The 44,395-nt window shown below is 65.4% G+C and carries 38 protein-coding genes and 2 pseudogenes (1 of these 40 running past the window's edge); 15 read left to right on the forward strand and 25 right to left on the reverse strand.

The genetic code is table 11. The features are described 5' to 3' along the window. Positions 1–664, reverse strand: the 5' end (the start) of a protein-coding gene (gyrB, locus tag LH20_RS21235; protein WP_053556435.1) for a DNA topoisomerase (ATP-hydrolyzing) subunit B. The gene continues 1,883 nt to the left of window position 1, outside the view; 664 of the gene's 2,547 nt are visible here — the first part of the coding sequence; it begins with the start codon at positions 662–664; its stop codon lies off the left edge, out of view. Between the two features lie 106 nt (positions 665–770). Between gyrB and LH20_RS21240 the strand changes: the two genes are divergently transcribed. Continuing rightward, complete coding sequence (locus LH20_RS21240) at positions 771–1,217, forward strand: hypothetical protein (protein WP_053555940.1); 447 nt, start codon at positions 771–773, stop codon at positions 1,215–1,217. Between the two features lie 36 nt (positions 1,218–1,253). On the opposite strand, the gene LH20_RS21245 is transcribed toward LH20_RS21240, so the two are convergent. The 8 genes from LH20_RS21245 to LH20_RS21280 are packed head-to-tail and all read right to left on the reverse strand — an operon-like array spanning position 1,254 to position 8,570. Beyond that, positions 1,254–1,772: a hypothetical protein gene (locus tag LH20_RS21245; RefSeq protein WP_053555941.1), complete on the reverse strand. Its 519-nt coding sequence runs from the start codon at positions 1,770–1,772 to the stop codon at positions 1,254–1,256. Beyond that, a complete protein-coding gene (locus LH20_RS21250; RefSeq protein WP_053555942.1) occupies positions 1,769–2,470 on the reverse strand; it encodes a nitroreductase in 702 nt (233 codons plus the stop codon). The genes LH20_RS21245 and LH20_RS21250 overlap by 4 nt, the downstream gene beginning before the upstream one ends. Further along, entirely contained in the window at positions 2,457–3,332 is an 876-nt protein-coding gene (locus LH20_RS21255; protein ID WP_053555943.1) for an RDD family protein, read from the reverse strand. The genes LH20_RS21250 and LH20_RS21255 overlap by 14 nt, the downstream gene beginning before the upstream one ends. After that, entirely contained in the window at positions 3,329–4,363 is a 1,035-nt protein-coding gene (locus LH20_RS21260) for a stage II sporulation protein M (RefSeq protein WP_053555944.1), read from the reverse strand. The genes LH20_RS21255 and LH20_RS21260 overlap by 4 nt, the downstream gene beginning before the upstream one ends. Beyond that, a complete protein-coding gene (locus tag LH20_RS21265; protein WP_053555945.1) occupies positions 4,363–5,694 on the reverse strand; it encodes a DUF58 domain-containing protein in 1,332 nt (443 codons plus the stop codon). Before LH20_RS21265 ends, LH20_RS21260 begins: the two co-directional genes overlap by 1 nt. Further along, entirely contained in the window at positions 5,691–6,656 is a 966-nt protein-coding gene (locus LH20_RS21270) for an AAA family ATPase (protein ID WP_053555946.1), read from the reverse strand. Before LH20_RS21270 ends, LH20_RS21265 begins: the two co-directional genes overlap by 4 nt. Further along, positions 6,646–7,878, reverse strand: coding sequence for a hypothetical protein (locus tag LH20_RS21275; RefSeq protein WP_053555947.1), 1,233 nt, complete (start codon positions 7,876–7,878; stop codon positions 6,646–6,648). The genes LH20_RS21270 and LH20_RS21275 overlap by 11 nt, the downstream gene beginning before the upstream one ends. Next, positions 7,875–8,570, reverse strand: coding sequence for a hypothetical protein (locus tag LH20_RS21280; RefSeq protein WP_053555948.1), 696 nt, complete (start codon positions 8,568–8,570; stop codon positions 7,875–7,877). Before LH20_RS21280 ends, LH20_RS21275 begins: the two co-directional genes overlap by 4 nt. A gap of 157 nt (positions 8,571–8,727) precedes the next feature. Between LH20_RS21280 and LH20_RS21285 the strand changes: the two genes are divergently transcribed. Both LH20_RS21285 and LH20_RS21290 read left to right on the forward strand, forming a co-directional pair. Continuing rightward, on the forward strand, positions 8,728–10,938 hold the full coding sequence (locus LH20_RS21285; protein ID WP_235527054.1) for a dehydrogenase E1 component subunit alpha/beta: 2,211 nt from the start codon (positions 8,728–8,730) through the stop codon (positions 10,936–10,938). Between the two features lie 80 nt (positions 10,939–11,018). Then, positions 11,019–12,077, forward strand: coding sequence for an acyl carrier protein (locus tag LH20_RS21290; protein ID WP_053555949.1), 1,059 nt, complete (start codon positions 11,019–11,021; stop codon positions 12,075–12,077). Here the strand turns inward: LH20_RS21290 and LH20_RS21295 are convergent. Further along, entirely contained in the window at positions 12,072–12,662 is a 591-nt protein-coding gene (locus LH20_RS21295) for a TetR/AcrR family transcriptional regulator (RefSeq protein ID WP_053555950.1), read from the reverse strand. The two genes, LH20_RS21290 and LH20_RS21295, sit on opposite strands and share 6 nt — an antisense overlap. Positions 12,663–12,695: 33 nt before the next feature. On the opposite strand from LH20_RS21295, the gene LH20_RS21300 reads away from it, so the two are divergent. From LH20_RS21300 to LH20_RS21310, 3 genes are read left to right on the forward strand one after another with little or no spacing between them, the layout of a single operon-like run. Beyond that, entirely contained in the window at positions 12,696–13,862 is a 1,167-nt protein-coding gene (locus LH20_RS21300; RefSeq protein WP_053556437.1) for an aromatic ring-hydroxylating oxygenase subunit alpha, read from the forward strand. Further along, complete coding sequence (locus LH20_RS21305) at positions 13,859–15,079, forward strand: FAD-dependent oxidoreductase (RefSeq protein ID WP_268796084.1); 1,221 nt, start codon at positions 13,859–13,861, stop codon at positions 15,077–15,079. The genes LH20_RS21300 and LH20_RS21305 overlap by 4 nt, the downstream gene beginning before the upstream one ends. Next, on the forward strand, positions 15,076–16,680 hold the full coding sequence (locus LH20_RS21310; protein ID WP_053555951.1) for a phytoene desaturase family protein: 1,605 nt from the start codon (positions 15,076–15,078) through the stop codon (positions 16,678–16,680). Before LH20_RS21305 ends, LH20_RS21310 begins: the two co-directional genes overlap by 4 nt. Here LH20_RS21310 and LH20_RS21315 read toward each other — a convergent pair. The 7 genes from LH20_RS21315 to LH20_RS24100 all read right to left on the reverse strand — a co-directional run bounded on the left by LH20_RS21315 (position 16,657) and on the right by LH20_RS24100 (position 28,766). Further along, the gene (locus LH20_RS21315; protein WP_083455531.1) at positions 16,657–17,901 is read right to left on the reverse strand and encodes an amino acid permease; all 1,245 of its coding nucleotides are present in this window, start codon (positions 17,899–17,901) and stop codon (positions 16,657–16,659) included. The genes LH20_RS21310 and LH20_RS21315 overlap by 24 nt on opposite strands. 58 nt (positions 17,902–17,959) lie before the next feature. Next, positions 17,960–20,341, reverse strand: coding sequence for a TonB-dependent receptor (locus tag LH20_RS21320; protein WP_053555953.1), 2,382 nt, complete (start codon positions 20,339–20,341; stop codon positions 17,960–17,962). A gap of 145 nt (positions 20,342–20,486) precedes the next feature. After that, complete coding sequence (locus LH20_RS21325; protein WP_053555954.1) at positions 20,487–22,301, reverse strand: tetratricopeptide repeat-containing sulfotransferase family protein; 1,815 nt, start codon at positions 22,299–22,301, stop codon at positions 20,487–20,489. An 11-nt stretch (positions 22,302–22,312) separates the two neighbouring features. Then, on the reverse strand, positions 22,313–23,908 hold the full coding sequence (locus LH20_RS21330; RefSeq protein WP_053555955.1) for a DsbA family protein: 1,596 nt from the start codon (positions 23,906–23,908) through the stop codon (positions 22,313–22,315). A gap of 53 nt (positions 23,909–23,961) precedes the next feature. Next, on the reverse strand, positions 23,962–25,365 hold the full coding sequence (locus tag LH20_RS21335) for a M48 family metalloprotease (RefSeq protein WP_053556439.1): 1,404 nt from the start codon (positions 25,363–25,365) through the stop codon (positions 23,962–23,964). Between the two features lie 181 nt (positions 25,366–25,546). After that, positions 25,547–28,174 carry an Rne/Rng family ribonuclease gene (locus LH20_RS21340; protein WP_235527055.1) on the reverse strand — a complete coding sequence of 876 codons (2,628 nt, stop codon included), beginning with the start codon at positions 28,172–28,174 and terminating at the stop codon, positions 25,547–25,549. Positions 28,175–28,394: 220 nt separating this feature from the next. After that, positions 28,395–28,766, reverse strand: coding sequence for a hypothetical protein (locus tag LH20_RS24100; RefSeq protein WP_235527056.1), 372 nt, complete (start codon positions 28,764–28,766; stop codon positions 28,395–28,397). A 140-nt stretch (positions 28,767–28,906) separates the two neighbouring features. Between LH20_RS24100 and LH20_RS21350 the strand changes: the two are divergent. The 7 genes and pseudogenes from LH20_RS21350 to LH20_RS21380 all read left to right on the forward strand — a co-directional run. Next, positions 28,907–29,707, forward strand: a pseudogene (locus tag LH20_RS21350) (N-acetylmuramoyl-L-alanine amidase family protein); the annotation flags it as partial. 80 nt (positions 29,708–29,787) lie between these two features. Continuing rightward, positions 29,788–31,041 (forward strand): D-arabinono-1,4-lactone oxidase, encoded by a 1,254-nt coding sequence (locus LH20_RS21355; RefSeq protein WP_053555957.1) that lies wholly within the window; start codon positions 29,788–29,790, stop codon positions 31,039–31,041. Further along, positions 31,038–32,183 (forward strand): DSD1 family PLP-dependent enzyme, encoded by a 1,146-nt coding sequence (locus LH20_RS21360; RefSeq protein WP_053555958.1) that lies wholly within the window; start codon positions 31,038–31,040, stop codon positions 32,181–32,183. Before LH20_RS21355 ends, LH20_RS21360 begins: the two co-directional genes overlap by 4 nt. Next, positions 32,180–32,791 carry a TetR/AcrR family transcriptional regulator gene (locus LH20_RS21365; RefSeq protein ID WP_053555959.1) on the forward strand — a complete coding sequence of 204 codons (612 nt, stop codon included), beginning with the start codon at positions 32,180–32,182 and terminating at the stop codon, positions 32,789–32,791. Before LH20_RS21360 ends, LH20_RS21365 begins: the two co-directional genes overlap by 4 nt. 58 nt (positions 32,792–32,849) lie before the next feature. Next, positions 32,850–35,366 (forward strand): penicillin-binding protein 1A, encoded by a 2,517-nt coding sequence (locus LH20_RS21370; protein ID WP_053555960.1) that lies wholly within the window; start codon positions 32,850–32,852, stop codon positions 35,364–35,366. A gap of 61 nt (positions 35,367–35,427) precedes the next feature. Then, positions 35,428–36,555, forward strand: coding sequence for a peptide chain release factor 2 (gene prfB, locus LH20_RS21375; protein WP_053555961.1), 1,128 nt, complete (start codon positions 35,428–35,430; stop codon positions 36,553–36,555). Further along, the gene (locus LH20_RS21380; protein ID WP_053555962.1) at positions 36,555–37,280 is read left to right on the forward strand and encodes a class I SAM-dependent methyltransferase; all 726 of its coding nucleotides are present in this window, start codon (positions 36,555–36,557) and stop codon (positions 37,278–37,280) included. Before prfB ends, LH20_RS21380 begins: the two co-directional genes overlap by 1 nt. Here the strand turns inward: LH20_RS21380 and LH20_RS21385 are convergent. The 8 genes and pseudogenes from LH20_RS21385 to LH20_RS21420 form a co-directional block, all read right to left on the reverse strand. Then, positions 37,277–37,642 carry a DsrE family protein gene (locus LH20_RS21385; RefSeq protein WP_053555963.1) on the reverse strand — a complete coding sequence of 122 codons (366 nt, stop codon included), beginning with the start codon at positions 37,640–37,642 and terminating at the stop codon, positions 37,277–37,279. The genes LH20_RS21380 and LH20_RS21385 overlap by 4 nt on opposite strands. Next, a complete protein-coding gene (locus tag LH20_RS21390) occupies positions 37,630–38,379 on the reverse strand; it encodes a HesA/MoeB/ThiF family protein (RefSeq protein ID WP_053555964.1) in 750 nt (249 codons plus the stop codon). The genes LH20_RS21385 and LH20_RS21390 overlap by 13 nt, the downstream gene beginning before the upstream one ends. Positions 38,380–38,466: 87 nt before the next feature. Further along, positions 38,467–38,928 (reverse strand): annotated as a pseudogene (gene dut / locus LH20_RS21395) (dUTP diphosphatase); the annotation flags it as partial. Continuing rightward, positions 38,891–40,153, reverse strand: coding sequence for a bifunctional phosphopantothenoylcysteine decarboxylase/phosphopantothenate--cysteine ligase CoaBC (coaBC, locus tag LH20_RS21400; RefSeq protein ID WP_053555966.1), 1,263 nt, complete (start codon positions 40,151–40,153; stop codon positions 38,891–38,893). The pseudogene dut and the gene coaBC, both read right to left, overlap by 38 nt. A gap of 2 nt (positions 40,154–40,155) precedes the next feature. Further along, a complete protein-coding gene (locus LH20_RS21405) occupies positions 40,156–40,452 on the reverse strand; it encodes a CcdB family protein (protein ID WP_053555967.1) in 297 nt (98 codons plus the stop codon). After that, positions 40,452–40,697, reverse strand: coding sequence for a type II toxin-antitoxin system CcdA family antitoxin (locus LH20_RS21410; protein WP_053556441.1), 246 nt, complete (start codon positions 40,695–40,697; stop codon positions 40,452–40,454). Before LH20_RS21410 ends, LH20_RS21405 begins: the two co-directional genes overlap by 1 nt. Before the next feature lie 44 nt (positions 40,698–40,741). After that, positions 40,742–42,286: a 2-polyprenylphenol 6-hydroxylase gene (ubiB, locus tag LH20_RS21415; RefSeq protein WP_053555968.1), complete on the reverse strand. Its 1,545-nt coding sequence runs from the start codon at positions 42,284–42,286 to the stop codon at positions 40,742–40,744. Further along, complete coding sequence (locus LH20_RS21420) at positions 42,283–43,020, reverse strand: class I SAM-dependent methyltransferase (RefSeq protein WP_053555969.1); 738 nt, start codon at positions 43,018–43,020, stop codon at positions 42,283–42,285. The genes ubiB and LH20_RS21420 overlap by 4 nt, the downstream gene beginning before the upstream one ends. A gap of 96 nt (positions 43,021–43,116) precedes the next feature. On the opposite strand from LH20_RS21420, the gene mutM reads away from it, so the two are divergent. Then, positions 43,117–43,929 carry a bifunctional DNA-formamidopyrimidine glycosylase/DNA-(apurinic or apyrimidinic site) lyase gene (gene mutM, locus LH20_RS21425; protein WP_053555970.1) on the forward strand — a complete coding sequence of 271 codons (813 nt, stop codon included), beginning with the start codon at positions 43,117–43,119 and terminating at the stop codon, positions 43,927–43,929. A 178-nt stretch (positions 43,930–44,107) separates the two neighbouring features. Further along, positions 44,108–44,371, forward strand: coding sequence for a 30S ribosomal protein S20 (rpsT, locus tag LH20_RS21430; RefSeq protein WP_053555971.1), 264 nt, complete (start codon positions 44,108–44,110; stop codon positions 44,369–44,371). Positions 44,372–44,395: the final 24 nt, after the last annotated feature.

Here is a 44,395-nt window from a genome sequence, read left to right on the forward strand (position 1 = left end):
AATTCAGGAAGGCGAGTTCGCGATAGCGGTGCTCGAGCTTCTCGAAATCAAATTCGGTGACATTCTTGAAAGTCTCTGTCGAGGCGAGGAAGGTGACGCGCGTTCCCTTCTTTCCGGCGGGCGCTGGGCCGCGAACCACAAGCGGTGCGACCGAATCGCCATGCTCGAAGCGCATCCAATGTTCTTCGCCGTCGCGCCAGATTGTAAGTTCCAACCATTCCGACAGCGCGTTCACCACCGATACGCCGACGCCGTGAAGGCCACCCGACACCTTGTACGCGTTGTCGTCGCTCGTATTCTCGAACTTTCCGCCGGCGTGGAGCTGGGTCATAATGACCTCGGCTGCGGAAATGCCTTCCTCGGCGTGGATGCCGGTCGGGATTCCGCGGCCGTTATCCTCGACGCTGACCGATCCGTCGCTGTTCAAGGTGATGAGAACAAGGTCGCAATGTCCAGCCAGCGCTTCGTCGATCGCGTTGTCCGACACCTCGAACACCATGTGATGCAGACCCGACCCGTCGTCGGTGTCACCGATATACATGCCCGGGCGCTTGCGCACCGCGTCAAGGCCCTTGAGCACCTTGATCGAATCGGCGCCATAGGCGTTGGCATTGGGCTGCTTGGCGCCGCCTTCCGGCGCTGGATTCTCAGGGGTGTCCGTCATGCCCATCATATAGGGTCGGGGGCCGCAAAACCCAAGCGAAAATGCGCCTCTAAGCGTTGTCGTGCGGGGCGTTGCGCCCGCGCCCTGCCGAGGCTAGTTTCGGGTCATGACCTCACGCCTTCCGCTTCGCCCTCTGCTTTGCACCCTTGTCCTTTCTGCGCTCGTGCTCGCAGGTTGCTCGCAGCCCGCGCCGCCTGCCGACAATGCGAAGCTCGCGGGCGGCGAACCCATTGCGACGCGCGCGGTGATGATCGGGACCGAAGGGCCGACGCTGCCCGCCTGCTCGAGCATCAGCCGCGTCCAGGATGGTGGCACCGACGTCTATTGGGCCCCGGGAGAAACGCGCGTCGTCAAAGCACGGCTGGCCGGAGGCACGCCCGTGTCCCTGTGCGAGGCGGCCGAGAACGACGCCTGGTTCGGCATCGTGTTTGCGGCGCCCGGTACCGACAAGGATCTATGCGGAATTGGCCGTTCGGTGGCCAGTGCGCGCGAATATCAGGGACCGTGCCGCTGGGGCTGGATCCGCGGTGGAACCGTGCGGCTGGGCGCCTGACCCAGATCCTTGCCCCGACCTTGCAAGGGGCACCGCCTACCGGCAATCCTCGATGACGCGGCCGATCTCCGAGTGCACCGGCAGAGTGAGGGCGCGGCCGTTGCTTGCCTCCAGCGCAAAGCGGCCGCGACTGAAGGCTATGCGGTCGAGCCGTCCGTCATTCGCGGGCAAGGTGATGCCCGTCCCATCGAAGCGCAGCCTGTCGGTGCCCGCACTGGTGAGCAGCACCACGTCGATCGGCTGACCTGCCGGGCCGAGCGCTGCGGAAAGCCGGATTCCGCCGCCGCTGCACGCCAGCGTGACCAGCGGATTGACGGCTCCGGTCTCAACGAAAGCTGCGGTGCGACTGCCTGCGTCGTAGCGCCAGGCGCCATTGTAGAGCGCGCGCTGGTCCCATGGCAGGGCGGGAGCCGCCGCTGGGGGAGGAGCGGGCGGTGCCGCCGGCGGCGGCGCGGGCGGGGGCGCCTCGGGCGTCGGAATCGCGGTGCAGCTCGCGGCAAATAGTGCCAGCGTTGCGGTCAGCGCATATTGGGCGGCGCTTTTCCATCGCGTCATCGGTCGAACCCCCGCCAGTCGATCACTTCGTCCAGTTCAACGCGGGGTACCGGCCATTGGTTCACCGCCGCGTCGGTATCGGCATGGCCGATTGCGAGGCCCGCGAACAATATCTGATCCTCGCCGAGCCCCAGCGTCTTGCGCACCGTTGCGCCATACATCGCCCAGCATTCTTGCGGGCAGCTTGCAAGGCCGTGCTCGACGAGCAGAAGCATCACCGATTGCAGCCACATGCCCATGTCGGACCATTGCGGCGGCCCCATGATGCGCGAGCAATGAAGAAAGAGCATCACCGGCGCACCGAAGCCGCGGTAATTTTCCATGAACTGGCCAAGCCGCGCCTTCTTGTCCTCGCGCGGAATCCCGAGCGAGGCATAGAGCGCCTCTCCCACCCCGAAACGGCGACTTTCCCAGGGATCCGTCAGCTCCTTGGGGTAGATGTCATATTCGGGTTGATACCCCTCGCGCCCCATGGCGATACGCGCCGCAACTGCGTCCTTCACCGCCTGCCATGGCGCGCCGGTGAGAAGCGTCGCCTGCCACGGCTGAAGATTGCCCCCCGAGGGCGCGCGCTGCGCGGCTTGGAAAACTGACTGCAGTACCGAGAGGTCGACCGGTTCGCTGGTGAAGGCGCGCACCGACCGGCGACGATGGAGGGCTTCGGTTACGCTAAGGGAGAGTGTGTCAGTCGCTGGCATATTTGTCCTCACGGCGCTTGCCGAACAGCAATTTGCGTTCGAGCCGGGCCTTCAATTGGCGATAATAGGAAAGCAGGAAGACGTCATCCTCTTCGGCGACGGGGCGCCCGATCTTCGCGCGGATCGTGTCCGCGACCTCGCGCATCGCTCGCGCGTCGGCGGCGCGAATCACGCGCTCAAGCTCCTGCAACTCGAAAATGCCGTATACGGAAAGCTCGGCATCGCTGAAGGTCAGCGCCGCGGCCGCCGCCTCGGCGGCCGCGGCAATGTCGCGGTCGAGCTTCACCCGCTCGGCCATCACGACCCAGGTTCCCGCAATCAGGTCGCCCATCCGCATTCGGTCGCGATTGAACAAGAGGAAGAGGCTGAGGGTCAGTGACCAGATAAAACCCGCGAGCATTGTCCACCAGTTCACCATTTCCTCGGCGGCGCTGAAACCGATGAAGGTGAGCGGGAGGAAGATCTCGAGCTCACGGATCAGGTTCCGCGCTACGACGGCGTCGGCGGTCAGCCGCCCGCCATCGCGCGCGACCACGCGGATTCCGACAAGCCTTTTGCCCGGCGTTGCTGCGCGCTGCCCGAGCTCGAACCCGATGAACCAGAAAGTGCGCAGCACAAAGGCGCCGAGCATCCAGATGCTGATCGCAATCGACGACTGAGACGCGCCCAGCGCCCAGATCATCAGCAGGGTGAAGCCGAGAAGGATGAGCTGTATAAGGCTGATGTCGATGACCAGAGCGCCCAGCCGGAGACCGGCACTTGCGATCCTGAGCTCGAGATCGACGCCCTCGGGAGTCACGAACTGGCGGACCTTGCTCTTGCGCAGCGCCTGCGCTCGCGCATGGACAGCGGCTGTCGTCATGAGCCCGTCTCCTGACGCGGCAGGTAGTAATAGCCGAGCCAGAAGAGCAGCATCAGTGTGCCTATGCCATAGCGCAGCAGCGTCTCGGTGATCAGCTGCCGGCCGAAGCCTTCGAGCAATCCGGCGACAAGCAGCATGATGATCACGCCGACCATTACCTTGCCTGCCGTGCGCCCCGCGTCCGCCGCCGCCTGAAGCCGCCCGCGCGCGCCGGGAAAGACCACCGCTGCTCCGATTCGCAGCCCCGCTGCGCCCGACAGCGCGGCGGCGAACAATTCGGTGGTGCCGTGGATGAAAAGCCAGCCGCCGAAATCGAACCCCAGCCCTTTCGAAGTGAAGATGGCGATCATCGCGCCAAGGCTGATGCCTTGATAATATTCGAGCATCATGGTCGGTATGCCGAAGGCGAAACCCAGGGCAAAGGACATGATCGACACTTGGCTGTTGTGGGTGAACAAATAGGTCGCGAACATGTGGAGCGCGCCCTCCTGTTCGCCAGCGGCCCTGCCGTGGCCGAGGGTGCCTTGCAGGAACTCGGCGCTCGCGCGCGGATCGCGTCCGCCGGCCAGCTCTTCAGGGATGAAATTATAATACCATTCGGGGTTGTGGGTAACGAGACTCCAGCTCGTCAGCGTGCCGAGCAGCAGGATCAGGACGATGATGAGCGTCTCCTTCCACACCGACTGCACCGCCGCAGGCCAGTCGTGCAGGAAAAAGCGCTTCGCCCGGTCGAGCCGAGACTGGCGCACGCCATAGATCAGGAAATAGCCGCGAATCGACAGCGCCTCGAGATGATCGAGCAGCGCCTTGTCGAGGCTCGTGGCGCGCGCGATCGACAGCGACGACAGGGTGGCGCGATAAAGGAGCGGGAGCTGTAGCAATTCCTCGCTGGACAGCGCCTTTGCGCCCCTCTTCTCGAGGCGGGTGAGCAAGGCGTCGAAAGCGATCCAGTCAGCCTCGCGCTCGGCCCTGAAGCGGCTGGTCGAGAAGGTCGGGGTCGCGGGAGCCGAGCCTGAGATCGCGGGCCGCATCAAAGGCCGCCCTGCTGCTTGATGCCAAGATAGGCCTCAACAACGCTCGCTCCCATTGCGTCTGCTGGCACCTCGATCACGTCAACGCCCAGTCGCTGCAGCCGCGCAATGACGAGCTGGCGGTCCAGGAGCAACGCTGCCGCGACATTGGCGCGCGTGACGTCGGCGGCACATTCGGGCCGGCGCCGCTCTTCGCTTTCCAGCTCCTCGTCGCGCATCACCACGCAAAGCAGCCGATGCGTTTTCACGAGCCGGCCCGCGGCGCGTATCATCAGGTCGGCGCTGGTCGCGTCGGTGAACTCAGTGAACAGGATGATCAGCGAACGGCGGTTGAGTGCGGCGGACAACGCGGTCAGCGCGAGCGTGAAATTGCTTTCGACATGCGCATAGTCGATCCGGCTCGCGGCGCGCTGCAGCGCCGGGAAATCCCGCGTATGCATATAGGCCGGGGTCAGCGCCTGCGGCTGCGCGGCGAAGGAGAAGAGGCTGATCCGATCGCCAAGCTTGAGCCCGGCATAGGCAAGCAGCAGCGCTGCGGATACGGCGCGGTCGACGCGCGGCATGCCGCCGACGGGTTCGGCCATCGTGCGTCCGGCGTCGATCGCGAGCACGACGCGATTGTCGCGCTCGACCCGATATTCCTTGGCAAGCAGCTTGACGTGCCGCGCCGAGGCGTTCCAGTCGATCGCGCGGCGGTCCATGCCCGGATGATATTCGGCAAGCGCCTCGAACTCGCTGCCTTCGCCGCGCAGTCGCTGCTGCCGCAGGCCGAACCAGCTGTTGCGCTGGAAAAGCCGCCGACCTTCTTCGCTCACCGCGCGCAAGTTCGGGACGACAGCGATCGCGCGGCCTATTGCGAAGCGGCGCTGCTTCCAGACAAGGCCGAGGGGGCCCGCCCAGCGGATCCAAAGGGCCGCGATCTCGGCCTGTCCGCGCCGGGTGGCCGTGAGCGTGAGAGTACGCGTCAGCATCCGGGCATCGCCGCCTTCGCCCTCGGGGGTGCGTGCCTCATCTGCGATGCGGCCACCCGGCGCGATTCGCTCGTCGGCAGCCAGCGCGATTTCGGCGCGGCGCGGCGCCGCGCGCGGCCCCCTCGCGTTGATCGAGAGATCGAAGGGTTCGCCGACGCCGATCTGGCGCGGAAAGCGCGCGTCGAGCGCAAGCTGCCGCGGGCTCGGCCCAGCTATTGTATCGAGACACAGGCACGCGAGGAGGAAGGCGATCCAGCCTGGCGCGGCCAGCCACAGCTCGGGCTGGATCAGCCCGAGCGCGAGTGCGGTCGGCGCGCCCGCGAGCAGCAGATAAATGGCCCGGCGGGTCGGGTATATCACCGGGGCACCTCTTCCAGTTCGAGCAGCGACGCGACGACCTGTTCGACGCTGCGACCTTCGATCTCGGCCGCCGGCGACAGGATGACGCGGTGGCGGAGCACGCCCGCGGCGAGACGCTGGACGTCGTCGGGGATCGCATAGTCGCGTCCGTCGAGTGCTGCCGCGGCGCAGGCCGCGCGCGCCAGCAGCGTTGCGGCGCGCGGGCTCGCTCCGCACTCAAGATCGGCGCTCTCGCGCGTCGCGCGGACGAGCCGGACGATATAGTCGATGATCTCGTCAGCGAGGCGAACCGTCGCAATCGTGTCGATCGCCGCCGCGATTGTTCTGGCGTCGGCAACCTGCGTGACGCCGAAATCGCCCACCGCCGGGCTTTTGAAGCGTCCGCCATGATCGGCGACGATGCGCCGTTCCTCGTCGGCACCGGGATAGTCGACGACGAGTTTGAACAGGAAACGATCGAGTTGCGCCTCAGGCAGCGGGTAGACACCCTGCTGTTCGATCGGGTTCTGCGTTGCGAGCACGGTGAAGCGCGGGCTCATCGGATGGGGCTCGCCGTTGATCGTCACGCGCCGTTCCTGCATCGCCTCGAGCAGTGCCGCCTGTGTTTTGGGCGGCGTGCGGTTGATCTCGTCGGCGAGAAGGAGCTCGGTGAAAATCGGGCCCTTGGTCAAGGTAAAGCTCGACGTCTGAAAATTGAACAGGTTGGACCCCAGAATGTCTCCGGGCATCAGGTCGGGGGTGAACTGAATGCGCCCGAATTCGAGCCCGACCGCGCGCGCAAATGCCTGCGCGAGCAAGGTCTTGGCCGTTCCCGGCGGTCCCTCGAGGAGCACGTGGCCGCCAGCGAGCAGCGCAATCGTAACCATGCGGGTCAGGGGCCCCTGTCCGAACACCGCCTTTGCGACCTCGCCCTCGATCGCGGCGCCGAGCGCTGCAACGCCTTCGATGCTGTTAGCCGTCACGCAATAAATCCTTCCTGATATCGTGCAGCGCTTGCGCGTCCGCGAGAAATTCCTGGGCGCTGCGTGCGAGCGGCAGCCTCCGGGCGAGCGCTGAAAAGCCTTCGTTTTGCGCGGTCAGGCGGCGATCGATCCACGCATCGGTTGCGCTCGCATCAAGACCGGCCGGCGCGTGAAGTCGCCGCGCAATTGCCGTGCGCTGGTTCACCACATAAGCGCCTGCACTGTCGAGCTCGCGCCCTGCCTGCTTTATGAGATCCGCGCTGTTGGCGATCAGTGCCGCCTTTGAAACCGGGATAGCGCGAGCCGGCCTGAGGGCCGGGCCAAAGCGCATGGCGGCCTGCCACAGCGCGAGCAATCCCGCGGCAATCAGGCAGAGAGTGATGCCAATAAAAGGCGGAACAAAGGCGAAGCGCAGCAGCGATCTTTGGCTGCCGAACCCGTTCAGCGTCACGTCGAAGGCGATGCCGTCGGCGTCGGCGTCCTCGCTGATCGCATCGAGGAGCATCGCGCCCGCGCGCGCCGTGTCGCGCGATGCAAAGGCCAGATTGTCGATAAGGTCGGGGTCGGCGAGAATGTAGATGTCGCGGTTTTTTGTTCGAGCCAGCACCGCGCCGCCGCCCGGCGCCTCGATCAGCGTTTCAAGGTCCGGCCCCGAAAGTGTCTGGACATCCTCGGGAAGTGGAATGTCGATCCCACGCCCTGCGAGAATGCCGCGACCGCGGGCGCTCTTCGCCGCTTCGATCTCCACATCAACCTCGCCGAACCAGTCGGCGGGCAGGAGCCGGGTCGGTGCCGGTGCGCGAATGCCGGGGCCGGACCAGCCCGGCTTCTTACTTTCGCCCGGCACCGGGAGAAGCTGCCATTTTGGCAGGACGATCAGCGTCGGCGCGCCGCCCTGCGCTGCCAGTATCTCCTGCATCGCGCCGGGCCGCGTCTCGTGGGTCGGGGTCAGAACGGCGAGCTGGGCATAATCGTCGTAGCGATAGGGTTCGACCCGCCGCCTTACCTCGACTTCGGCGCCTGCGCGCTCGAGCAGATCGATCATTGCGGCATAGCCTGGCGCGCCGTTCGACAACGCGTGCCCGCCACCGTCCTTCCCGCCCGACAGCTGCGGGCCGAGCGCAACCAGAGCCCACAGCGCGATAAAGGCGGCGACGCCGACCGCGACGACCCCGCCGATCAGCCTCGGATTGAAGCTGCTATCGCTCGCCGCGCCCGTCACGCGCGGGCCCAGTTTCGCGCAACCGTCAACTCGGCATAAGCCGACCGGCACGCTGCCCAAGCGTCCGAGTCGATCGAGCGCCCGCCGAACAGGCTGATCTCCACCGCGCGCGCAATCCGACTGAAGGCGCTGCGCGCGACCGTGGGCAGATCGCGCGCCTCGGCAAGCGCGCGCGACGTCAATGCGGGCCGGACGAGTCCCGGCCGCCGCCCCTCAATATCCTCGACGCTTCGATAGAGCAGCAGATGCACCGCCTCATCGAAGCGCCCTGCGGCGGCGAGTGCGTCGGCCTCGGCGAGGAGCGCGCGCGCTGCCCCCGCTTCGGCGTGCCCCACTGTCTCATCCTCGGCCTCGGATCGCCGCTCCCGCCTCAAGGGAAGATTGTCGACCCAGCGCGCGAAGGCGGGGACGAAATGATAGAGCAGGAACAGCGCCAGCAGGATCGCCGCGATCCAGAGCATCGGTTTGAGGGCGGGTGCGCTCCACCGGAAAAACTCGCCGATCGCCTCGAACAGGGTCTTGAGCCACTCGGGGGTTTCGGGCGGCGGCGGGGCAACAGGAAAGCGCGTCTGGATATCGCCCCCCGCCATGGTCTGGCTGTATCCCGGGTCGACGAGTTCGGGATCGATCAACCATCCCTGCCCGGGCTCTCCGGCCGCGGCCGATGCCTGCGCGATCCACAGCGACATCATGTCGAAAGTTTGGCCCCGCCCAGCATGTTCACGCGACAAGTGGTAGCGCGAGGCCGCGCGACAAGGCAAGAGATGCTTGCGCGAGGGACTGCTCCGTCTTAGCGCGCGGCACGATCCGGATAGTTGCAAATGCAACTTCCCGGCCGGTGGATGGAGGATGGCGGTGGACGCGGCACAGGCGGTACATGAAAAATTTCTCGCGGCGCTCGCCGCCGGCGCGCTACCGCGGCGCGACGAGAGCCCCGACCCTGCCGCCGTGGGCCTGCCGCGCGCCGAGGCGATCGACATTTTCCTCTCGCAGTTGACCAGCCGCCAGATGGACCGGCTATCGCGCCATCTTCAGGCGCGCGGCGAGGGTTTCTATACGATCGGTTCATCCGGGCACGAGGGCAACGCCGCGGTGGCGGCGGCGCTGCGCGTAACCGACATGGCCTTCCTTCACTATCGCTCGAATGCTTTCCAGCTTCACCGCGCGCGCCAGCTTCCCGGCGGCACGCCCACGTGGGACATGCTGCTGAGCTTCGCCGCATCGAGCGAGGACCCCATCTCGGGCGGTCGGCACAAGGTCATCGGGTCAAAGCTGCTCGCCATCCCGCCGCAGACTTCGACGATCGCCTCGCACCTGCCCAAGGCGGTGGGCGCCGCCTTTTCGATCGGCATCGCGCGGCGGCTCGCAATGACCGGCCTGCCCCTTCCTGACGATGCGGTGGTGCTCGCGAGCTTTGGCGATGCCTCGGCGAACCATTCGACCGCGCAGGGCGCCTTCAACACGGCAGGCTGGGCAGCGTTCCAGGGATCGCCGATGCCTCTCATTTTCCTGTGCGAAGATAATGGCATCGGCATTTCGACGCGCACGCCCACGGGCTGGATCGAGGCGCAATTCCGCCACCGCGCGGGGCTCCATTATGTCCGGTGTGACGGTACCGATCTGGTGTCGGCCTATGCAGGTGCATGCGAAGCCGCCGACTATTCGCGGCGCTATCGCAAGCCCGTGTTCCTTCACATGGCGACAGTGCGGCTATACGGCCACGCCGGCTCGGACGTGCAGGGTGCCTACCTGCCCAAGGCGCTGATCGAGGCCGATGAGGCGCGCGATCCCTTGTTGAAGGGTGCCGCGCTGATGACCGAGCAGGGCTGGATGACTCCCGCCGAGATCGCCGACGCTTATGAAGAAATCGGCGCGACGCTCGCGCGGCAGGCCGAAGCGGCGATCCGGCGGCCCAAGATCACGACACCCGCCGGAGTGATGGCCAGCCTGATTCCGCCGAAGCGGGAGAGGGTGCGCACGAACACCCCGTCGGCGGAGGATCGCGCTGCGATGTTCGGCAGCGACGCGAGCCAGATGGACAAGCCGATGCATATGGCCCGGCTCCTCTCCTGGGCGCTCGCAGACCTGATGCTCGCCTATCCCGAGATTGTCGTCGCGGGGGAGGATGTCGGGCCGAAGGGCGGTGTCTACAATGTCACCGCCAAACTCCATCAACGCTTCGGGTCCGCGCGCGTCGTCAATACATTACTCGACGAGCAGGCAATACTGGGCCTCGCGATCGGCATGGCGCACAACGGTTTTATCCCGATGCCCGAAATCCAGTTCCTTGCCTATGTCCACAATGCCGAGGACCAGATTCGCGGCGAGGCTGCGACCTTGAGCTTCTTCTCGAATGGCCAGTACACCAATCCGATGGTCATCCGCATCGCGGGGCTCGGATATCAAAAGGGCTTTGGGGGTCATTTCCACAACGACAACAGCCTTGCGGTCTTTCGCGACATTCCCGGTATCATTCTTGCGGTACCCTCCAACGGGCGCGACGCGGTGCATATGCTCCGCGAATGCGTGCGGCTAGCGCGCGAGGAGCAGCGGGTGGTCGTCTTTGTCGAACCGATCGCGCTCTACATGACCCGCGATCTCCATGAGGAAGGGGATGGTCTTTGGACCAGCATCTACGAGGCGCCGGGCGAGGGAAGGCCAATCGCTCTCGGCGATGTCGGCGTGCACGGTGACGGGACCGAGCTGGCAATCGTCACATATGGCAACGGCTATTATCTCTCGCGCCAGGCCGAGAAGCTGCTCGCCGCGGAAGGCGTGAAGGCGCGTGTCATCGATATGCGCTGGCTCGGCCCGGTCGACGAGGACAAGCTGCTCGCCGCGGTGGGGGAGGCAAAGCGCATCCTGATCGTCGACGAATGCCGCATCACCGGATCGCAGAGCGAGGGGCTGATGGCCTTGTTTACCGAGCGCGCGCCTGGCAAGAAACTGAGGCGCATCGCCGCCGACGACAGCTTCATTCCGCTCGGCAAGGCGGCTACGCTGACCCTGCCGAGCCGGGACGGCATTGTGGCGGCAGCGAAAGAATTGCTGGCGCATTGATCGTCTGCACCTTCAATCCGTGGGCGGGGTGAAAAGCGAAATTGCTTCGACAAGCTCGGTACGAGCGCAAGTAGGACACGATGGCTGACAGAAGAAAAACCGCCCTCATCATCGCCCCGGGCCGCGGTACATACGGCAAGGGTGAGCTTGGCAGCATAGCCCGTCTTCACGGCACGCGCTTTGGCGACCTCATCGCCCGCTTCGACGCTCATCGCCGCGACCGAGGCCAGCCACCGGTGACCGAACTCGACGGCGCTGAGCGTTTCAGCGTGGCTGTGCACATGCGCGGCGATGTCGCCGCCCCGCTGATCTACACCGCGACGATCCTCGACTATCTGAGCATCGATCGCGACGCCTTCGAGATCGTGGGCACTCTCGGCAATTCGATGGGCTGGTACAGTGCGCTCGCGATCGGGGGGGCGGTGTCGGTCGAGGACGGCTTTCGCATCGCCAACGCCATGGGAGTGAACAGCCAGTCGCACGGCCCCGGCGGACAAATGCTGCTTCAGGTCGTCGATGAGGACTGGCGTCCCGTGCCGGGCCTGCGCGAAGCTTTGCTCGCGTGCGCCGCTGACATCGGCGCGCGTCCGGGCCATTCTCTCGGCCTCTCGATCGACCTTGGCGGAATGCTTGTGCTCGCGGGCAATGAGGAAGGGCTCGCCGCGCTTGCTGCCGAAGCGCCGCCCACGCCGGGCCGCGATCCTCTGCGCCTCGCCGGTCACGGTCCCTTTCACACGCCGCTGATGGTGGGGAGTTCAACCAGGGCAAAGGCTGAACTCCCGCCGTCGCTGTTCGGCGGGCCCGCGATGCCGATGATTGACGGCCGCGGCCATGTCTGGCGCCGCTTTTCCAGCAATCCGGCTGAAATCTGGGATTATAGCTTCGGCCACCAGATCCTTTGCCCCTATGACTTCGCGCGCTCGGTGCAGGTCGCGGTCATGGAGTTTGCGCCTGATGTACTGATCCTTCCCGGCCCCGGCGATACGCTGGGCGGCGCCATCGCGCAGGCGCTGATCGGGATCGGCTGGCAGGGGCTGACGGGCAAGGCCGATTTTGCGGCGCGGCAGGCCTCCGACCCGATCCTCCTCTCCATGGCTCGCCCCGAGCAGCGCGCCCGCGTCGTCCGCGGCTCGTCATAGAAGCGCAGCGACCGCCCGCTCGACCATCTGTGCTGCCGCCTTGCCACCGAAGCTTGCGGGGTCGAGCGACAGTTCGAGCCATAATCCGTCGACCATTGCCGTCAGCATGATAGCCAGCCGACCGGGCTCGGCTGCACCGCACGCGGCCAGGAGCTCGCCGAGCCGTGCACGGTAGCCGGCGTAGCTTTCGGCGTGAATCGCGGCCATCCGTCCATCGGACCGCGCCAGCGCCCAGAAAGCGGTCCACGCGCCCAATAGTTCGGGGTCGGTCACGGGCGGACGGAAACTTGCCGTCAGATAGGCGGTGAGGCGCGCGCGCGGGTCACTGCCCGCCGCCTCGACCGCAGCCGCGAAAATCGCGTCCATCCGATCGCTCGTCGCCCGGTAGGTCGCGGCGATCAACTCGTCGATCCCGGCAAAATAATGGCGCAGCAACCCCGGAGACACCCCCGCCCGCGCGCAGATGGCGCGGACATTGGTCCCAGCCAGCCCATGCTCGGCGAGGCAGGCCGCTGCTGCGTCGATCAGCGCGCCTCTGCGGGCATCGGCGCTCTCGCGCGTAAAGGCTTGGCGGGCGGGTCGCATATTGTTATACGTATGTATAACAAGGATCGGATCATGGCAACGCTGCGCGGCACATTCCCCAACTTCGACCCCCTGGACGGCTGGTCCCTCCCTGCATGGACATACAGCGACCCCGAATTTTATTCGCTCGAGGTGGAGCGTATCTTCCGCCCCAGCTGGCAGGTCGTCTGCCATGACAGCGACATCCCGAATCCGGGCGACTGGCACAGCATCGACTATATCGGAGAAAGTGTCATTCTCGTCCGCGGCGCCGACCGCATCGTGCGCGCCTTCACGAATGTCTGCCGCCACCGCGGCTCGCGCCTCGTCGACGGATCGTCTGGCTGCGCGAAGAAGCTCGTGTGCCCCTATCACGCCTGGACCTACGAACTCGACGGCCGGCTCACCGGCGTTCCCGATTCAGCGAGCTATCCCACGCTTGACCGTGGCCAGGCCGGGCTTGCGCCCGTCGAGGCGGAGCGATGGCGCGGCTTCTGGTTCGTGCGTCTTGCCGACGACGGCGGCCCATCGGTTGCGTCGATGATGGCGCCCTATGAAGCGATGATCGAGGCCTATCGTTTCGAGGAGCTTGGTGCGCTCGGCCGCGTCACCCTCCGGCCGCGCGAGGTCAATTGGAAGAATGTCGGCGACAATTATTCGGATGGCCTTCACATCCCCGTCGCGCACCCCGGTCTCACCCGGCTGTTCGGCAAAAGCTACGGCGTCGAGGCCGAGGAGCGCGTCGACCGCATGTGGGGAGATCTGATCGACCGCCCCTCGGCCAACTGGTCGGAGCGCCTCTACCAGCAACTGCTGCCCCCGGTCCCCCACCTTCCCGACGACCGTCAGCGCCACTGGCTCTATTTCAAGCTCTGGCCCAATGTCGCGTTCGATATCTATCCCGACCAGGTCGATTTCATGCAGTGGCTGCCGACCGGCCCGACGCGCTGCCTGATACGCGAAATCAGCTATGTCCTCCCCGACGACCGCCGCGAGATGAAGGCCGCGCGCTACCTCAACTGGCGCATCAACCGTCAGGTGAATGCCGAGGACACCGCCCTGATCACGCGCGTCCAGCAGGGCATGCAATCGCGAAGCTTCAGCGTCGGGCCGCTCAGCGAGAAGGAGGTCTGCCTCAAGCATTTCTGTTCGCGCATGCGCGAGATCATTCCCGAAGCGCGTCTGGAAAAGGCGCCGGCGCCGGGGTGGAGCCACCGTTGACCGCTAACGCGCCTGTCATCATCGTGGGCGGGGGGCCGGCCGGCATGGTTACAGGGCTCCTCCTCGCGCGTGCCGGGGTGCAGGTGGTAGTGCTCGAAAAACATGCCGATTTCCTCCGCGATTTTCGCGGCGACACGGTCCATCCCTCGACGCTCGAGCTGTTTCACGAGATCGGCCTGCTTCAAAAACTGCTCGAGGAACCGCACGCGAAGCTCGACACGATGACGCTCAATTTGCTCGGGCAGCGCTACACGATCGCGACACTGAAGCATCTGCCCGTCGCTGCGCCCTTCGTTGCGATGATGCCCCAGTGGGACTTTCTCGATTTCGTTGCGGAGCAGGCGAAGCTTTATCCGACCTTCGAGCTGCGCATGTCGACCGAAGCGGCCGGGCTCACCCATGATAGCGGCGGCCGCGTCAACGGTGTAGCGCTCGCAAATGGTGAACAGGTGGCCGCGCGGCTCGTCATCGCCGCGGACGGGCGCCGATCGGTGCTTCGTGCCGCGGCCGACCTCCCGCTTGAGGATCTGGGTGCGCCCATGGACGTGCTCTGGTTTCGCGTTCCCGTTCCCGCAGGGACCGATATGTCTGACGTCGCGCTCGGCACGATCGACCGCAGTGGAATGGTCGTGGCCATCCCGCGCGGTGATTATTGGCAATGCGCGCAGGTCATTGAAAAAGGTCACCTTGCCGCGATCGAGGCGCGCGGCATCGCCGCCTTTCGCGCCAATGTGGCGGCGCTGGTTCCAGGCCTTGCTGCAAGTGTCGATGCGGTTCGCAGTTTCGAGGACGTCAAGCTGCTCTCCGTCGCGCTCGACCGGCTGACCCGCTGGTCGCGCCCCGGCCTGCTCGCGATAGGTGACGCTGCACACGCCATGTCGCCGATCGGCGGCGTGGGCATCAACCTCGCGGTGCAGGATGCCGTTGCTGCTGCGAACATCCTCGCAGCTCCGCTCGCCGCCGGAGCCGATCCCGACCCTCTGCTCGCGCGCGTGCAGGCGCTGCGCTCGAAGCCGACGGCGCGGATGCAGGCCCTTCAGCGCTTTGCCCACCGACGCGTGATCGAGCCAATGCTGCGCGGCGATATCACCCGCGCTCCCTTCGCTGTCCGTCTGCTCGACGCCGTTCCGCTCTTGCGCCGCATACCCGGCCGTGTGCTCGGCCTCGGTTTCGGCCGCCAACATGTCGAATCCCCGCTTGCGAAAGAATATTCATGACCAAAGCCTATGACGCCCTCATCGTCGGTGCCGGCCACAACGGTCTTGTGTGCGCCTTCTATCTCGCGCGCGCGGGACTGAAGGTCCGCATCCTTGAGGCGCGCAATGTCGTTGGCGGGGCCGCGGTGACCGAGGAATTCGCACCTGGCTTCCGCAACTCTGTCGCAAGCTACACCGTCAGCCTGCTGCAGCCGAAGGTGATCGCCGACATGAAGCTTGCCGATCATGGCTATCGCGTCATCGAGCGTCCGATCAGCAATTTCCTGCCGCAGGAAAATGGGGGCTATCTGAAGCTCGGCGGCGGGCTGGAGCGCACGCAGGCCGAGTTTTCGAAGTTCAGCGCCCACGATGCCGCCGTGCTGCCGCAATATTATGACGCGCTCGAAAATGTCGCCGAATTGCTCCGCGATCTTGCGCTGCGAGTTCCGCCGAACGTGGGGGAGGGGCTGCGTACGCTGCTCGACGGCGCGCGGCAGGGGCGGCGTTTCGCCAGTCTCCGGCTCGAACAACAGCGCGACGTGCTCGACCTCTTCACCAAGTCGGCGCGCACGATGCTCGACGGCTGGTTTGAAAGCGAGGCGGTCAAGGCCGCCTTCGGCTTCGATGCGGTCGTGGGCAATTATGCCAGCCCCGACACCCCAGGAAGCGCCTATGTTCTCCTCCACCACGTCTTCGGTGAGGTAAACGGCAAGAAAGGGGCGTGGGGCCATAGCGTCGGCGGCATGGGACGGATCACCGAGATCATGGCAAAGGTCTGCCGCGACCTGGGCGTCGAGATCAGCCTCGAAAGCCCGGTTGCAAAGGTGCTGGTCGACGGGGGCCAGGCGGTCGGGGTCAAGCTTGCGGGCGGCGAGGAAATCGCTGCGGCGCGGGTCATCGCGAATGTCGGGCCAAAGCTGCTTTACGAACGGTTGATGGATGCGGCCGACCTGCCGCATGACTTCCAGCGCCGGATCAAGGGCTTCAAGGCGGGCAGCGGGACGTTCCGCATGAATGTTGCCCTGTCCGAGCTGCCCAAATTCACATGCCTGCCCGAACCGGGCGAGCACCATCAGTCGGGGATCATCCTTGCGCCTACTCTCGACTATATGGACCGCGCTTTCCTCGATGCGAAGCAATTCGGCTGGTCGAAGGCGCCGATCGTCGAAATGCTGATCCCTTCGACCGTCGACGAGAGTCTCGCGCCCCCGGGGCAGCATGTCGCGAGCCTCTTCTGCCAGCAATTCGCGCCCGAGCTGCCCGATGGCCGCGACTGGGACGATGAAGAAGAGACGGCCGCCAATGCCATCCTCGACACGGTCGAAAAATACGCGCCTGGCTTTCGCGCCAGTATCGTCGGCCAGACTCGGCTCAGCCCAAAGGGGCTCGAACGCAAATTCGGGCTGGTCGGCGGCGACATCATGCACGGGAATATGAGCCTCGACCAGCTCTGGGCGGCCCGGCCGGTGCTGGGAAATGGCGGCTACCGCGGGCCGGTCAAGGGCCTCTACATGTGCGGCGCGGGCACCCATCCCGGCGGAGGCGTGACCGGGGCGCCTGGGCACAATGCCGCGCAAGTCGTCCTGCGCGACCGGGGCCTATTCGCGCCCCGCTGGCGCTGAGCTGCGCTGCGTCCACCAATAGAGCGGCAGCCCTGCCGCCATCAGGATCAAGCTCATCGCGCTGACCCCGATCCCAGCACCCCAGAGGGTCCAGATCGCGTAGACAAGCCCGAGCGCCGCGACCGGCATGGCCACCCCGAGGCGCAGCGCAGCTCCCGCACAGGCGAGGTAAAGCCACAGCGTCACCGAGGTTGAGAGCACGGCCATGAAATTGAACATTTCTGCAGTGGACTTGTTGTCATTCAGGATCACGCAGGCCGTTGCGATTGCACTCGAAAGAACGAGCGCATTGGCCGGCGTGCCGTGACCGTTCGCCCGGGCGAACCATCGGGGAAGCAATCCTTGCCGTGCGAGCGTTGCGGGGAGCTCGGCCTGAATCAGCGTCCACCCATTGAGCGTCCCTAGCGCACTCACCGCAGCGAAGGCGGCGATCAGCAGGGCAGGTTCGCGGGACCAATAGGTTTCGACGAACAGCGAGAAGGGCGAGCCCGAGCCCGCCACCGAGTTCGCTGGCAGCATCAGGATGATCGCTGAACAGACGGTGAGATAAAGAAGGCCGGTCGCCACAGTGCCGATCATCGTCGCGCGCGGGATCGTCACCGATGGCCGATCGACCTTGTCCGCCGCCACGCTTGCCGATTCGAAACCGAGCAGCGCCCACAGGGTGAAGATAGCCGAGGCGCTGACCGTGGTCAGTGACAATCCTTCTGCGGGGAAAGGCGTCAGCGCCACGGGTTCGTCGCGGCTGAAGGCGATGGGGATCAGCACGATCACCGTGGCGAGCGGCACGAGCTTGATCAATAGCGTCGTGATCTGGAACCGCCCCGCCGCCCGGGCGCCGCGCCAGTTGATTGCCGTGACGATCCAGATCAGCGCGATCGTCGCTCCGGCCATATGCCGCCCCAATGCGGGCACGAAGATGCTGAGAAAGCTGACGGCGGCCACCGCGAGCGTCACATTGGCCGTCCATACCGATATCCAATAGGCCCAGCCTATCATGAAGCTCGGGGTGCGGCCGAAGGCGCGCTCGACAAAGCCGGTCGGGCCTCCCGCCTCGGGAAAGGCAACGGTCAGCCGCGCGAGCACGGCCGCGAGCGCAAGCGCCCCCGCAATCGTGAGAGCCCAGCCCGCGACCGCATTCCAGCCGAAGGGAGCAAGGCTTGCCGGGAGCAGGAACACCCCCGACCCGATCATATTCCCCATGACCAGCGCGACGCACATCAGGAGGCCGAGCCGTTGCTCCGGCCCGGCGCTCCGGGTCAGCGACGCATGCGGTCGATCAGAAATCCTTGCTGACCTTCAGCCCGATCAGCCGAGGTCGGATGACATTGTCATAGAAGACGCCGCCGGTCGAACTGATGCCGTCCGGATCGCCGCAGATCGACTCGCCGCACTGGACCGCGCTGTTCACGACGCCGCGGCTGTCGAACAGGTTGGTCGCGAACAGCTCGGCGCTCCAGTCGTCGGATTTGACACCGATGCTGACGTCGGCGGTCGTATAGGCCTTGAAATTGCCGACGATTCCATTCTCGAAGATACGCAGATCCGACCGGCGCTTGCCGACATGGTTGACCGCCAGCTGGACATGTCCGTCAAGGCTCGCGACCGGGAAGTCGTAGCGCGCGACCGCATTGCCCTTGAACTTGGCGGTGACGGGAAGCCGCGTGCCCGCGGGAGCGAGCAGCGCGTTGGTCTGGCCCGGCGGGTCGATCGAGCAGTCGAACTGGTCGTTGGCGATCGCGCAAAAATCGCGCCGGATCGTCGCGTCATTATAGCTGCCCCCGAGGTTGAGCGACAGCCCGCCCGCCCGATAACCCACGTCAAATTCGAAGCCGCGGATCCGCGCAATGCCCGCGCTGCGGATTTCGGTCAGGCCGTTCGCCCCGAGGAAGGACAATTGGATGTCATCCCAATCTTCCTGATAGACGGCGCCGTTGAAGCGCAGCGGCCCGAAGCTCGATTTCCACCCGAATTCGTAATTGTCGAGCGTGTCGGGGCCATAGGGTGGCAGCGTACCGCGCCGGTTGATGCCGCCGGGCCGGAAACCGCGCGACCAGGTCCCATAAACGAGGACGTCGTCGGTGACCTTGTAGGTCAGGTTGAGCTTGTGGATGAAGTCCGTATCCTTCGTCCGCTTGTCGAGGTTGGTGCAGGGTGATCCCGCGACGACGGGCCCGGCGAAACAGCCCGCGACCCCGGTGCTGCCGAAACCGTCCGAATAGCCGAAGAAGCCGACGAGACTGTTGTCGAACTTGTAGACCCGGCCGCCGCCGGTCAGCGTCAGCCGGTCGGTGATGTCGAAGCTGAGCTCGCCGAACACGGCATAGTCGCGATCGATGCGCAGCTGCTTGGTCAACCAGATGTCGCTGGGCGTGCCGGGAACGGTGATCGCGTCGGCGATGTCGTCGATAATATAATTCTGCTCGATATTGTGCGACTGACGCTGCCAGAAGACGCCGCCGATAAAGCGTAGCCGCGCGTCGGAGGGAGAGGCGATGCGGGCCTCGAAGAAGCTCTTCTTGTAGCGGTCGATGCCGTGGATATACTGGTTCGGGCTGACCAGATCGCCATTATTGTCATAAAAATAGGCGCCGTAGCCATAGAGCGCGTCGTAGAAATAAGCGTAATCCGAATAGTCGCTGTCAACCACGGTCTTGCGCCGCAGATGGCCGCCCGTGACCGTCAGATCCCAATTGCCGAGCTTGCCCTCGATGGTCAGCGCGGCCTGGAGCCATCTGTCCTTCGACATCTCCGGATTATACTGCACGATCTGCAGGTCGCGGGTCACCGCGGACGAGCGTTCCTGCGCAAAATTTCCGTTCGCCTTCTGCACCTGGCCCATCACTGTCGGGCGTAGCGTCCAGTCGTCGTCGAGTTCGATGCCGAGGGCAAGGCGGGCGCCATAGGTGTCGACATCATTATAGTCGTTCTCGACAAGTGCAGCGTTATCCTGCGTGATGCCGCTCGAGAAATAGGTACGGCTGCCGGCGATATTGTCGATATAGCCGCCATCATGGCGGTACCAGCCGACGAGGCGCAGCGCAGCGCGGTCGCTGAGCTTTGCGTTGATGAAGCCTTCGGCGACCCCGCCAATGTCACCATGCGCAACGCTATTGAGTTCGAGGCCGACCGAACCATAGGTGCCGCTGGTGTCGGGCGGATTGGTGACAAGTTTGATCGTGCCTGCCATCGAGCTTGCGCCGTAGAGCGTCCCCTGCGGTCCAGCGAGCGCCTCGACGCGCGCCAGGTCGTAGGCGTGGATGTCAAGCGCGCCCTGAATCGTCGTGATCGGCATTTCGTCGAGATAGGTGCCGACGGTGGGCAGCGACGCCGAATGGTTGGCATTCTCCCCGCTCGCGACGCCGCGGAAATAGACCTGGCTGAAGCCCGGCCCGAGCGACTGGATCGTGACCGACGGCAGAAATTTGACGACGTCCTGGAATTCCTTGACCTGCAGCTCGTTGAGTCTCTCGGTGCCGATCGCGGTGATCGCAAGCGGAACGTCCTGCAGATTCTGTTCGCGCTTCGACGCGGTGACGACGATATCGTCACTGCTTCTCGTCCCCGATTGCTGTGCGAAAGCCGCGCCTGACGTGCAGAGCATCGTACTGCCCAGCAGAAGCGCGCCGCTCTTTGCTACCACCGCCCTCAAATCACGCATGAGAACCCCCCTCAAATGACAGCTGTGTGATGCGAGCATGACGCAGTGCAGCGTAAGCGCAAGCTTTGTTGTCCAGGCAGCAGGGCGGTTTGTCGAAAATATCGGCTGCTGTTGCCCAAACGCAACGAATTTGCGCGCGTCGACTTCAGCTGAAAAGGCTGGGTGTCCCTGGATAAGCCTCCAGGACCGGGCCCAAGGCGTCGCGAAGTGGCTCGAGCCAGGCTTTGTAGGGTTGCCACTGGCCTACACCGTCCCGATTGATCGGGCGGCGCACCTGTTCGCTCGACGCCGTCCGGACGGCGCGGGCATTGGTGTGAAAGGCCATGCATGCCGCCTCGTACGGCTGGCCGAGGAAGGCGAGCATGGCGCGAACTTCGCCTTCCGGGTCGTCGAGGAGCGCCTCGTGAATCACGCGGTGGACCGCCCCCGGCTGTACTGCATCGATATGCGCCATCAGCCGCACATAATCGCGATAATAGGCGCCCATGTCGGCGAGGTCATAGCTGAACGCCTGCCCCTTCGCATAATGCTGGCGGAAATTGGACCAGCAGCAGTCGAGCGGATGCCGCCGCGCATCGATGATCTTCGCATGGGGAAGTATCAGGCGGATCAGCGGAACATAGAGCCAGTTGTTCGGCAACTTGTCGATATAGAAGGGCTTGCCCGTTTTACGCTGCACCTGCGTCCGGCGAAGGAAGGCAGCGCCCATCTCGGCGAGTTTCTCAGGTGAAGCGGCGGCAACCGCCTCGACCCAGCGCCGCCCGTCACCGAGCGCCTCGCGCCCGAGCCCCAGCGCGAGTGCGGGGATGTCGGGGAGTTCCATCGTGCCCTCGATCGCCGAATGGCTGGCGAGAATTTGTTCGACGAGCGTCGATCCGGCCCGCGGCATGCCGAGGATGAATATGGGATCGGGGGCGGGGTCACCGCTGCCTGCGCGGTCGACGTAAAAGGCAGGCGTGAAGGTCGCAATGGCGGCATCGACGATAGCGGTCGTTTCCTTCGCCTCGTAGCCGAGCTGATCCGCGCGGATTGCATTACCTGCCACATAATGGCGAAAGGCAGCTTCCGGCTCGCCGGCATCGTCATGCGCCTTGCCGAGCGCGAAATGAAGATGCAGCCGATCGTCGTCGCGGCCGCTGTCGGCTGCATCTGCGGCCTCCAGCGCGGCCTCCATCGCGGCGCGGTCGCGCTTGTCGAAGCGGATCGTCTTGAGATTGGCAAGACTCCACCACAGTTCCCCGAGCCCGGGATCGGCACTCAGTGCATGGCGATAGGCGGCGATACTGTCGTCCTGCCGCCCGACGGTCTTCAGCATATGGCCATAGCTCATCCACAGCTTGGCGTGGCCGGGAAAGCGGCGCGTCAGCTCCTCATAGAGAGCGATCGCCTCGTCATAGCCGCCGATGCGACCGAGCGCTGCGGCCTTAAGGTTTGCGTGGGCGGGATTGTCCGGATCCTCACCCAGCACCGCGTCCAGCATCTCGACGGCTTCGGCATAGCGGTTCTGCTTGTAATAAACGGTTGCGAGATTGGCGCGCGCCGCGCCGAATCCCGGGGCGAGTTCGAGTGCGCGGCACAGCAGCTTTTCGGCGTCGCCATAGCGCCCGATCCGCCCGGCAACCTCCGCAAGCATGCGGATGGCCGCGACGTCGGTCGCATCGGCCTTCAGCCGCGCGCGCAGCGCCCCTTCGGCATCAGGCAGGCGATTCTCGGCGAGCGCGAGCGCTGCCTCGATCAGGGCAGGATCGTGGATCGCAGCGCTCACCGCTGCGAGTGAAGCTTGCTGAGCTTCCTCCTCGCGGCCGAGCGCGCGCAGAGCGTGCGCCGCGATCCGGTGGGCTTCAGCGGCCGTCGGCAGCGCCGCAATGATCGCGCGGGCCTGCGCGAGTGCTGCAGCGGGCTCGCCGCGCAGTAGCCGGCGAGCACTGGCGAGCGCTTCGTCGACGGAAACGGTCGCCATGCCCGCAGCCGTCACGCTTTGGACCGCGCCTTGGTGATCGCCTGACGCAGCGCGTCATAGCCAACCTGCCCCTGAAAGATCTGGTCGCCAACCACCCAGGTCGGCGTGGCATTGAGCTGAAGCTGACTCGCGATCGCGAGATTGCTGTCGAGTTCGCGTTGGAACAGCGCCTCGTTCGCGGTCGCATCTGCGCTCCCGTCGGTTACCACGCCGGACTTTTCGGCCGCAGCCGCGATCGCCGTCCGATCGAGCGACGTCGCCGCGAACATCGCGTGGTGGAAGGCGTCATATTTGCCCTGTCGCGCCGCCGCCAGCGCCATCAGCGCCGCGTCCCGGCTTTGGGGTGAAATGATCGGCAACTCGCGGAATACGACCTTCAGCCTTTTGTCCTCGCGCAGCAGCCGGTCGACGTCGGGAACGCTCGCCCTGCAGAAACCACAGGCGTAATCGGTGAAGACAACCAGCGTGACATCGCCATCGGCATTCCCCGCCCATGCGCCGGCGTAAGGCTTTTCCAGCGCGGGGCGAATTGCATCGATTGCCCTGGCGATCTCGCGTCCCCGCTGCGCTTCGAGCGCTTCGGGAATGATCTGCGGATTGGCGCGGATATAATCGGCGACGATGGTCTCGACCTCGCTCTTGCTCATCCCGCCACCAAAGCGACCGCCGAGCCAGAAGGCGGCCCCGACTAGCAGAAGGACGCCGAGTGCCAGCGGCCAGCCGCGGGTGCGGAAATCATTCATGGATATCCCCTGCACGCGCGCCGGGAGCGGCGCGGCCATTGCCTTGGCGCGTTGTGACTGCTTCGCTGGGCGTGCGGCGGGTCCCGCATCGCGCGTGGGCTCGTCTTCCTCCGCTCCGGCGCGCTGCGCTGCCTGGGCCTGTGTCACCGTTGGCGGCGCGCCGGCAAAGAGCGGCAGGTCTGGCGCTGCGGGCTTCGCCTTGCGCGCTTCGGCCTCCTCGCGCGCGAGCAATTGTTCAAGCCCCGAAGGGGGCGGCGCAGGGTCTTCGCGCGCGGGGCGCAGCTTGGTCGCCGCCTCACCCAGTCCCTCCTTGCTTGCCTTCGCGACCTCAGCCAGTCCGGCCTTGGTCTTCCCTGCCACCTCGCCCAGCCCGCGTCCGGCCTCGCTCGAGAGCTTGCGCGCCTTGTCGCCAAGCGCCATCTTCTCCCACACCCTGCCGCTCGTCGCGGCGACGGCGCGGGCCGCCTGTCCCGAGCCGCGTCCGACCGCCCGCGCTCCGGTCACCATGACGCTCGCCGCAGCCGCGGCGGCCGCGCGCGACCGGCGCGGAAGCTCCATCGCTTCGAGGCGCGCCGGAATGTCGGCGCGTTCACCTGCCTTGATGGTCCAGTCGGCAAAAGCGGCCGCGCCGCTTCGCACCGCGCGCCAGAATCCCGCCGCGCTCGCGCGGAGCTGCTCGGGTTTGAACAATGGATCGCGCGGCGTCTCCGCGCGCTGCTCGTAACGCGTCAGATCCACCCCCACTGGCGTGGTATCCTTCGGCTTCGCGAGGCCCTCGTCGCTCCTGGACACAGGCGCGGCGGTCTGCGACGGCGCTGGATCGCGCAGCCAAGGCTGGTAATATTCTTCTTTCTTCTCTGTCACTTGTCGCCCTTGTGCATCGTCAGGTAGCGATGCATCCCCAAAATCGCGTGATTCTAGCGCCGTTTGCGCGTCCGTTCTACCTCGGCGCGCGCAACGAGCGAAATATCCTGCGCGCGAATCCAGTCGGAGGAGCCTTGCGGAAGGCCTTGCATCGCCATCTCGGCATTACGCAGGGCGAGCGCTGGCTGTCCACCCTCGAGGCTGTAGCGTTCGGCCGAGGCGAGCGCGGCTCGCGCCTGATCGCCCCGCGCGGCATAGACGATTCCAAGCTGATACCAGGCAAAGGGATTTTCGTTGTCGAGCGCGACTGCGGTTTTCAGCACCTCTTCGGCTTCGGCATAGTTCGCTGTATCCTCGGTCGCGATGAGGGCATGACCCAGCGTCCCGGCAATGAGCGGCGCCGAACGCGAGTTGGCGACCGCCTTGCGCAGCGGCGCGATCGCGTCTTTCGGATGCCCCGATTCGAGCAGAACCTGGCCCTTGAGTTCGAGGAAATATGGGTCCTCGGGATCAGCCTTGAGCAGTGCCTCTGTCTCCGCGAGCGCCTTGTCGGGATAGGCGCCCTTATGCCATGCATAGGCTCGGGCATAATGGGCGGGGACGCTCGTGTCGCTTTCGGGATAGAGGCGCAGCGTCTTGGCGGGCTCGGCGATATAGCCGACCAGTTTAGCCTTTACCCGCCTGAACCGCTCTTCGATGTCGGGATTGCTTGGCTTGTTCCAAGCAGGGTCGACGACATAAACCTCGCGCAGGGCCTGGATGCGATCGCCGGACAGTGGGTGGGTACGCCCATAGGCCTGATCGTCATCCTGCTTGATCGCATAGCGGAACTCGATGTTTTGCAGCTTCTTGAAGAAATCGAGGCTGCCCTTGCCGCTGATTCCGGCCTTCGACAGATACTGCGCACCTGCGGCGTCGGCAGTCGCTTCCTGAACGCGGCTGAAGGCGAGGAACTTGCCGAGTGCGGCTTGCTGACCTGCCATCATGATACCCATGCCGGCGTCAGCTCCGCCTGCGGCCATCGCCGCGGCGCCCAACAGCAGACTGAGCAGCGAGATGCCGGTTGCGACCTTGGCTCCCTCGCCGACGCGAATCGCATGGCCACCCATGATATGGCCAAGTTCGTGCGCGAGGACGCCCTGCACTTCATTGGCGCTGTCCGCCGCCTCGATCAGGCCGCTGTGGACGTAGATGTCCTGGCTCCCCGCGACGAAGGCGTTGATGCTGCGATCGCTGAGCAGGTGGACGCGCACCTGTCCGGGGCGCAATCCCGCGGCCATGGTGATCGGGTCCATCATGTCCTGAAGCAGCGCTTCGGTCTCGGCGTCGCGCAGGATCGACTGGGCCGCCGTGGGCCGCGTTGCGACCGCGATCAACGCGAACAAGGTGATCAGGAAACGGGAAAAGGCTCGCAAGCCCTGCCCACCGAGCGCGGCCTGCAGAAGGGAGGCGGTCATTGCCGCCGGTCTTGCGCCGGGCGCCTGAACCTCGAATGAAGCCATAGACCGATTATTGGGGGCCGCGCGCGCCAAAGCAAGGCGCGAGATGGCCTTTTTGCGGCCGGTCGCCCGAAAAGAAAAGCCGTGCGTTCCTGCTTCCGCTGGAGCGCACGGCTTTATCCTGTCGAAGAAACTGCGCTCAGTTTCCGAAGGTGCGCTGCCACCATCCGCGGCGGGGCTCGCCTCCGGTCGCCTCATCGGCCGCCGGCGTCTCGTCCGCGGCGACCACCGTGGCGGCTTCGAGCGATTCCGCCTCGGGCGCTGCCTCGGCAGCCGCGGCCTTCTTGCTCCTGCTGGCGCGCTTGCGCACCGGCTTGGCCGCCGGTTCGGCCTCCACGGCTTCGGCGGCGGGGGCTTCTGCGAGCGCGGCTTCGGCCCGGGGCGCTTCGGTTTCCTCAGTTGCGGGCTCTGCTTCGGCCGCTTTGGCCTTGCGCGGAGCGCGTTTGCGCTTGGGCTTCTCCGGGGCGACTGGTGCCTCCTCCGCCGCTGCCTCGACGCTCTCGGCCTCGACTGGTGCTTCGGCAGCCAGGGTCATGCTTTCAGCCTCGGCCTCCTCGGTCTTCGCCTTGCGCCCGCGGCCCCCGCGGCGGCGCTTCGGCTTCGCATCGCCCTCCTCGGGTTCGGCTGCGATTTCGGCCGGGGCCTCGACTTCGGCAGGGGCGGTTTCCTCCACGGGGGTGACGTCGATCTGCTCTGGTTCGCCCTCGCTCTCCACAGCGTCGCCTTCGACCGATTCGCCTCCCTCTTCATCGCGGCGGCCGCGGCGGCCGCGGCGGCGGCGGCGGCGGCGCTTGCGGCCCTCGCCTTCTCCCTCGCTCTCGTCACGCGCGCGGCGGGCGGGGTGTTCGTCATCCCCAGCTTCCTCGCCTTCTTCCTCCTCGACGATATCCTCGTCTTCCTCGTCCTCGATCACTTCGATCGGGGCGAAGCTGCGGCGCGCGACCGGCGGGGGACCGCCAATCTCGATTGCCATGCGTGCGCCCTCGGTCTCGCCGTCGGGCAGGATTTCGACGCTGACGCCGTAAAGCTCCTCGATTTCGTGCAGTTCGCGGCGCTTCTCGTTGAGGAGGTAGAAGGTCGCTTCCTGGCTGGCGCGCAACGTGATCTTGCTGCCCTTGCCGCGCGCGGCCTCCTCCTCGATCAGACGCAGCGCGCTGAGACCCGCCGACGATGCGGTGCGAACGAGACCCGTGCCCTCGCAATGCGGACAGGGCCGTGTCGAGGCTTCGAGTACGCCGGTGCGCAGCCGCTGACGGCTCATCTCCATCAGACCAAAGCCGGAAATGCGGCCGATCTGGATGCGCGCGCGGTCGTTCTTCAGCGCTTCCTTCATGGCGCGCTCGACCTTGCGGACGTTCGAACCGTGATCCATGTCGATGAAGTCGATCACGATCAGCCCCGCCATGTCCCGCAGGCGCAGCTGCCGCGCGATCTCGTGCGCGGCCTCGAGGTTGGTGTTGAGCGCGGTCTGCTCGATATTATGCTCGCGCGTTGACCGGCCCGAGTTGATGTCGATCGACACTAGGGCCTCGGTCGGGTTGATCACGAGATAGCCTCCCGATTTCAGCTGCACGACGGGGTTGAGCATTCCAGCGAGCTGATCCTCGACGCCATAGCGCTGATAGAGCGAGACCGGATCCGCATATTGCTTCACGCGCCGGGCGTGGCTCGGCATCAGCAGCTTCATGAACTGCTTCGCTGCCTTGTAGCCCTCGTCGCCCTCGACGAGCACTTCCTCGATATCCTTGTGATAGATGTCACGGATCGCGCGCTTCACGAGGTCGCTGTCCGAATGAATCAGCGCAGGCGCGCTCGACTGCAGCGTCTTTTCGCGGATTTCGTCCCACAGGCGCGCGAGATAGTCGAAGTCGCGCTTGATCTCGGTCTTGGTGCGGCTCATCCCGGCGGTACGCACGATGCAACCCATCGTCGGTGGCAGGTTGAGCTCGTCGATCATCGCCTTCAGCTTGCGGCGATCGGCGCCGTTCGAAATCTTGCGACTGATCCCGCCGCCGTGCATCGTGTTCGGCATCAGCACGCAATAGCGGCCGGCGAGCGAGAGATAGGTGGTCAGCGCGGCGCCCTTGTTGCCGCGCTCTTCCTTGACGACCTGGACCAGCATCACCTGACGGCGGCGAATGACGTCCTGAATCTTGTAGCGGCGGCGCAGCGACATGCGGTTTTCGCCGTCGTCTTCGTCGCTCCGGCGGCCGCGCCCGCGGCCCCGGCCGCCCTTGCGGCCGTCGCGCCCGCGGCGGCGGCGGTCGCCGCGTCCGTCTTTGCCTTCCTCGGAGGCCTGTTCGCCGTCGCCGGCTTCGGACTCGCTGCCCTCCTCGGCGTCCTCGGCGTCCTCGGCCTCTTCGCCGATGGTTACGGGGGCGGGGGCGTCGCCATTGTCGTCGTCATGGTCCTCGACGTCGGCGACATCGCCTTCGAGTTCGTCGAGATCCTCCTCGGCGCGCATCGCCGCCTCGGCAGCGTGCTCCGCTTCTTCGCGCAGCAGCGCTTCGCGGTCTTCCTTCGGAATCTGATAATAGTCGGGGTGGATTTCGCTGAAGGCCAAGAAGCCGTGGCGGTTCCCGCCATATTCGACGAACGCCGCCTGCAACGAAGGTTCGACGCGGGTGACCTTGGCCAGATAGATGTTGCCCTTGAGCTGCTTGTGCTCGGCGGACTCGAAATCAAACTCCTCGATGCGGTTTCCCTTGGTGACGGCGACCCGGGTTTCTTCCCGGTGCCGCGCGTCGATCAACATGCGCGTGGTCATTATATGCACTCCAAGCGCGCCGCGGCGCGCCAACAGAAAATCCCGCGAACTGCCCTTCGGGGCGGTTGCGGCGGATAAAGGTGAAACGGATAAAGACGTTATTGCAGCGAGGGGCTTGCGTCCGGTCCTGGACGCGCATGCGGTCTTCGAATCCGGCGACGGTCGGGGCAAAGGCGCCCGCGTCGGGATCAGAAGAGGGCATGGCAAGCCTCATGCGGCATCAACCTGTTACGGGATGAGCGAGCAGGGGGCAGAATGGCTCCGCTGTCCGGTCAACCGGGTGGACTGACGGCAGGTCGCCCTTTCCCGTATGTCCGGCGCCGGGGCTGCAGCGGTCCCGCAGGTTCGCGAGATCGGCGCCTTTCCCCTCAAAAAGGCCGGACGGACCGGAAAAGGCACCGTCAATGGTGGCGTTGCTAGCATCGGCAGGGACCAACGGCAACCTCCGCCTCCGCACAAAGATGCGATCGCGTACCAATTGTTGCGACAATGCGCTCGCGTCTTCACGCGCGCCGGACAGGAAAACCCGGGCGTTAACCGCGTTGATGCACGCCTGGATGCGGCAGGAAAGCGGCTCTTTTTGAATAAGCACTGGACCAATGCGTGCTGGGCGGCATAGTCGCCTCCATGGGCCTCTTATTCCTGTTGAGCGCGGCGCTGCTGACGCCGCCGGCGTCCGCCGGCGATGCTGCGCGCGCGGTGCCGGCGCCCCGGCCGGGCCTTCTCCAGTCCGCGAGTTTTCGCGCAAGACCGCCCGCAAAGCGCTATTCGGTCACCGTGCCGATCGGCAAGCCGCGGCCCGCGTTGCCGCTACCGCGGGTTGACGGGCCGGACGATGCAGATCTGCCGCTCGTCGTCCTTGATCCGGGCCACGGCGGGCACGACCCGGGCGCAATCTCGCCACATGGCGGGCGCCGTGAAAAGGATGTGACGCTCGCGCTTGCGCGCGCGATTCGGGATCAGCTCCTCGCAACGGGCCGTGTTCGCGTCGCGCTCACCCGGGGCGACGACCGTTATCTCGTGCTCGAGGAGCGCTACGGAATCGCGCGGCGGCTGAAGGCTGATCTCTTTCTCTCGATTCACGCCGATTCAGCCGAGAATGAGGACGCGCGCGGCGCATCGGTCTTCACTCTCTCCGAGGTCGCCTCGGACCGGGAGGCGGCGAAGCTCGCGGCGCGCGAAAACAAGGCGAACATCATCAACGGGGTCGACCTCGGGGCGCATGGCGGCGCGGTGTCGTCGATCCTGCTCGACCTGACGCAGCGCGAGACAATGAATGTTGCGTCGGACTTCGCGCGCCTGCTTCAGCGGGAGGCGGCCGACGAGGTGCCGTTTCGCAGCAATGCGCACCGCTTTGCCTCTTTCGTCGTGCTGAAGGCGCCCGATACCCCGTCGGTGCTCTTCGAGACAGGCTTCCTGTCGAACAAGGAAGACACAGCCTTCCTCACCTCGAAGGCCGGGCAACAGAAGGTCGCGCGGGGCGTGCGTGAAGCTGTGCAGCTCCACTTCGCCCGCCGGATCGCCGAGCGCTGAGGATGGGACTTTCAAAAAGTTAGTCTTGACTAGCTTTCTGCGACACTCCAGCCTCCGCCTTCTGACAGCAAAGGGACGTTGTGGGCTGGAGCAACTGGTCAGGAAGCGTGTCGGCAGCAGCGACCGCGGCGCGGCCTCGCGACGAGGGCGAACTCGCCGCGCTGGTCCGTCACGCGCGCAAGGTCCGCGCACTTGGTGCAGGCCACAGCTTCATGCCGCTATGCGAGACAGACGATCTGATCGTGTCGCTCGGCGAAATGCGAGGAGAGATGGTGGTCGCCCCAGACCGCCGGAGCGCGCGTATCCCCGCGGGCTGGTCGATCAAGCGGCTCACTGCCGCGCTGTGGGCCGAGGGGCTTGCGCTCGCCAATCAGGGCGACGTCAATCCGCAGTCGCTCGCGGGGGCGATGGCGACGGGTACTCACGGTACGGGCGCGACCCTCGGCAGCCTTGCAACCTTCGCGCGCGGTTTCAGGCTGATCGGGGCCGATGGCGAGCTGCACTGGTGCGACGCCGTGACCAATCCCGAACTGTACCAGGCGCAGCGCCTTTCGCTCGGCCTGTTCGGTATTGCGACGGAAATCGAAACCCTGGTGGTACCGGCTTTTCATCTCGCCGAGCGGATCGAGAAGAGGCGGTGGGCCGAAGTGCGCGAAGGATATGACGAGCTCGCCGAACGGCATCGCCACATCGAGTTCTGGTTCTTTCCTCACGCCGACACCGTGATCCTGAAGACGCTCACGCCCTGTGATCCGTGCGATCCGCCCGCTTCGACCACGGACATGGAGGAAACCACCTTCCGCCGTATCCTTGATGTCTCGGCGAGGCTGCCCTTTTTGACCCCCTTCCTCCAGCGCGCGATGATGCGCACGCGTTTCGACGGTGCGCGACGCGGCCCTGCACATGCGATCTTTCCTTCGGACCGCACGATCCGCTTCGAGGAAATGGAGTATGAACTGCCGCGCGCTGCCGGGCTTGACGCGCTTGATGAGGCGGTCGGATGGATCCGAAGGAAGCGACTGCCGGTCACCTTTCCCTTCGAATATCGCACCGTCGCGGCAGACGATATATGGATGAGCCCGATGAATGCGGGGCCAGTCGCCGCAATCTCGATGCACCAATATGCGAAGATGCCCTGGGCCGGCCACTTCGCGAGTGTCGAGGCGATCTTTCGCGCGTATGGCGGCCGGCCGCATTGGGCGAAGCGCCACACGCTCACCCGCGCCGACGTCGACGCGCTTTATCCGATGGCCGAGCGCTTTCGCGCCGTGCGGCGCGCCGCCGACCCCACGGGCAAATTTCTCAATACCCATCTGGAGACGCTGTTCTCATGACCGACGATCCGGCCCTGCACGCGCATCTGATCGGCCGCCAGGGTTCCCGCGCCGACCTAAACACGCCGGTGCTGGTGCTCGACGTCGAGGCGCTCGACCGCAATATATCGGCGATGGCAGCGCTCGTGGCGGCGAAGGGCGTTGACCTGCGCCCCCATGCCAAGACGCACAAGAGCGTCGATATCGCGAAGCGCCAGCTCGCATCCGGCGCACGCGGCGTCTGCTGCGCGAAGATTGGCGAGGCCGAAGTGCTGGCCGATGGGGGCGTATCGGGAATATTGATCACCTCGCCGGTTGCCGCGCCGCAAGCCATCAGGCGACTGGCCGCGCTCGCGGCGCGCACCGAGCGATTGATGGCGGTCGTCGATCATCCCGCGGTCGCGCAACGGCTTGCCGCGGCACTCGCCGATGTCGGCGCGAGCATCGACGTCATCATTGACGTCGATCCGGGGATCGCGCGCACCGGCGTCGCCTCGGCAGAAATGGCGGTGGAACTGGCCCGAACGATCGCGGCGCTTCCCTCGCTTCGCTTTCGCGGCGTTCAATATTATTGTGGCTCGCAGCAGCATATCGAGGATTATGACGAACGCCGCTCTGCGATCGTCGCGCGCACCGACTATCTCACCTCGGTCATCGCCGCGCTGACCGACGCGGGCTTTGCTCCCGGCATTGTCACGGGATCGGGCACCGGGACCCACCGCATCGACCTCGAGCTCGGCGTCTTTACCGAGCTGCAGGCGGGCTCCTATGTTTTCATGGACCAGCAGTACAATGAGTGCGATCTCACCGGTGACGGTAGCCGGCCATTCGAGACCGCACTCGGCGTCGATGCGCGCGTGGTCAGCGCAAATCATCCCGGGCTGGTCACGATAGATGCCGGTTTCAAATCGCTGTCGACCGACGGGGGCGTTGCGGTTGTGCGGCGCGGCGCGCCGGAAAGTGCCTTTTTCGCCTTCATGGGCGACGAGCATGCGGCGTTGATCGCGCCCGATATCGGCACTTTGCTGGCGCCAGGCGATCCGGTGACGCTGACCGTCCCGCACTGCGACCCGACGGTCAATCTTTATGACCATTATCATGTCGTTGCGGGCGACACGCTGGTTGATATCTGGCCCGTGAGCGCGCGCGGCCGCGCACGGTGAAGCCGCCGGCCAAACAGGCGCGCGCCGCGGCGACGCGCGAGCGGCTGCTCGACGTCGCGGGCGCACTGCTTGCCGAGGTTGGGGTCGAGCGCATCTCGACAAATCTCATCGCGGCGCGCGCAGGAGTGAGCCCGCCGGCGCTCTATCGCTATTTCGCCGATAAATATGCGGTGCTCGAAGCGCTGGGGCGGCGGCTGATGGCGCGCCAGAATGCGGTGCTCGAGAGGTGGGTGGAGCGCCACGCCGAGGGCGGCATATCGGCGATGGCGGCGCACATCGGTGCACTGCTCGCGGATACGGCGGCGGTGACGCGCGCCGAGCCGGGGGCGGTCTGGATTTTGCGCGCGCTTCACGCGTCCCCGGCGCTTGCGCACGTCCGCCTCGATTCGCACCGCGGCGTCACCGACCGTCTTGCCGCAGCTTGTGCGCCCTTTCTGTCCGGCGTCGCCCCCGAGCTGTTGTGGCGCCGGCTGCGGATTGCCGTGGAGATCGGCTTTGCTGCCGACGAAATGCTCTACGAGGAAAGGCGGATCGACCCCGACGCCGCGCTCGCCGACGTCGCCGCCATGCTGAGCGCCGCGCTCGCCGAACTCGCCGCGCGGCGCTGAGCCACCCATCGCAACCCTTCTTCCCTTTCGGTCATGCAGGCTTTAGAGGCGAAACCCTATGGTCGCCGACACCTCTTCCCATTTCCGCTACCGTCTGCGCCGCGACAGCAATGCCGCGATGGCCTGGCTGCGCGATATGTGGACACGCCGTTGGTTCCGCTGGCTCGGCTGGCTGGCGCTCGCGGGGCTGCTCGCGTTCATCCTCATCTGGATCATCTTCGCGCGCAACCTGCCCTCGGTCGACCAGCTTCGCGACTATGAACCGCCCCTGCCCACGATGGTCCGCGACGGCGAAGGCAAGCCGGTGCATAGCTACGCGCGCGAGCGCCGGGTCCAGCTCGAGTACAGCGAATATCCCCAGCTGCTCGTCCGCGCTTTCCTGGCTGCAGAGGACCGCACCTTCTTCGAGCATGGTGGCATTGACTATCCCGGGATCGCGACCGCGATCGTCACCAACCTCAAGAACGACGGTCGCCCGATCGGCGCTTCGACGATCACCCAGCAGGTCGCGAAGAATCTGCTGCTGACCAACGAGGTCAGCTATACGCGCAAGATCCGCGAGGCGATCCTCGCCATGCGCATCGAGGGGGCTCTGACCAAAGAGCAGATCCTTGAACTCTATCTCAACGAAATCCCCCTCGGCCGCCGCAGCTTCGGCGTCCAGGCAGCAAGCCGCGCCTATTTCGACAAGGACGTCGATCAGCTCGCGCTGCACGAAATGGCCTTCCTTGCCATTCTGCCCAAGGCGCCTGAAACCTATGGCCGTGCACGAAACGCTGACAAGGCGCTGGGGCGACGCAATTTCGTGCTCGGAGCGATGGCGCGCAACGGCTGGATCACCCCCGCGCAGCGTGACGCTGCGCAGGCGATGCCGCTCGGCCTGACCGAGACGGGCAACCGCGCGGTCGCGCAGGTCGGCGGATATTATATGGAAGAGGTGCGGCGCCAGCTGATCGACCAGTTCGGCGAAACCGCCGAAGACGGGCCGCATAGCGTCTATGCCGGCGGCCTGTGGGTACGCACAGCCTATGATGACAAGATGCAGCAGGCCACCGCGAAAGCGCTGCGCGCCGGGCTGATCCGCTACGATGCTGGCAAGGGTTGGTCGGGACCGATCGCGACGATCGAGGCCGACGCGCAGTGGCAGAGCAGGCTCGCCTCGAGTTTCATCGGGATCAGCTATGATAATTGGCGCATCGCCGCGGTGCTTTCCAAGACGGGCAGCGAAGCACGCCTCGGATTTTCGGACGGTACGACCGGGCGGCTGCCAGCCAGCGCTGCACAAATGGCCTATCGCAAGCGCGGGACAAGTGCCTTCGTGGCGATGAAACCCGGTGACCTGATTGCGGTCAAGGCGACCTCGCCCGGCGTCTATTCGTTGCGCAACATTCCCGAGGTGTCGGGCGGCATGGTCGTGGAAAGCCCGCATTCGGGTCGTATTTACGCGATGCAGGGCGGTTTCGATGTCCGCCTGTCGCCGTTCAACCGTGCAACGCAGGCCGAACGTCAGCCAGGATCGACCATCAAGCCCTTCGTCTATGCGACCGCGCTCGACAATGGCATGACCCCCGCGACGATGATCGTCGACGGGCCTTTCTGCGTCTATCAGGGCGCAAACCTTGGAAACAAATGCTTCCGAAACTATGGCGGCGCGGGCGGAGCGGGCCAGCACACAATGCGCTGGGGGCTCGAGCAGTCGCGCAACCTGATGACCGTCCGCACCGCAAGCCAGGTCGGGATGGAGCCGATCGTCGAGACGATCAAGACGATGGGCATCGGCACGCACGAACCCTATCTGTCGACTGCGCTCGGTGCGGGCACGACGACGGTCGAAAAGCTGGTCAACGCCTATGCGATGCTCGCCAATCACGGCCGCGCGTTGAAGCCGCGGGTGATCGATTATGTTCAGGACCGCCGCGGCAAGGTGATCTTCCCGCGCGACTGGCGCCCTTGCGAGGGATGTAACCAGAAGGACTGGGACGGCCGGCCAATGCCCCGCTTTGCGCCGTCGGGTAAGCAGCTTATGAATCCGATGACCGCCTATCAGGTCGTTCACATGCTCGAAGGGGTCATCCAGCGCGGAACCGCGCAGCGACTCCGCGACCTCGGCGTCCCCTTGTTCGGGAAGACAGGGACGACCACGGGGCCCAAGGACGTCTGGTTCATGGGCGGTACCCCCGACGTGGTCGCGGGCCTCTATCTCGGCTTCGACCAGCCACGCAACATGGGGGGCTATGCGCAGGGGGGCAGCCTTGCCGCCCCCGTGTTCAAGGATTTCTTCCTCGAAGCGCTGGCAGACCGCCAACCTGTGCCCTTCACCGCGCCCAAGGGCATCCGCATGGTTCGTATCGACCGTCAATCGGGTCGCCGTGTCTATGGTAGCTGGCCTGGCAGCGACCCCAAGGCGGCGATTATCTGGGAAGCCTTCAAGCCCGAAAGCGAACCCCGACGGACAATCCGCGAAGAGGAGATCAAGCCGTCGAAACCCGCCCCGCGACAGGACGCGCCGGTGGAACAGAGCAGCGGGCGGCGCAGCGACAGCGACTTCCTCGACGATCGCGGCGGAATCATCTGACGGCTTGCCACCGGCGCTCGAGCCTCTATGGCCGGGGCCCATTGAATTCAGGAGCAAGAAGATGCGCGCCGAAGCGCAGGATCAAATCGATACGATCAACGCCGCGCTGGCATTGCTGCGCCGATTCCTCGACTGGGACCGCGCCGTGCGCCGGCTCGACGAGCTCAATGCAAAGGTCGAGGACCCGACGCTGTGGGACAGCCCCAAGGCGGCGCAGGAGGTCATGCGCGAACGCCGCCGGCTCGATGAGGCGATCAATGCGACGCGCGCTATCGAGAAGGAGCGCGACGACACGGTCGAGTTGATCGAACTTGCCGAGATGGAGGGCGACGAGGCGCTGATCGACGATGCTGTCGCCAGTCTCGCCGCGCTCGCGCAGCGCGCTGAACAGGACAAGGTCAAGGCGCTGCTTGCAGGCGAGGCGGACGGCAACGACTGCTATATCGAAATCCACGCAGGCGCCGGAGGCACCGAAAGCCAGGACTGGGCCGAAATGCTGCAGCGCATGTATATGCGCTGGGCCGAAAAGCGCGGGATGAAGGTCGAGCTCGTCGAATATCAGGCGGGCGAGCAGGCAGGCATCAAGTCGGCAACCATGCTGATAAAGGGCGAAAGCGCCTATGGCTATGCCAAGACCGAGAGCGGCGTGCACCGCCTTGTCCGAATCTCGCCCTACGACAGTTCGGCGCGCCGCCATACCAGCTTCTCGTCGGTTTGGGTCTATCCGGTGATCGACGACGATATCCAGATCGACATCAACGAGAGCGACCTCAAGATCGATACCTACCGCGCATCGGGCGCGGGCGGCCAGCACGTCAACACGACCGACTCGGCCGTGCGCATCACCCACATTCCAACCGGCATTGTCGTTGCCAGCCAGAATGACCGTTCGCAGCACAAGAACCGCGCCACGGCCATGAACATGCTGAAGGCGCGGATGTACGAGGCCGAACTTCAAAAGCGCGAGGTCGAAGCGAGCGGCGAATATCAGGCGAAGACCGAGATAGGCTGGGGCCACCAGATCAGGTCCTACGTTCTCCAGCCCTATCAGCTGGTGAAGGATTTGCGCACCGGAGTGACCTCGACTGCTCCCGGCGACGTTCTTGATGGCGCGCTCGATCCCTTCATGGCAGCGGCGCTGTCGCAAAAGGTGACGGGCGAAAAGGTCGAGGTGGAGGACATCGACTGATGCAGCGCCGCGCGGCCTTCCTCGCCGCACTGGCGCTTGCACCGCTGGTCGGCGGCTGCGATGCGCCCTGGCAGGAGGATGGCGACCGCATCGAAACCGCGCGCGATTTCCCGCCCGCCGACCGCCCTGTCGCGCCGATCACCTCGACCAAATGGTCCACCGAAGAGGCTCGCGATCGCGTCAACGAAGCCGATGACGTCATGGATTCGGCCGACGTCCGTCCCGGTATGACTGTCGCCGATATCGGGGCCGGCGACGGCTATTACACGGTCCGCCTAGCGGGCCGGGTCGGAGCCGACGGTCGCGTGCTCGCGCAGGATATCCAGCCCGAGGTGATCGAACGCCTCGCCGACCGCGTCGCTCGCGAGCGGCTCGACAATGTGTCGCTGAAGCTCGGTGCGGTCGACGATCCGCGGCTTCCTGCGAACAGCTTCGACCGCGTGTTCATGGTGCATATGTATCACGAGATCGGCGAACCTTACGCCTTTCTCTGGCGACTGCGTCCTGCCCTGCGTCAGGGAGGGCAGGTGATCGTTGTCGACGGCGACCGCCCGATTGCGCAGCATGGGACACCCTTTCGCCTGCTTGTCTGCGAGTTTCAGGCGGTGGGCTACAAGTTGCTGTCTTATAACGACAAGCAGACCGCAGGGGGTTATCTCGCGCGCTTTGTGCCCACGGGCAAGCGCCCCGATCCTGCAGCGATCAGTGTCTGCAAGAATCCCTAATAGACGATAAGCCGGTCGTCCGGCCCGACGCCTGCCAGAAAGCCGACGAGCCCGCCGGCGCGTATGTGTGATCCCATGTCGCCCGCGCTAAGGCTAGCGAGCGCCATGCCCGACTGGCAGGCGATCAGGACGACATTCATCGCCGCGGCTTCGGCGATCATCTGCGCAAGGTCGGGCTGGCCCGCCGCGACGCGCGCCGCGTCACCCGCGAATCCGATCGGCGCGCGCAGCAACGCGACCGCCTCGCCCTGCATGAAGAGCCGCACCGGCTCCCCTAGCGCCGCTGCCGCCATCGCGGTTTCGAGTGCCGCATAGAGGCGCGATCCGTCCGCGCTCGCTACGATCAGGTTCAGCCCTGGCATATCGGGCACCCGGGGTCCGCAGGCACGGCGACTTCGCGCCACCGCCGCTCCAACATGTCGATGATTGCGAGCCGGCCAATGAGCGGCCGGCCCCACCCGGTGAGGGCGCGTACTGCTTCCAGCGCCGCGGTGGCCCCAATCATCCCTGGCAGCGCACCCATTACGCCCGTCTCGGCGCAATTGATCCCCTCGCGATTCGGATCATTGCCGACCAGGCACGCGTAGCAGGGGCTATCTTGGCGCCAGCCCTCGTAAAGCGCGACTTGTCCCTCGAATGCGCCGATCGCGGCCGAGAGGAGGGGGATTTCGCGCGCGACCGCGGCGCGATTCACGGCAAGGCGGGTCGGAAAATTGTCGCAGCCGTCGAGGATCAGCTGGGCGCCTGCCAAGAGCGCTTCGGCATTGCCCGCGTCAAGCCGCTCCACGCGGGGGATGGCTTCGACATGCGGGTTGATGCGCCGGGCCGCCCGCGCCGCAACCTCGGCCTTGGGCGCACCGATGTCGTCGTCGGCGAACAGCGGCTGGCGATGAAGGTTCGACAGTTCGACGGCATCATGGTCGATGATCGTCAGCCGGCCAGTCCCTGCGGCAGCCAGATAGGCGATCGCCGGGCAGCCGATTCCGCCCGCGCCAATCACCGCGACATGCGCGGCCTTGAGCTTCGCCTGCCCCGCACCGCCGAATTGGGGCAGAATGATCTGGCGCGCGTAGCGGTCGAGTTCGGCGTCCGACAGCAAGGGTCAGGGCCGCCGCAGTTTCATCGCTGCCAGCGACCCGACGCCTTCCGGGGCGCTGTCCTCGACTTCGGCTGCGGCCGTGGCGACCCCCGTCGAGCCGAAACCGCCCGCGCCTCGCGCGGTGGCATCGAGCGCCGCGACCTCGGCGAAGGTCGCGCGCTGGACCGGGGCGGGCACCAGCTGGGCGATACGGTCACCGCGCCGGATCTCGAAATTATCCTCGGACAGATTGGCGAGGATCACCTTCACCTCACCGCGATAGTCGCTGTCGATGGTTCCCGGCGTATTGAGACAGGTGATACCATGTTTGAGAGCGAGTCCCGAGCGCGGACGCACCTGGACCTCGTAGCCCGGGGGGATTGCCATCGCAAAGCCGGTCGCGACCGCGTGGCGCGTGCCGGGGCGAAGCGTCAGCGTCTCGGCTGCAACCACGTCCATCCCCGCCGCGCCTTCCGAGGCGTAGGCGGGCAGCGGCAGGCCGCCGCCATTTGGCAGGCGCTGGATCTGGATTTCAATTGGAATCAACGGGTGAACGGAGGTCGAGCTCATCGGCGATCTTTTCCATCAATTTGCGGGCGACGGCCTGTTTGGGCAGTCGGTCCCAACTGTCGACACCGTCCTTGCTGACGATGTGAACGCGGTTGGTTTCGCCGCCCATCGGGTCGGCGGAGACATCGTTCGCGACAATCCAGTCGCATCCCTTCCTGGCGAGCTTTGCCTGGGCATGGTCGATCACGTCATGGGTTTCGGCGGCAAAGCCGATCAGCAGCGGCGGGCGCTTGGCGCTCTTGGCGAGTCCGGCGAGAATGTCAGGATTTTCGGCGAGCGCCAGGGGGGGGACGTCTCCGCTGCCATCCTTTTTGATCTTCTGGGCACGTGTGTCGGCGGCGCGCCAGTCGGCAACCGCAGCGACCATGATCGCGGCGTCGACGGGCAGCGCTGCCTCGACCTCTGCGGCCATTTGGATTGCGGTTTCCACGTCCACACGGACCACCCCGGGCGGGGTTGGTAGCGGCACCGGTCCTGCAACGAGAAGCACCTCGGCACCCGCTTCGGCGGCGGCAGCGGCGATTGCAAAGCCCTGCTTCCCGCTCGACCGGTTGGCGATGTAGCGTACCGGATCGATCGGCTCGTGCGTGGGGCCTGCAGTAACCAGGAGCCGGCGTCCATAGAGCGGGCGGTGGCTTGCAGGTGCGAAATCGGGCTGGCCGGACAGCGGAACCGCGCCCGCTGTGCGGGCGAGCGCTGCAGCAACCGCCTGCTTGATTGCCTCGGGTTCCGGCAGGCGGCCCGGGCCATATTCTCCGCACGCCATCTCACCCTCGTCGGGTTCGATCACGGTAACGCCGTCGCTGCGCAGCGTGGCGACGTTGCGCCGCGTCGCGGGGTGCAGCCACATACGCACATTCATCGCGGGTGCCGCGAGCACGGGCTTGTCGGTTGCGAGCAGGAGTGTCGTCGCGAGATCGTCGGCGATTCCGGCGGCCATCTTGGCGAGAAGGTCGGCGGTCGCGGGTGCAACGACCACCAGGTCGGCCTCGCGGGAGAGCTCGATATGCCCCATCTCGACCTCGTCCTTGAGGTCGAAAAGGTTGGTGTAGACCTTGTTTTCGCTGAGCGCCGCGAGCGTGAGAGGCGTGACGAACTGCTCGCCCGCGCGCGTCAAGACGCAGCGTACGGTCATTCCGGCCTTGCGGAGCAGGCGGACAAGCTCGATGCTCTTGTAGGCGGCAATCCCGCCGCCAATGATGAGCAAAATGCGTTTGGCCGCCATCGTCACACTCCCGTCAGCAGCATGTCGACTGCGTTCAATATATCATAGCGTCGGTCACCCAGCGACGCGACACGGACGCCCAAATCCCGTATGTCGACGGCCGACGCCAGCTGCGTCGCCATGATATGATGCTGTCCTTCGATCTCGAAGAGGGGATGGAGGCGGGAAAGCTGTTGTGCCATCTGCGCGGGAACCAGCGGCACGACGAAGCGCGTGTCGAAATGTCCCAGCAAGTCGCTCTGGCAATCGAGCAAGAGCGCTCCTCCGTCGCGACTTCGGTGGACATCGAACTGCGCCATCAGAACAGCCGGTATTTCGCGAGTGGCAGCCCATGTTCGCGCGTGTAGGCGTTCCAGCTTTCGATGGCGGCGCGATTTTCTTCCTTCCACGCGACCTCGCGCGCCTTCTTGACCTCGGCGGCAAGGCCCGTCTGGCAAGCTTCGCTGACATTGATGCCGAGCCTTTTTGCCTCTTCGACCAATTCGGCGTTCAGTGAGACATTGGTCGGTTTCTTGGGGCCCTCGAATCGCGCCGGACGGTTCATCGCCATTCTCCTTGCGCATGAGATATGCGCATTGGTCCCAGTCTTCAATCCAGCCAGTGGAGCATGCCGGCGCCCGCAGCCGCGCCGATCAGCGCGGTCAGCGCATAGCGCCACCACACGCGCTTTTCACCCGGCTCCCACATCAGCGGAATATCGGGGAGCGGCGGGGCCGGGGGGGCAGCGCCCGGACGGGGCAATTGGGCGTCGAGACGGCGGATGATGTCGGGGATCAGCGCGAGCGTTTTGCCCTGCTCGCGAAGCCCATCAGCAAGCGCGGCCTCGGGTCCGAGCTCGTCGCGAATCCAGGCGCCGACGAATGGCCCCGATACGTCCCACATATTGATCGCGGGATTGAGCATCGTCGCGACCCCTTCGACCATCACCATCGTCTTCTGAAGCAAAAGCAGGTGCGGCTGAGTCTGCATATCGAAATCGCGTGTGATCGCGAAAAGGCCGTCAAGCATCTGCCCGACGCTGAGTTCGCTGACCGGCTTGCCGCGCATCGGTTCGCCGACCGCGCGAAGCGCCGTCGCGAACTCCTCGACGCTATGATATTCGGGCACATATTGCGCCTCGAAATGAATCTCGGCGACCCGGCGGTAATTGCCCGTGGTCAGCCCGTAGAGGATTTCGGCGAGCCAATAGCGCGCCTGCCGGTTGATTCGCCCCATGATGCCGAAGTCGACCGCAGCGATCGTCCCGTCGGCCTTCACGAACAAATTGCCCTGATGCATGTCGGCGTGGAAAAAGCCCTCGGCAATCGCCTGCCGCAGAAACGCGTGGACGAGATTCGCTGCGAGCGCCTCCATGTCATGCCCGGCGGCAAGGAGCTGATCGCGGTGCGAGATTTTGATGCCGTCGATCCAGTCGAGCGTCATCACGCGGCTGTTCGTTCGGTCCCAGTCGATCGCGGGGACTTCATAGGTCGGTACCCCCGTCATCGCGTCGGCGAGTTCGGACGCCGACGCCGCCTCGCGCCGCAGGTCGAGTTCGCGCAGCGTCCAGCGTCGGAAATTGGCGATCACCTGCCGCGGGCGGAGCCGGCTCGCCTCACCGCCGAGAGCCTCAAGATGGGCGGCCGCCCATTCGTAAGTTTCGATGTCGCGGGCGAACTGCTTGTCGATGCCGGGGCGGCGCACCTTGACCGCGACCTTGCGCCCATCGGTCGTTACCGCGCGGTGGACCTGCGCGATCGAAGCCGATCCCACTGGTTCGGGGTCGAATTCGGCATAGAGGCTTTCGAGCGGCGCTTCGAAGGTCGCCTCGATTTCCTGCCGGATGCGGTCGAAGGCGACGGGGGGCAGCGCGTCCTGCAAGGTCAGAAGATTGCGCGCCGCCTCCTCCCCCACAAGGTCTGGGCGTGTCGCGAGCGTCTGCCCCAGCTTGACGGCTGCAGGACCGATCGCCTGAAAGGCCGCGGCGTAATCGGGAATCCTTGGCTGAATGGTTCCCAGTCGTGCGATCCGGCACAGTCGCTTGACTCCCGGCGGGGTCTGCGGAGCCGTTTCGATGCCGCGCAACGCCCCGTGGCGCGCAAGAATACGGCCCCAGCGCAACAGGCGGACGATATGAGTGAGCGGCCGGGTCAAGCCTTCCATCCGCTGTGAATGGCAACCAGGCCGCCCAGAATCGGTTCAACCTTCACCGCGCTGAACCCTGCCTTGCGGATCATCTGCGCAAAGGCCGGCATCGGCGGGAAACGGCGAATCGACTCGATCAGATAGCGATAACTGTCCTCGTCCTGCGCGATCAGCTTGCCGAGCTTGGGCACCAGATGGTGCGAATAGGCATCATAAACCTGCGAAAAGCCCGGCCATTCATTGGTCGAAAACTCGAGGCAGAAGAAGCGTCCGCCATAGCGCAGCACGCGGTGCGCCTCGGCGAGTGCGGCCGGAATGTCGGTAACATTGCGGATACCGAAGGCGATTGTGTAGGCGTCGAAAAACTGATCGGGAAAGCTCAGCATCTCGGCGTTCTGCTCGGACCAGACGAGGCTTGTGATGCCGCGTTCAGCCGCGCGCTCCATTCCCACCCCCAGCATGTCGGGGTTGATGTCGGCGACGGTGATGCTCGCCCCTGATGGCTCCATGCGAAAGGCTATGTCGCCCGTGCCCCCTGCCATGTCGAGGATCGCCTCTCCTGCGCGCGGTTTCACCCGGCGCACAAAGCGATCCTTCCAAAGCCGGTGCAGGCCCCCCGACATCGCGTCGTTCATGATGTCATACTTGCGCGCGACGCGGCTGAACACTTCTCCGACCATCGCGGTCTTGGCGGTGGCGGGAACCTCTTCATAGCCGAAACTGACGGTATCGGGCGTAGCCATGTGTCGCGCCTTTGCGAGGGGGGAGTGCGGAAGTGCTGCAGCGCCTTTAGCGGGGCCTTGCCGCCCGCGCAAATGGCGCGTAGCGCCGCAGACCTGATGCCCGAACTCCCCGAAGTCGAAACCACCGTGCGCGGTCTGGCGCCCTTTCTTGAAGGGCAGCAACTTGTGGCTGTCACAACCTTCCGTCCCGACCTTCGCCGGCCCTTTCCAGCCGATCTTGCGCAGCGTCTGACCGGCGCGACCGTGACGGCCCTGTCACGCCGCGCCAAATATGGCATCGTCTCGACCGATCGCGACGATCATATGATTTTTCACCTTGGCATGTCGGGGCGCTGGCGCACCGAGGGCGGCGCGGCGGGAAAGCATGATCACCTGCTGATCGAAACCGCGGGTGGCCATCGGCTCTTCCTGCATGACCCGCGCCGCTTCGGTTCGGTCGATCTCGTCACGGGTGATCCGCTGACGCGCTTCCCGGCCTTTATGACGCTCGGCCCCGAACCGCTCTCGGATGATTTCGACGCCCTCTATCTCGCGCGTGTGCTCGCCGGGCGCCGCGCGCCGATCAAGGCGATGCTGCTCGACCAGGCGGTCGTGGCCGGGCTCGGGAACATCTATGTATGCGAGGCGCTCAACATGGCGCGCATTTCGCCGCTGAAGCCCGCGGCCGACGTACCCAAGGCCAGGCTCGCGGCGCTCGCACCCGCGATCAAGGCGGTGCTGGCAGCCGCGATCGCGGCGGGAGGGTCGACCTTGCGCGATTTCCTCAGTCCCGAAGGCGACCTTGGCTATTTTGCGAAGGAGTGGCGCGTCTATGGGCGCGAAGGCGAGGCCTGCGAATGCGGGGGGACGATCGCGCGCATCGTCCAGGGCGGCCGCTCGACCTTCCATTGCCCCAAATGCCAGCGCTGATCGGGCCGAAAAGCATTGACCCGTCCCCGCTTCGTGGCTATGGGCGCACCCTTCGAGCAGGGTCCGGTCATCCGGAACCGGCCGCATCCGGACATTGATTCGCCGCCCGCGCGCGATTCGGCTGCTCCGCTTTCGGCTGTGCTCCGACCGTTGAACCGATTGGATTTTTGAGGAACTTATGGCCAATACGCCGCAGGCAAAGAAGCGCATCCGTCGCAACACGGCGCGCACGATCGTCAACAAGAACCGCGTCTCGCGCATCCGCACGCTGGTGAAGAAGGTCGAAGCCGCCGTCGCTGCCGGCGACAAGGACGCCGCCGCGGCGGCGTTGAAGGCGGCTCAGCCCGAGATGGCGCGTGGCGTCGCAAAGGGCGTGCTTCACAAGAACACCGTCGCACGCAAATATTCGCGCCTGACGAAGAGCGTCAACGCGATCGCCTGATTCGGCTTTCGCTGTGCTCAATTT

Origin of the sequence: Sphingopyxis sp. 113P3 (assembly GCF_001278035.1) — a bacterium.
Classification (GTDB): domain Bacteria; phylum Pseudomonadota; class Alphaproteobacteria; order Sphingomonadales; family Sphingomonadaceae; genus Sphingopyxis.

Coding starts and splice junctions, on each gene's coding strand:
- mutM (WP_053555970.1), top strand. CDS start 43,117: ATGCCCGAACTCCCCGAAGTCGAAACCACCGTGCGCGGTCTGGCGCCC.
- coaBC (WP_053555966.1), bottom strand. CDS start 40,153: ATGGCGGCCAAACGCATTTTGCTCATCATTGGCGGCGGGATTGCCGCC.
- LH20_RS21360 (WP_053555958.1), top strand. CDS start 31,038: ATGACCGACGATCCGGCCCTGCACGCGCATCTGATCGGCCGCCAGGGT.
- LH20_RS21245 (WP_053555941.1), bottom strand. CDS start 1,772: ATGACGCGATGGAAAAGCGCCGCCCAATATGCGCTGACCGCAACGCTG.
- LH20_RS21315 (WP_083455531.1), bottom strand. CDS start 17,901: ATGTGCGTCGCGCTGGTCATGGGGAATATGATCGGGTCGGGGGTGTTC.
- LH20_RS21295 (WP_053555950.1), bottom strand. CDS start 12,662: ATGCGACCCGCCCGCCAAGCCTTTACGCGCGAGAGCGCCGATGCCCGC.
- LH20_RS21325 (WP_053555954.1), bottom strand. CDS start 22,301: ATGGCGACCGTTTCCGTCGACGAAGCGCTCGCCAGTGCTCGCCGGCTA.
- LH20_RS21340 (WP_235527055.1), bottom strand. CDS start 28,174: ATGACCACGCGCATGTTGATCGACGCGCGGCACCGGGAAGAAACCCGG.
- LH20_RS21385 (WP_053555963.1), bottom strand. CDS start 37,642: ATGCCAGGGCTGAACCTGATCGTAGCGAGCGCGGACGGATCGCGCCTC.
- LH20_RS21255 (WP_053555943.1), bottom strand. CDS start 3,332: ATGACGACAGCCGCTGTCCATGCGCGAGCGCAGGCGCTGCGCAAGAGC.
- prfB (WP_053555961.1), top strand. CDS start 35,428: ATGCGCGCCGAAGCGCAGGATCAAATCGATACGATCAACGCCGCGCTG.
- LH20_RS21320 (WP_053555953.1), bottom strand. CDS start 20,341: ATGCGTGATTTGAGGGCGGTGGTAGCAAAGAGCGGCGCGCTTCTGCTG.
- LH20_RS21280 (WP_053555948.1), bottom strand. CDS start 8,570: ATGATGTCGCTGTGGATCGCGCAGGCATCGGCCGCGGCCGGAGAGCCC.
- LH20_RS21335 (WP_053556439.1), bottom strand. CDS start 25,365: ATGACCGCCTCCCTTCTGCAGGCCGCGCTCGGTGGGCAGGGCTTGCGA.
- LH20_RS21420 (WP_053555969.1), bottom strand. CDS start 43,020: ATGGCTACGCCCGATACCGTCAGTTTCGGCTATGAAGAGGTTCCCGCC.
- LH20_RS21285 (WP_235527054.1), top strand. CDS start 8,728: ATGGCGGTGGACGCGGCACAGGCGGTACATGAAAAATTTCTCGCGGCG.
- LH20_RS21405 (WP_053555967.1), bottom strand. CDS start 40,452: ATGGCGCAGTTCGATGTCCACCGAAGTCGCGACGGAGGAGCGCTCTTG.
- LH20_RS21380 (WP_053555962.1), top strand. CDS start 36,555: ATGCAGCGCCGCGCGGCCTTCCTCGCCGCACTGGCGCTTGCACCGCTG.
- LH20_RS21250 (WP_053555942.1), bottom strand. CDS start 2,470: ATGCCAGCGACTGACACACTCTCCCTTAGCGTAACCGAAGCCCTCCAT.
- LH20_RS21290 (WP_053555949.1), top strand. CDS start 11,019: ATGGCTGACAGAAGAAAAACCGCCCTCATCATCGCCCCGGGCCGCGGT.
- LH20_RS21260 (WP_053555944.1), bottom strand. CDS start 4,363: ATGCGGCCCGCGATCTCAGGCTCGGCTCCCGCGACCCCGACCTTCTCG.
- rpsT (WP_053555971.1), top strand. CDS start 44,108: ATGGCCAATACGCCGCAGGCAAAGAAGCGCATCCGTCGCAACACGGCG.
- LH20_RS21300 (WP_053556437.1), top strand. CDS start 12,696: ATGGCAACGCTGCGCGGCACATTCCCCAACTTCGACCCCCTGGACGGC.
- LH20_RS21310 (WP_053555951.1), top strand. CDS start 15,076: ATGACCAAAGCCTATGACGCCCTCATCGTCGGTGCCGGCCACAACGGT.
- LH20_RS21370 (WP_053555960.1), top strand. CDS start 32,850: ATGGTCGCCGACACCTCTTCCCATTTCCGCTACCGTCTGCGCCGCGAC.
- LH20_RS21240 (WP_053555940.1), top strand. CDS start 771: ATGACCTCACGCCTTCCGCTTCGCCCTCTGCTTTGCACCCTTGTCCTT.
- LH20_RS21410 (WP_053556441.1), bottom strand. CDS start 40,697: ATGAACCGTCCGGCGCGATTCGAGGGCCCCAAGAAACCGACCAATGTC.